Source organism: Ruegeria sp. AB9 (genome assembly GCF_056542585.1).
Map to the genome: position 1 here is coordinate 115,344 of NZ_JBQGAA010000005.1, position 57,671 is coordinate 173,014.

The window sequence follows — 57,671 nt, forward strand, 5'->3', positions numbered from 1 at the left end:
GGCGATCTGCATGAACATTTTGATCTTGCGCTCGACCTGGGCCCCGAGGACCCTGACACTGCAGCAGGCACATACGGGTGTGGCCCCAATCAATGGCCCGATCTCGCTGATTTCCGCGAACCTGTCATGGCCTATCACCGTGAGATGTTGCGTCTAAGCGAAACGCTTTTCCGGGGATTTGCGCTGTCCCTTGACCTACCAGAACAGTATTTCACCCCCCATATCACGAAACCTATCGCAGAACTGCGCCTAGCTCATTACCCTCCCCAGACGCCGATCCATGACCTGGATAAGATCATGGGCATCGGCGCGCATTCTGACTATGACGCTTTCACCATTGTTGCCACCGATGACGTACCCGCGCTTGAAGTGCAGAATTCGGCCGATCAATGGATCGCCGTTCCCCCAATCACAGATACATTTGTCGTGAATGTCGGCGATCTGTTGCAGCGTTGGACGAATGACCTGTTCCGCTCGACGTTTCATCGGGTCGTCAATCGTACCGGTGAGGAACGATACTCACTGCCATTCTTTGCCAGCACGAACCCCTTGACGGAACTGGGCGTGCTGGACAACTGCCAATCCGAAAAGCGCCCACCGCGATATGCGCCGATCAGCGCCGCGGAATACATCGGTACGCTAATGCGCGAATCCTACGGGATTTAAGGACACTCCGAATTTGAAGCCCGAGCGGGTACTCTTATTCCGAACCGCTAAATCTGTGTGCAGGCTACCCTGGCCCATGCCAACGCGTGCGTTGACAATCCGGGGGCGAGGCGATCCAACACATCTGCATGATAAGTGTTCAACCAAGTGCGCTCCGCGTCAGTCAACATTTCTGTCAGCAACATATCGGTCTGAATGGGGCACCATGTCAGGTTCGAAAATGCCATGAAGCCGTCGCTCAGCTGCACAATCTCGAACAGGTTTTCGATCCGAATTCCAAAGTGGTCCGTCTCGTAATACCCGGGCTCTATTGACAGAATCATGCCAGGGGCCAGATCGACCGGATTATACGGTTTGCCGATGCGCTGGGGATGCTCGTGGACAGACAGCCGATGTCCGACGCCGTGGCCTGTGCCGTGGTCATAATCCAACCCAAGATCCCACAACGGGCGTCGGCAGATCGCATCGATATGATGGCCTTGCGTACCCGGTGGAAAGCGAAGTGTCGCGATGGCGTAAAAAGCTTTGAATACCGCTGTGTAGGCCCGATCGTATCCGTCGGGCCTGTTCGATCCGAAGGCAAAGCTTCGCGTGGCATCTGTTGTGCCGGTGTAATACTGCCCGCCTGAATCCAGCAGATATGTGTCTTCGGGACGGATAGGCACCACGTTGTTGTTTTGCGTTGCATAATGACACATCGCGGCATTTCCGGACGCCGCGGATATCGAATTGAAGCTTTGTTCGAGAAATCCCGACCGGCTGCGGCGAAAATCCATCATGGCATTCTCTGCTTCACGTTCCGTGACCGGCGCACCAGTGGCAGCACGGTGTGGAACCTCGGATGTCAGCCAGGCACAGAACTCGACCCAGGCTATACCGTCTTCGACATGGCAGGCCCGCATACCTTCCACTTCAACCGAGTTTTTAAGGGCTTTGCGTGCAGTCAGAAAACTACCTTGCGGAATCGCGACCGCACCGGCTTTCTCGATCATCATTCGGACGGCAATGGGCGAGAAGTCAGGATCGAACAGGACGTTCTGCCCGGGTTTGATCAGGTCTTTCAACCTAGGCAGGAAATCTTCGTGTGCACAGATCCGAACCGTGTTTGGCAAATGGTCCGCGACATCCTGGTTCAGTTTTTGCGAGGCAACAAACCAAAGCACCTGACCGGCCTTGTCTATGACGGCAAAGGACTGTGGCACCGGGTTAAAGGCCACATCCGCCCCACGGACATTCAACAGCCAGGCGACGTTATCCGGCTGTGTTTCAACCATCAGATCCGCATCACTGGCTTCTATCTGCTGCGCCAAATCGCCAATCTTTTCGTGCGCTGACTGGCCAGAGATTTGCGCTGGAAAAGGCTCGACCATCCCTGTTGGGGCTGGTGGCTGGTCCGTCCAAATCGCGTCCACCGGGTTGGTATCTACAGGGACCAGCTGACCCTGATCCAACGTTTGGGTGAACCGGTCAAACAGGACCGGCGGTATATGCATGGGATCAAATCCGACCCTCCAATCAGGCCGGGAAGAATCAGCCAGCCAGTTCTCGGGCAAATCTTTGAAGAGATGATGGTGTGAAAACCGGGGGCCGGGGCATTGGTTGGCCGCCTGAACACTGTATCTTCCATCCACGAATAGCGCGACCGTTTCCATGGTAACGATTGCCAGACCTGCCGATCCTGTAAATCCCGTCACATAGGCAAGGCGTTCGTCATGAGGCGCGACGTATTCCGCCTGATACGCGTCATATCGTGGCAGAATGAACGCATTCAGGCGACGCGACTGCAGTTCGGCCCGCAAAGCCGCGACTATTGGGGCGCGGTTAACATCCGGTGCGTCAAGCATGGGCATTGATCTCTTCAACATGGTGACAAGCGACCTCACCCCGCCCTTTGTACGGCTGCAGGGTGGGTAAACTTGTCTTGCAAGTTTCGGTAGCGTGACGGCAGCGCACGTGGAACGGGCAGCCGGATGGCATATTCAGCGGCGAAGGCAGCTCGCCTTCCAGCTTGACTGCCTGCCCCCGCTCATCAGGGTTCAAAGACGGAGCAGCAGATAACAGCGCCTGACTGTAAGGATGCGAGGGGGCTGAAAACAGGGTTTCACTGTCCCCGATTTCGACAATGCGGCCGAGATAGATCACCGCGACCCGGTTCGATACATGGCGGACCAGACGCAGATCATGGGCGACGAAAAGGATGGTCAGGCCCAGAGTCTCCTGCAGTTCCAAAAGCAGATTGACCACCTGCGCCTGAACCGAGACGTCCAATGCCGAAACCAATTCATCCGCAATCAGAACCTCCGGCTCGACCGCCAGAGCCCGCGCAATCGCAATGCGTTGACGTTGGCCACCGGAGAACTCATGCGGCAGCTTGAATTGCGCATCCTGCGGCAGGCGGACCAGGTCCAGCAGCTCGGCCACGCGGGTGGGAATTTCCGCGTCCGGACGCATCTCGTGCACGCGCAGCGCTTCGCTTAGTATTTGGCCCGTTGTCATTCTGGGATTGAGCGAAGAATACGGATCCTGAAACATCATCTGGACGCGGCGGTTATAGGCGCGATCATTTCGTTGATCGCCGTCAAAGACATTCTGTCCGTCAAAGCGGATTTCGCCCTCGCTGGGTTTGTACAGGCGCACGATGCAACGAGCCAAAGTCGATTTTCCGCACCCGGACTCCCCAACTACGCCCAGCGTTTCACCGCGGATCAGATTCAGACTGACCCCGTTCAGCGCATTGACGACCCGCCCCGGGCGACCAGTGATGAAGTCAGCGGGGCTTCGTCCCAGCGGGAAACGCAAATGCAGATCACGGATTTCCATGACGGTGCCGTTCATGCTGCATTCCCCTGAGACTTGGTAACCGGATTAAAGCAGGCGACCTGACGCCCCTTGGTGATCAGAGACAGGGCGGGACGTTCCTGGCGGCATGGCGCAATGCAGGACGAGCAACGCGGAGCGAAAGCACATCCCGGAGGCAGGGACTCCAGACCGGGGGGCACACCAGGCACGGAGTAAAGCGGCGTTCGGGGCGGCAGGTTTTCCGGTACCGACCGCATCAGGCCCACGGTGTAAGGATGCCGCGGTTCGCGCAGCACGTCGCGCACTGAACCCTGCTCGACGATCCGTCCCGCATACATCACGGCAACGTTGTCACAGGTTTGTGCCACAACGCCTAGATCGTGGGTGACCAGCACAACGCCCATATCCATGTCCTGCGCCAGGCGCAGGATCAGGTCAAGGATCTGCGCCTGAATGGTTACGTCCAGCGCCGTTGTCGGCTCATCTGCCAGTAGAAGCTTGGGGGTTGCCGCCAGCGCGATGGCAATCATCACCCGTTGCCGCATCCCGCCGGAAAACTGATGCGGGTAGTCCTTCAGGCGCTGCGCGGCCGAAGGGATGCCAACCAGATCCAGCATCTCGATGGCGCGATCCCGACGCCCGGCCCGCGACAGATCCGTATGGGCCCGCAGGGTTTCCTCTAACTGCAATCCGACCGTCAGTAGCGGATTGAGTGAAGTCATGGGTTCTTGAAAGATCATCGCGATCTCGCGGCCCTGTATCTGACGCAGGGCGCGATCTGCCATCCCAACCAGATCACGTCCCTGCCACCGCACCTGCCCGGTCACATCTCCGTAGCGGCGCGCCAATCCGATGATGGAACGCAAAGTGACGCTTTTGCCTGATCCACTTTCGCCAACCAGCCCCAGAACCTCTCCCTGTGTGACCGAGAAACTGACGTCTCGCAGCGCGGGCAAGGCGCGGCCATTGCGGTGGAAAGTTGTGTTCAGGCCGTCGACCTGCAGGATCGGTGTGTTTACTTGCATTCCTTATCCTCGCGGCCTCAGCATATCGGCCAACCCATCACCCAACAGAGAAAAGCCCAAACCCGTCAGAACAATAGCCAAACCGGGCATCAGGCTCAGCCACCATGCGGTTGAAATAAAGTTACGCCCTTCTGCGATCAGAACGCCCCATTCGGACTGAGGCGGCTGCGCGCCGAGCCCCAGGTAACCCAGCGACGAGCCTAGCAGGATCACCAGTGCCATGTCAGTCATCCAGTAAACGATCACCGGCGTGATCGCGTTAGGCAGCAGGTGCCGGAAGATGATGCGCCGATCGGAGTAACCCATGACAACACCGGCGGCAGCATAGTCATTGCCCATCTGAGCAATCACCTCGGCGCGCATGAGCCGCGCGTAATAAACCCAGTAAACGACCGAGATGGCGATATACATATTGACCAACCCCGGCCCCAACACCGCAACCACAGCGATGACCAGCACAAGGAACGGAAAAGTAATGACGGCATCAACGATCCGGCCAAAGATCAGATCTGCGATGCCCCGGTAATACCCGACGAGCGCTCCGATGATCACACCAGTCACCAATGCGAAGACCGTGCCAAAAACTGCCATTTGCATGTTTACCTGGTAGGCCCAGATTACGCGCGAAAGACTGTCACGTCCCAACAGGTCGGTGCCGAACGGATGCGCCCAGGACGGCGGTTGGCGGATCGCATTGTAGTCAATCGCATTCGGATCATAGGGCGCAAAGAACCCCGGAAAGATGGCCAGCAAAATCGAAAAACCGATGATCAGCAACCCCGCGACAAACCCCGGTTTGCGTAGAGCCAAACGTAGAAAGGAAGACCGGCTGGTGGCGAAGGTCACATCACTCATTGCAGACGCATCCTCGGGTCAAGGCGGCTTTGGAACAGATCTGTCATCAGAAAGACGAACGAGACCAGCACAGCAAATGTCAGGGTGAGACCCTGGATCAGCGGATAGTCACGGGCAAATATCGCCTCAAGCATCAGTCGTCCCATGCCGGGTACGGCGAAGACGGTTTCCGTGACCAAAGTCCCGCTCATCAGATTGCCGATAGACAAGCCCAGCAGCGTGACCGTCGAGATCAGCGCATTGCGCAGCACGTGCCGCCCGAGGATCAGGCGCGAAGGCAGCCCTTTGGCGCGGGCGAACTGGACATATTCCGCGTCCAGCACTTCAATTATCGCGCTGCGCAGGTTCCGCATGATAATAGCCGACGTGTAAAGCGCCACGGTGACAGACGGCAGAAACAGGTGATAGAGTTTCTCGCTGAACGTATCTCCGTACCCTCCTACCGGGAACAAGCGCAATTGAGCCGCCAGAAACGTCAGCAAAACCAGACCGATGTAGAACACCGGCATGGACAATCCGATTTGGAAAATGGTGCGGATCACCGCATCTGGCCAACGCCCGCGATTTAGTGCGGCGACGAAGGCCAGCGGCCCGGCAATCAACAGCGACAGAACCACTGAATAGACTGTCAGGAATACTGTGATCGGCAAGCGGTCGGCGATGACATCCATCACATCTGTCCGCATCAGGATCGAGCGTCCAAGATCACCTTGAAGCGTGTTGGAAAGAAACAGCCAGAACTGGACCAGCATCGGCTCGGTCAATCCCAGCCGTTCCCGGATTGCCTGTATATCAGCATCCGAAGCACGGTCACCCGCCATCGCAATTGCCGGATCGCCGGGCAACAGACGCACCAGCAGGAAGATGATGACCATGACCAGAAAGAAGGTCGGCACCATCATCAACAGGCGCTTAAAGATATAGTTCAGACTGGACACAACCGCACTCCGCAAAAGGCCCCGCCGCCAGGGTGCGGCGAGGCAAGGGCATCAGCTCTTAACGGCTGACTGTTGCTTCATCGAAGATGTTATTACCCAAGGGCGTCTGAACATAGCCTTGGACCGCAGTTCCAAGCGCCACTGCAAACGGGGTCTCATACATAAACAGCAACGGGGCTGCCTCGGCATAGAGTTCCTGCATTTTGGCGAATTTGGCCTTGCGGGCTTCTGGGTCCATTTCTTTTGCAGCTTCTTCGAATAGGGTGTTGAACTCGGTGTTCTCCCATCCGGTGCCAACAGCTTTGGCTGTGGGCGTGTAGCCCAGCCAGCCAACAACCTGACTGGGGTCATTCACATCGTTTACCCAGCCGTAGGTGTGGATATCGAATTCACCCGAACGGTTTTTCGCCCCTCGTGTGGCACCATCTACCTGCTCGACAACCAGCTCGATACCCAGCGGAGCCCACATCTGTTGTAGTGCTGCAAAGATTGTGGAGTCATCTGCGGAACCTGCCAGCGTGGTCAATGTGACCTCGGTCCCCGCTTCCAACCCGGCCTCGGCAATCAGCGCCTTGGCCTTGTCCAAGTCATAGGAGTACAGAGGGCTCAGGTCGGCGGCATATTGGGTGGCCTTTGCCATCAACGGCGAGCTCATCGGCTGACCGGCCCCATGCAAGACAACGCCGATCAGAGCATCTTTGTTGGTGGCATAGTTCAATGCCTGCCTGACACGAGCCTCGGCCAGGGGATTGGGCGATCCATCGGCACGGGTGTCACGCGTGTTGATCGGCGAATAGATGATCCGCGTCGAAGGATAGAGCTGCATGTTGATATTCGAGTCCGCTTCCAGCTCGGCGACACGACTAAAGGGGATAAACTCGGCTGCATCCACCTCTCCGGCTTGCAGGCTCAGGATTCTGGTGGCGTCATCCGGGATGATCTCGAAATGCACGCCATCCAGATAAGGCAGCGGTTTACCATCAGCACCCACGCGCCAGTAGTTTTCGTTGGCGCAAAAGTCCATTGAAGCCCCCTGCTCAAACCCGCATAGGTAGAACGGGCCCGAACCAACCCCGGCGGATGTCGAGGCAAAAATAGCTGCAGATTTGTCCTGATCCGTTTCTCCGGCAGCTGCCTCAAAGGCGGCTTTGGAAACGATGGCCGTGTTGAACGTGGCCAGCATCGACAGGATTGTCGGATCAGGGTCTTTCAAGGCAATCGTGATCGCGTTTCCATCGGCCGAGACGCTGTCAATCGACCCCAGCAGGCCAGCCCAGGGGCTAAGGTCCGGGTTCCGCGCCCGGTCGAGTGAAAACACTACGTCTTCGCCGGTCATGGGCGAGCCATCGGCAAACAGAACGCCTTCACGCAGGGTCAGTGCAACCGATTTGCCGTCCTCTGAAACGGAGAATGCCTCTGCCAGACCAGGCTCGACAGAATTCCCGTCTGCGCTGCCGCGCAACAATGTGTCGAACAGACTTCCCACCATCCAGATGTCGGGGTTTCGATCGGCATAGATCGGGTCAATCAGCCTTGACCCATCATAACGGGCGAAGTTCAGCGTTCCGCCCCTTTCTTGCGCCAGCGCCGGAACAGCCAATGTTGTGGCCAGAACCAGTCCCAGTACCGATTTCAGTTGCATTCTCTTCTCCTCCCGCAAAAGCACATGCTTCATGCAACGGGAGAGTAACCATTTTTTTACAATACTAAAGTTTTTTTTAGTAAAAGAGAAAAATTTTTTACGCCTCCGCTGCCTGATCTAGGGCATTGTTCATAGGTGAAGTGGTCACCCACAGCTCAACCGCCTCGGTTTCACCAAGCACTACCGAATAATGCCGTGTGGAAGTGTCGTGATGAATCACATCACCTGAAGACAGAACGAAGACCTGATCCCCGAGATGGTATTCCAACTGCCCGGACAAAAGGTAGCAAAAGGCTTCACCCGTGTGGCACATCTTTTCGGAAACATGCCCCGGCGGGCGATGGACGATCTGGGGGTGAAACAATGCGCCGGCAAATCCCGGCCCCAGCTTTTCATAGTACCGACCGCGCGTTCCCAGCGAATATGTTTGCCGACTGTCACGGGCTACATATTGGGAAAATACCTCTGGGACACTCAACAATTGTTCGATGCTTGTTTGCAGGGCAGCCGCAATAGCCATCAAAGACGTCAATGACGGCGAACTCAGCCCACGTTCAACTTGCGACAAGAACCCAGTTGTCAGATCCGCGGACTTGGCTACCTGATCCAGCGTTTTCCCCATCGCTTTCCGACGCCTGCGGATGGCTTTCCCTAACTCGGTCGGCTTACCTTTGTGTCTGGCTTTGACGCTTTCGGTCGGGGATTGCATTCGCGGTCTCCTGAGGTTCTGACAGTGCAAACCATTCAATAGAACTATTTCATGAAGATCAAAATTTATTTTGGTCATGCTAAAATTCTTTAACAGATCCAACTGCGGCGAACTCGAAGGGAAACGGGTTCCGAGATCTGCACTGAGGAAAACAATCGAGAATCCCAACGCTGTTTCAACGCTGCATTAAAAGGAAGTGACAGGAGTAAGTCGTGCTGGGCGAGCGAGAACAAATGAAGCGGGTTCAACCGCTTCAATCCAGATCTCACTGCGGATGCACCCTTTATAGTGGCCGACAACAGACACTGTTGACATTAGATTTTGTATTTTGGATACATTGGTCAGAGGGATCGCGATGACCTGTGCTGTCACTGAACGCTCTGACGACAAAGAGCCCTGCGATTGTCTTGAAAAGTCCTTTTCTGGGAGAAAATCATGAAACTCAAACTTCTGGCCGCAACCACTGCGATTACCCTGACGGGTGCCGTGGCGCAGGCAAACACTCTGGTTTATTGTTCCGAAGGCTCGCCCGAAGGGTTCGATCCTGCACTGTACACTGCAGGAACAACCTTTGATGCGTCTTCACATCCGATCTATAATCGGTTGCTGGAATTTGAAACCGGCACAACCAATGTGGTCCCCGGCTTGGCCGAGAGTGTCGAGGCCAGCGATGATGGTCTGGAGTACACCTTCAAGTTGCGTCAGGGTGTCAAGTTCCATTCGAACGACGAATTTACTCCAACCCGCGACTTCAATGCGGATGACGTAATCTTCTCATTCATGCGTCAGAAAGACGAAAACCACCCTTATCATCAGGTTTCAGGCGGAACCTGGGAGTATTTCCAGGGTATGGGTATGCCTGATCTGGTCGAGTCCATCGAAAAAATTGACGACTACACGGTGAAATTCACCCTGTCCAAACCAGAAGCACCGTTTGTCGCCAATATGGCGATGGACTTCGCCTCGATCGTTTCGGCGGAGTATGCCAATGCAATGATGGAAGCTGGTACACCTGAAAAACTGAACACAGCACCTATTGGTACCGGACCATTCTCATTCGTGGCTTATCAGAAAGACGCGGTGATCCGTTACGCGGCTAATGGCGAGTATTGGACAGACCCGGCGCAGGTTGACAACCTGATCTTTGCCATCACACCGGATGCGTCTGTGCGCTACCAAAAGCTGAAAGCTGGTGAATGTCATGTGATGCCCTATCCGAATCCCGCCGACATTCAGGCAATGAAGGATGATGCGGACATCAACATGATGGAACAAGAGGGCCTGAACGTCGGTTATCTGGCCTACAACACCACCATGGCGCCGTTCGACAATCCGAAGGTGCGCAAAGCGCTGAACATGGCGATCGACAAGCAGGCGATCATCGACGTGGTCTTCCAGGGTTCGGGCCAGGCTGCCAAGAACCCGATCCCGCCCACCATGTGGAGCTATAATGAAGCCATCGAGGACGATCCTTATGATCCCGAAGCCGCCAAAGCGATGCTTGAGGCCGAAGGTGTTTCGGACCTGTCTATGAAGATCTGGGCAATGCCTGTACAGCGCCCCTACAACCCCAATGCCCGTCGTATGGCCGAACTGATCCAGGCCGACTTCGCCAAGGTCGGTGTGGGCGTCGAAGTCGTCTCTTACGAATGGGGTGAATACCTGTCACGCTCGAAAGAACTGAACCGGGATGGTGCTGTTCTGCTGGGCTGGACCGGAGATAACGGTGACCCGGACAACTTCCTGGCGGTCTTGCTGGGCTGCGACGGGGTCGAAGCATCGAACCGTGCACAATGGTGTCACCAGCCGTTCGAGGATTTGATCCTGAAAGCCAAGCAAAGCACGGATCAGGCCGAGCGGACCAAACTGTATGAAGAAGCGCAGGCCGTCTTCAAAGAACAGGCTCCGTGGGCAACCATTGCACACTCGGTTGTTTACATGCCGATGAGCAACAAGGTGCAGGGCTATAAAGTGCACCCGCTGGGCGGCCACATCTTCTATGGTGTGAGCGTCGAATAAGCCACCACTCACCGACCGGAGCCACCAGATTGGTGGCTCCGGCTTTCTTATTGAGGAGGTCGGCCTGAATGCCGGACTTGTCCGAATACCGCCAACTGGCAATGGATATGTCAGTGGACGCCGTGGCCCTAGTGCCCGGTCCGAATTTCACCCGTGCTTTGGGGAAAGCCTTCATGAGCCACGAACGCCCTTTCGTCGTGGTGATTCCGGCCCAAGGAGACCCGGCCGCGATTGTGCCCAATCTGGAACTTGCTTCTTGGGATCTGGTTGGATTTGAGGGAGCCGTTTTCGACTGGCGCGATCAGACCGGCTATGACGACGCCTTTTCTGCGCTGGCTGCCCACACACCAATCAAAACGCTTGCTGTCGAGGGTCAGGTGATGCGGGTTTTTGTGTCGGCAGCGTTTACCCGCGCAATGCCGAATCTGCGGATTGTAGACGGCGAGCGCGAAATCTCAGGCCTTCGTATCATCAAAACCGACGACGATATCGCCGCGCTGCAAGCGGCCATCGATACCTCGGAACGAGCGCTGGAGCGTGTGATTGCTGATGTACGTGTGGGTCAGACTGAAAAACAGGTCGAGCAGGCACTGATACAGGCACTTTTCGCAGAAGGCGCAGAATCGCTGGCCTTTTCGCCCATTGTGGCAGCGGGGGACAATTCAGCGCGACCGCACGGAAAGGCGCGCACTGGCTACCAAATCCAGGCAGGCGACGCGTTGCTTTTCGACTTCGGTGCACGCAAACATGGTTTTGCAGCCGACATCACGCGGACATTTTTTGTTCAGGACGTCTCGGACGAAGGCAGCGAGGTCTACGACACCGTTTTGCGCGCCAACAAAGTCGGATTCGAAGCCTGTCGTCCGGGTGTTACGGCCCATGACATCGACGACGCAGTCATAAGCGTGCTCGAGGCGTCGCCCTTTGCGGATCGTATCCGAACCAAAACAGGTCACGGGCTGGGCCGGGATGTGCATGAGGCACCGTATATAATGCGCGGGAACAATCAGAAAATCCTGCCGGGCATGGTCTGGACAAACGAGCCTGGTCTGTATGAGTTGGACAAGTTCGGCGTTCGCATCGAAGATGACGTGCTTGTTACAGAGGATGGCTGTCGGTCTCTGACCCGCTTTCCCAAAGAGCTTACAATCATAGGTCGCTGATGTTTGGCTACTTCCTTACCCGCCTTGGCCTGTTCATTCCGACATTTCTGGGGGTGACGCTGATCTCTTTCATGTTCATCCGGGTGTTGCCGGGCGATCCGATCATCGTGATGGCCGGCGAACGTGGCATGACAGAAGAACGCTATCAGGAAATGGTCGAAAAGCTGGGCTTCGACAAACCGGTGTTGCAGCAATATTGGGAATATCTCACTGGAGTGCTTCAAGGCGATCTGGGCGAAAGCTTTGTCACCAGGAAACCCGTTTGGGACGAGTTCTTTTCGCTGTTCCCTGCAACGCTGGAGCTGTCTCTGTGCGCCATGATCTTTGCTGTTGCCCTTGGTCTGCCCGCAGGCGTGATCGCAGCGGTAAACCGCGGTAAGTTTTTTGATCGGGCGTTGATGTCTTCAGCCTTGGTCGGGTACTCGATGCCGATTTTCTGGTGGGCGCTGCTGTTGATCATCGTGTTCTCGGGCAATCTGGGCTGGACGCCAGTCTCGGGCCGGATCGACCTGTTGTATTACTTTCCAAGCGTCACGGGCTTTATGCTGATCGACAGCCTGCTATCGGGTCAGGAAGGAGCATTCGGATCAGCCGTGCGCCACCTGATATTGCCGACGATTGTGCTGGGTACTATTCCGCTGGCAGTTATCGCGCGCCAGACCCGGTCGGCGATGCTGGAAGTTCTGGGCGAAGATTACATCCGCACCGCACGCGCCAAGGGTTTGTCGCCAACGCGGATCAATGGGTTGCACGCGCTGCGTAATGCGCTGATTCCGGTTGTCACGGTGATCGGCCTGTCAGTGGGTACTTTGCTGGCAGGGGCCATCCTGACCGAAACCATCTTCAGCTGGCCGGGCATAGGAAAGTGGATGGTCGATAGCATCTTCCGCCGCGATTACCCGGTTGTTCAGGGCGGTTTGCTGATGATCGCGGTGATCGTGATGCTGGTGAACCTGCTGGTTGATGTCCTCTACGGCATCATTAACCCCAAAATTCGGAGGCGGTGATGGCCGAACTTTCCGCAACCCCGCCCAAAACGGATGATCGCCCCAGCGCTCTGCGAGAGTTCTGGTATTACTTCAGCGAAAATCGCGGCGCCGTCATTGGGCTGTGGGTCTTTGCCGTCTTTGTGTTCTGCGCAGCATTTGCGCCCTTTCTGGCCCCGTACGACCCGACTGAACAATTCCGCGACCACATCCTGCAACCGCCTGCCTGGCAGGAGGGCGGAAGCTGGGCTTTCCCCTTGGGTACTGACCCGCTGGGCCGGGATATGCTGTCACGCCTGATCATGGGCTCACGCTATTCCTTTTTCGTCGGGATCGTCGTCGTCTGTGTGGCCGTTTCGGGCGGTGTGATGGTTGGCCTGATATCGGGTTTTGCCCCAAAATGGGTCGATACGCTGATCATGCGAGTGATGGATATCATTCTGGCCTTTCCGTCGCTGCTGCTGGCGCTGGTTCTGGTCGCCATCCTTGGCCCGTCGCTCACAAACGCGATGATCGCCATCGCCATCGTATTCCAGCCCCATTACGTGCGCCTGACCCGCGCATCGGTTCTGGCGGAGCGTCAGAAGGACTATGTAACTTCGGCGCGGGTGGCAGGAGCAGGCCGGTCACGGCTTATGTTCATCACCGTGTTGCCTAATTGTCTGGCACCGATCATCGTACAAGCTGCGCTGTCCTTCTCGACAGCGATTTTGGACGCAGCTGCGTTGGGCTTTCTGGGCATGGGCGCGCAGCCGCCCACGCCGGAATGGGGTACCATGCTGGCTGAAGCGCGCGAATTCATACTGCGCGCCTGGTGGGTCGTTACCTTCCCCGGTCTGGCGATCCTTGTCACCGTACTTGCCATCAACCTGATGGGCGACGGCCTGCGCGATGCGCTGGACCCGAAACTGAAACGGAGCTGATCGCATGAGTCTTCTGCAGATCCGCAACCTGACTGTTGAATTCGCGACCGCCTCGGGCAAGTTCCGTGCCGTGGATGGCGTCGATCTGTCGGTCAACAAGGGTGAGCTGCTGGCCATCGTGGGCGAAAGCGGCTCGGGCAAGTCGGTGTCGATGCTGGCGCTGATGGGGTTGTTGCCCTGGACCGCGACGATCACCGCTGACGAGATGAGCTTTGAGGGGCGTGATCTGGCCGGAATCTCGGCCCGCGAACGTCGTAAAATCATCGGCAAGGACATGGCGATGATCTTTCAGGAGCCGATGTCGTCGCTGAACCCCTGTTTCACAGTGGGTTTCCAGATCAAAGAAGCCCTGCGCATCCATCTTGGCCTTAACCGAAAGGATCGTCATGACCGCGCAGTAGAACTGTTTGATCAGGTCGGCATCCCTGCACCGGAAAGCCGCCTGAACACCTTTCCGCATCAGATGTCGGGGGGCATGAACCAGCGGGTTATGATCGCGATGGCCATTGCCTGCAAGCCCAAGCTGCTGATTGCAGACGAACCTACCACAGCGCTGGACGTAACCATTCAGGCGCAGATACTCGACCTGCTGGTTCGGTTGCGGGATGAGCACGATATGGGACTTGTGCTGATCACCCATGACATGGGGGTGGTGGCCGAAACTGCCGAACGGGTTCAGGTGCAATATGCCGGACAAAAAGTCGAAGAGCAGCCCGTGGGGGATCTGTTCCGCACGCCGCGCCATCCTTATACATCGGCATTGTTGAGTGCATTGCCTGAGCGCGCGACCTCAAAAATCCTTCCGACAATTCCTGGCGTGGTGCCGGGGCAATTCGATCGCCCCAAAGGGTGCCTGTTCAGCCCGCGATGCCGGTTTGCCGATGCAACCTGTACTGAAAAACCGCCGACTCCTCATGCCGAGGCCTTTGGCAAAGCACGTTGCCACCACGTTGAAAAAATTGCAGCCGGAGAACTGGCATGACCGACCCCATCGTTCAGGCAAAAGACCTGGCCCGGTTTTACACGGTAAAGGGCGGGTTGCTGTCAAAATCAGCGACGGTAAAGGCCCTTTCCGGGGTGGATTTCGATCTGAAACCCGGAAAGACGCTGGCCATTGTCGGAGAGTCCGGTTGCGGTAAGTCAACGCTGGCGCGATTGGTCACAATGATTGAAGAGCCGACGGCTGGCAGCCTGACAATTGACGGCGTCGACATAACTCCATCACAGTGGAGCAAGATGCGAGAGACGGTGCAGATTGTGTTCCAGGATCCTTACGGATCGTTAAACCCGCGCCAACGCATCGGCCAAATTCTGCAGGAACCGCTGATCATCAACCGTCCGGACATGTCCGCTGCCGACCGCGAGACACAAGCGCGCGACATGATCGAGATGGTTGGATTGCGTCCTGAACACTATGACCGCTATCCACATATGTTTTCTGGCGGGCAGCGGCAGCGGATCGCCATCGCACGTGCGCTGATGCTGAATCCCAAAGTTCTGGTTCTGGATGAGCCGGTTTCAGCACTCGACGTCTCGATCCAGTCGCAGATCCTGAACCTGCTTGTGGATTTACAGGAACGGCTTAACCTCGCCTATCTGTTCATATCGCATGATCTTTCGGTGGTTCGGCATTTCGCCGACGACGTGATTGTCATGTATCTGGGCCGTGCCGTCGAAAAAGCGCCCAAAGAGCTATTGTTCGCTGCACCGCGTCACCCCTATTCCAAAGCACTGTTGTCCACGACGCCCCGTGCCGATCCCACAGCCCGAAAAGAGCGGATCAAGCTTGAGGGCGAATTGCCTTCGCCAATGAGTATTCCAAAAGGGTGCGCTTTTGCGAAAAGATGTTGGTTGGCGACTGATCAGTGCAGAGCAACACTGCCTGAACTAGACGGCCAAACGCATCAGGTCGCCTGCCTGCACCCGCTAACCGATTCAATCGCAAGCTCTTGAAAACGTGCACTCAGAGTTGACGCGCATAGGTCTCAAATTCCGTATCTCAAGCATGATCTTCCATTGATCAGGATAGGACACACCGTTTCGCGCTTAAGAAAACGACAAACCAAATTATACCAGTTGGCCTATGTGCGCGACTGAAAGGAAAAACAATCTTGCTTTCACCTGCACAATGTTATCCGACCATCAGGCACGCACCTCACGGACGCCGAAGCTAAAAAACTCGCGACAAACCTTAAATGTCAGTCTTCCGTATGGATGAGCTCTCACTTCTTGTCGGTATGCGTAACCGCGCGCCAATCTTGTGTTGGCGGGGCGTCTCGCAGCGCCATTGAACGGGTCTTCATGACAACGGAGGCAGGATCGCCTTTTCGGGCACAATCCGCAGCCTCAAACGCAGTTATGGCCTGCTCAAACCGTCCTGCTCGATAATGTGCCAGACCTTTTTCATAGTCGTCGATCCAATCAAAAGGTCCATCAAAACTATCGGCCATTGCGATCAACTCATAAACTACCAGTTCTTCGGTTCGTCCAAAAACCGTAAGCGTGTCCAGCTCACGCACGACAATTGCATCCGCTGCTTCGCGCCTTGTCTCAGGGCCTATCAAAATGAGCGTCCCATAATCCTTGTTCGTACCCTCCAAACGGCTGGCAACATTCACAACGTCGCCAATAGCGGTGTAGTTCAACCGCTGCTCTGACCCTATGTTTCCAACCAGTGCTTCACCGCTGTTCAGCCCGATTCTGACACGCAAGGGATTGCCAGCCTCGTCCTCGATTCCGGCATCTTCGACGGTGGCGGCAAGGTCCAGTGCTGCGCGACAAGCATTCTCGGCATGGCGGACATCCTGACGTGGCGCCCCCCAGATCGCCATAACTGCGTCACCCATGAATTTGTCGATCGTGCCGTCATGGCGCGCGACAGCTGCTGCTGCTGCGGTGAAGAAAGGCTCCATCAGTTGGATAATTCTGGGGCCAAGTTTTTCCGACAGCCCCGTAAACCCGGTCACATCACAAAACAACACGGATATCTGCTTCATGTCGCCACCCGGTTGTGTCTTGATACCTTCGGCAACCAGCATCTGCACGAGATCGGTAGGCACGTATTTTCGGAACGCGGACAATCCTGCGGCCATACTGGCGGTTGCTGCGGACAGGTTGGCAAGCTCGGACAGATTTGAAGGCCTGCGGGGAATGCGTTCGACATCAAAGCGTTCAATTTTGCTAAGATCCTCAGCAATGCGCGCCAGTGGATTTGCCACAATTCTACGGATCAACCAGATCGCCAGAGCGGTGGCGGCGATTACGACCCCGATCAGAATATAGATCAGATCTATCAGTGTTTCATCGATACCGGACAAAAAGGCAGATTCCGGAATGACCGTAGCGACGCGCCAGCCATAAAAACCCAAAGGCGTAAGAGCAACCGCATAGGGCACTCCATCGATGACCACGCGTTTTGTCGAACTGCCTGACGTTTTGGCCGACGGGTCACCCAACAGCTTTTCGCCCGATATCTTTGCAACTTCGTAAAGCTCTCCCTCACCCATCCGCGCAGGTGTAACTTCATCCGCTTCGGCATCGGGAACAGCTATGACTTTACCATCTGCATCCAGAATAAATGCGGCCCCGAACTCACCAGGCTCCAGCGTCGCCAGAAAACGTGACAACCGGTCGGTTTCGATTGCTACTGCCAGAACACCCTGCCGCGCCCTGCTGACATCAATCGGCCCTGCAAACGCGTAAACAGTCTTGTCGCTGCCCGGCAGATCGCGCGCTTCGATCCATCCCTTCGAATCCAAAGACATAAAATTCGTGAACCAGGCATGATCCCGAGGGTCATAGGACGTCTGAGCAAAAGTCCTTTCTTCGAACTGAATATCCCCAGGTATGAAGATGTATTGGTCTGTTCTGAGTTCCCGGTCACGGATATCCTTGTCGATCTCTATCATCTCAAGCCCGCTGTCGCCCAACCGGTGCGAAGCGAAGAAATTCCCGTCCGGCCAACCGAAGAATATCCAGGAAATATTTGGCTGCGCCTGTAACTGCGACAGAAAGACGAACTCTCGCTTATCGGCCTGCCGCGTCGCGATGACATTCTGAACAAATATCGTGCGCACCGCTGACCACGCAGCCTCGGCTGATCTTAGGGTTACCCCCACCTCGATGCGGACAGCGTTTGCAATCTGGCTGTTTATCTCGGCAGCTAACATGCGACTATTGTCGCGCGCGGTCGTCCACCACAGTGAATGAACAACGAATGTTGACACTCCTATGGAAACAGCGACCAGTATAGATACAGCAATGCCGACGCTAAACCGCATGAAAACCCCAAAAAATCATCTCTGATCACAGTATTCGATTGAGAAGGCTAGAAGAGCAAAGCTTACTTTGTTTCAACCTTGAAAATTCACGCAACTGTTAGGCCCCTGTGAATTGGACTCGATATGATCCAACGCCAACCCAATTCTCAAATTGGGCGCGGTGTTCCCTTACAAGTGGGATCGAGGTCCGTTTTGATGGTGGTGCCATTCAAACCATCGAAACAGGGAAGTCTCAATGTTGAATTCTACCCAGAAGATCATCAAACACCAATCCGGTCTGTTGCTTCCTGCCGTGATGCGAGGAGATGTCTCTTTGGCGTTAAAGGTCACGGGTTACTAAGGGAGCACATTCCACTGCCGCACACCAGAGTCGAGGAAGGCGATTTGAAGGCCCGGTTCAAGTACCGGCAGCGCAAACTCAGCGTCAAACGGGAACAGGTCCGCACTGGGAAAGGTACACCTGAAACCAAGGCGATCAAAACCGCTCATCAATAATGTCCAATATCTTTCCAGCCGCGGTTGAGCCTCGCGCTACGGTGGTGCTGTGGCTGCTTTCAAAGGCGCGCACAGCGTCGCGTGCGCGGGCATGTCTGCCCTGCGATTCCAAATAAGACGCTGCGAGTTCGCCTATCGTCCAGTGATTTGCGGCGACACGCACGCGTTCACCCCGCCGCCGCACGATGTCGCCAGTTTCCGCAAGCAGAGGCAGCGCAGTGGCGATCTCGTCTTCGGTTTGAAGGTGCAAACGGGAAATCTGCGGCTGCCCGTTGGCAAACCACCACGCTTTTGCAGCGTCAACGTCATGCCCAAAGCTATCCCTGAAACTTTTCTCAAAAGGGCTTTCGAATTGCCATGGCTGGTCATTAACTTCGCGGTTCGCAATCGCACTGGTCGAAACTCTTCTGCCTTGCGAGCTCAATTCATAAAAGACCTGATCCCGTATCGCGTCATGTATCGGGCTTGTCGCGTCAGTTGTCAGGGCCACGTTTTCGTCTAAACCAGCCGCCACGATCGGCAGCATTGCCGCCGCACCCAATCCCAGACAATGGAAGCCATCGAGTTTTCCGCCCGCTTGTCTCAACCCGACGCCCAACCCCTTCAAAATCTGCGCTAAGCGCACATAACGCCGCGGCGCGGGCTGGTCTAAAGTATGGTTGCCCGTGCCAATGACGAAAAAATCGGCGGCCGTACTATCCATATTGATCCCTGCGATCCCGATGGCGGCAAACCGCACGCCGTTTTCCGCAGCAAGCCGACCGGCGGTTCGGGCCGTGTTGAAATCGACCGCACTAAGCACTGCATACACACGCTGATCGGCACAACGTGGATCTTCGTTTACAGCCTTCCATAGCCGAAGTGACCGGCGGTTTCTGGTCGCAAACCGTCCCGTCGAAAAGCCGGTTACTTCACGCTCCAGCTGCAAGGCCATCAAGCAAGCAACCGCGAAGTCCTCCTGAGCGATCATGTCCGTTGGGTTCATTGAAAGCTGCAGATCGATTAGTGCGTCGCGATCAATCGCCCTCGACAATTCAGTAGCGTTGACAATCACACGGTTCGCAAGATTTTTCGCGGACTGCCGAAGAGAGCTGGGAATGTCTTTTCCACGGGGTACGCGCCCAATATTATGTCTGATCTGGCGAACCTGATCACGGACCGCTGCTGCTTCGACAGAAAACGTATCAATCACCTGATCGATGAGTTGCTTGGTCCCGTTGTCAGCAAACAGGGGCAGATCCAGGCTGCGAATATGGGCGGCCGCGTCCAACGTGCTTGGCGCAACCCGATGTGAGGAAAGAAGATATGCGCGTGGCTGAATGTCCTCTTCAGCAAACGCTGCAATTGTCTCATTTCTAAGATTGGCAACAAAACGCATCTCGCCATAACTCCTGGACCAGCAAATCAGTCTCGCCACAGCACGCGGTTACACTCTCAGGCGAACGGGATGCCTTCATTTAAGGCATGGAGGCAGGCCTCCAGTTCATCCCTCAACGCTTCGGCCTCCTCCATCGCGATTTCCCAGGCGGCCATAAGGTTTCGGTACTCGTTGAATGTGTCCGGCCAGTCCATCGATTCCACGCAAGCGTGAACCTTTTCTTCATACTCCTCCCACTGCCGCTCTAGTTCATGTTCCAAAGGGGCTTCCATATCCGACGTAATTTCTGGCGGAGGTGGACCCACTTCATCCCTGCAGTCTTCCTCATCCTGTAGCAATTCTTCGACCAGTTCTTCCCGTACCTCCAAGGCTTCGTTAAGAAACTCATCTGCAACTTCCAAGGCTCGGGCCAGAGCTTCGCGTTCAGTACTGCATTGATCGGAAACAGGCATCTCGGACTCCTAACGGCGGAATAACGGAAGATAGAGGAGTTCACCGGCCCCAAAGCGCCCCTCGTCATCATCTCCAATGCCGTGAGGGCCAAGAGACCAGATCATGTTAGCGCCGTTGCGCCAGGGCTCGAACCATTTGCCTGCAAGCTGAAGGAAACCAATGCGCCAGTCTGATCGACGCAAGGCACCCAAAGAAAGCGTGTCGATTTCGACCGCTGGCTCTCCGGCAAAAAGGTTTGAATTAAGTTTGAAAAGACCATTCACGCGAACAAAAGAATCCAGCGTTACACCTGCGTGAGGCAGATGCGCGAAGATCGCTGCAGCATTAGCTGTCGTGTCACTTGAAGGATCGTGCAGCACCACCCTGCTGACCAGCTTGCCATCGCCCATTCGCAAGGCTTCTATTTCCTTAACGAAACCTTCAATTTCAACAAAGTCGCCGTCTGCGGACACATCCAGGTCCTTCAAGGCGACATCCCTGCCATTGGGCAACCCGGTGCTGAAAGCGGTCATTTCGGTATCGCGGATCAATTCGTGCACGTCCTCAGGTGGGAGAACACTCAGAACGCCAAGCGCCAATCGATAGCTTGCACAATGGCTGGCGACAGCTTCGCGTATGAGCATGCCTGCGCGGGCTGCAATCCGCCCAATTCGCTCGGACGCAGTCCCCATGCCACGTGAGCGGAGCGATAGCATCGTCTGACGCATCGTACTTTGGCTTCGCACAAAATTGAGCAACCGACGCTCAATCTCATCGACCAGTCCCAACGCAACACGCGCAACGTCGTCCGGACTATCTCGGTTCACAAGCGCACAATAAATCCTCTGCTGACCACTTCCGAGCCATTGCTCGGCTTCCGCAACAACCGCACCTATGGCACGGCGAGTTTCTTCAGCATCTACTGTGCCGGTGGGTGCCCGGTCCCTTGTTTGAGCGAGATTGAACTCTGCATGAACGCGCGCCAAAAGGCCTCGGGTCAGGCAAGACAAAACCCAACTGGATTGTTCCTCAATCTGGCGCTCAAGTTGAGCAGCAAGGCGCTGCGAACTCGGTTCCAACAAAGAAACGTTATTGGTTTTACCTTCCGCCAAGCGAGAAAAAGAAGCATCTAGATCAATTCGTTCGTCCACGCGTTTGGCTGCAGAACGAATCTTGGACTTCAGCGGAGCATCAAGCTCTCTTTCGAGGCGTTGCTCTGTACGTGAAATTGCCTCCTCCAACGGCATGGAAGGATCCGCGGCTGTAAATTTTTCACGAAGCACATCGAGCAGCGCTTGAGCATTGTTGCCTGCAGCAGCGTCCACGAATAGGTCGGCAAAATATGTAGCTTGCCGTTGCTCGGCCTTCTCACGAATGCTCGCGCTGTAGACGGTTTCCTGCAGAATTGCGAAAGACGCATGTCCAATCCCCAGGCAGCGCAACCCCGACGCAGAGAGCGAATCCCAAGTTTGATTGATTATGCCATCGCGAACTTCCAGCGCGCTGTCCATAAGGTCCCGAAGTGGAATACGGGCCGCCGGCGGGGTTCCAAGCAGATGAATTCGTTCGTCAAAAAGCCCGAAATCGCGGGCGGAATGAGGTTCCATGGATCATTTCCTCTCCACAGGGGTTCGAAATGGAACCCTGCCAACAATACCACGATTTCTGATTTTCTCCTAGGTCACCGCTAACACCTGGGATCTGCAGGCCCTGAATCCTCAAAGGCGCCAAGTCTTTAGTTCCCGTTTTACCGAACCGGACGAGAATAAAGTCCAACTAAATCAAAACGGCAACGCGATCCTTGTCACCGAAAGGGCTTGCAACACCTCTCAGGCTCGCGGCGCAAAACCAGCGGATGCAAAAATAGCGGGTTTGAAGGCTGATCCGCTGCTGTGTGCCGCTTGGGCTATACAAGGCAATACAATACCGTTAAAGGCGGGTTCTTTCCCACACCCAGGTGATCCATGCAAGATTTCTCCAACCTGCCCAAAACGATTGCTGCGGCATTGACGGCAAAAGGCTATTCCGAGCCCACACCGGTACAAACTGCGGTCGCACAGGCTGACTTGGCAGAGTTGGACCTTCTGGTTTCGGCCCAAACAGGATCAGGCAAGACGGTCGGCTTTGGACTTGCGCTTATGGGTGATCTGCTGGACGAGAGTGGTCGATTTGGCCGTGCTGCAGCACCGCTCGCCGTGGTCATTGCTCCTACACGCGAACTGGCATTGCAGGTAAGGCAGGAATTCGATTGGCTGTTTTCCGAGGCTGGAATTGTCACTGCATCAGCAGTGGGCGGCATGGATGCACGTACTGAACGAAGAGCGTTTGAAAGGGGTGCCCATGTCGTGGTTGCCACGCCCGGACGCCTGAGAGATCACGTGTCACGGGGCGTGGTTGATCTTTCCGATCTACGGGCGGTTGTCCTTGATGAGGCCGACGAGATGCTCGACATGGGGTTTTCCGAGGATTTGGAATACATCCTCGATCATACACCCGAGACACGTCGTACACTGCTGTTTTCGGCGACGGTCTCTAATGGTATCGCCAAGCTTGCCCGAACCTATCAAAAAGAAAACGTACGTCGTATCGAAGTCGGAAACCGAGAAACGCAGCACGCGGATATCGAGTATCTAGCGCTCAACGTAGCGCCATCGGATACAGAAAAAGCCATTATCAATCTGCTGCGCTACCATGATGCGCAAACTGCAATAATTTTTGCCAATACCAGGTCAATGGTTGCGCGCCTGACTGCGAAATTCGCAAACCGGGGATTTTCGGTTGTCTCGCTCTCGGGTGAACTCAGTCAATCGGAACGCTCCCATGCCTTACAATCGTTGCGTGACGGGCGGGCGCGGGTTTGCATAGCGACCGACGTTGCCGCGCGTGGCATTGACCTGCCCGGTTTAGAACTCGTGATCCATGCAGACCTGCCATCAAACGCCGAGGGTCTGTTGCACCGTTCAGGCCGAACAGGCCGCGCAGGTCGTAAGGGCAAGTCGGTTCTGATCGTGCCCGGGCGACAACGATCCAAAGCGCAACGTCTTCTGAAGTCCGCTAAACTGCAAGCCGAGTGGGCCGTACCACCATCCGCCGAAGCCGTGCTCGCCCGAGACGAGGAACGGATCTTACTGGATCCCGCATGGGATGAACCGGTAAGCGCAGAGGAACAGGCGTTTTCAAAAAAGCTGTTGAACAATCGGAGCGCGGAACAGATCGTAGCAGCTTACCTGCGCCTGTACCGAGAGCGCCACTCGCCACCAGAAGTTCTCAGCGGGACAACAGAACCAGGCGAGCGCAAGAAACGCGATACCAGCGACTTCGGGCCAAGCACCTGGTTTTCGTTGTCTTTGGGGCGCAAGGACCGCGCGGAGCCACGGTGGTTATTGCCAATGCTGTGTCGCAACGCGGGGCTTTCCAAGACCTCTATCGGAGCAATTCGCGTTCAATATCAAGAAACCTTCGTCGAGATACTGACCAGTGCAGTGCCCGCTATGAAAGCCGAATTGGGACCAGATCTCGCTCTTGAGCAAGGCGCGAGCCTCTCTGAACTGTCAGGTGTTCCGGATTTCACTGCCTCTCCAAAAGGCCCGCCGCCAGCGCCACGCGACACCGGAGAGCGAGTAGATTTGGACAAAAAACCGCGGTCTCGCAATAAGCACGAAAAAGCAAAGCACTCCGGCACAAGCAAGGTCGCAAAAACCGGCAAGGCAAAAACTGGCAAAGAAGGGTCGAAAAAACACGAAGACAGAAGCCACGCGGACACTGAACACTCCAACAAAACTGACTATAGCCATCCCAAAACTGGTGGCAAAAAATCACATTCCAAGAAAGTTGTGCCACCCGCGAAAAGAAGTCGGAAATACAAGAACCCGACCGATCGACCCGATTCCAATGGGCCGCAGAAAGAGCAACGCAAAACCAACCAGGGAAAGCCACCCTTTGCACAAGTCAAGACACGAGCCGGGAAGGGGCCCGATGCACGCCCCATGCGGAAACCCAAGCAAAAAGGTAGATGACTCATGTCATGTATCGCTATGAAATTGGAAGCACCGACACGTCGCTGATCGGGGTTTTTGAATACTCTGGAACCTGGAAATTAAGCAATCTGTTCCAGAGTAGCGCGCTCAATCGGCACTCGACCAGAACATGGTAAAAACCCGCGACAGGGCGCGTGCGATCTTACTGGCAAACCTTCGGCTGGCTTTAATCCGCGATCGCATCGAAAGCATTATTCTCAAAAAAGCCCGCCACTGCTCGGAAGCTTTGCGCACAACTTGTTCTGATGACATCCGCAAGGGGAAGGCGCCGAGAATCTGTTGTGCCGATATCGTAGTCCCGCTCAGCAACCCAAAACCAATTGGTCGATTGGTTTAACTCAATGGGCCATTGAACACCTCCCGTCCATCTATTGGCGTTATTCTCTTATTCGAACCAAATCCGCAAAACTTGCTACCGCTTTACCTTTTCCATGCAGCTCATGCCGCTTCGAGATTTCCCAACAAGATCGACGTCATATCCGCGTTGATTACCCCGTCCATGGCCACAACATCTACACCTGTCTGATAGACTACATTGTCCTTGGTTATTCCGGAAAGATCCGCGTTCTCATCCAGAAAAACCCATTGAGGATCATGTGTCGTTGGCTGTCCAACAGCCACTTGCAAAATTGCAAGCGCATCCAGAGCGTTAACAGTTCCATCCCTGTTAACATCAGCAGCTATCAGGTTTTCGGCGGTCGCAGGGCCCCATGTCGGATCAAGACCAACCGAAATACGTAACACCTGCAAGGCGTCCAGAGCATCTATTTCCCCGCTTGCTGTGGAATAGTGTTTGGTAATCTCCAGCGCTCCGGGGAAGGTGCCATCCGGTAAATCCAGATCGAACCGTCCCTGGCCATCTGCGGTAACGGATACCGTACCCCCACCTTCAGGAGTGAACTGGATTTCCGCGTCTGTCAGTCCCGGGTTTACGGCCTCGCTGTCCACCGTAATTTGCCCGGCCGCTCCACCAGAGCTGCCCGGCGTCAACCCACCGAAGTCCCCGAAATCCACCGGGATGTGATCTGGTCCAACGAAACCTGCTCCAAAGATATCTGTACTTGTCAAAGCACCGCCCGAGGCGGAACGGACCTGCACAATCTCGCCACGATATTCGATCTGAGCCCCGTCCGCTGTGCTGGTAATGGTCAGTTGCTGCGGTGTCCGCAACAACAAGTAGTCGAACAGATCCAAGCGATCCAAGCCTGCCTGAAAATCCGTGATTGTGGTCAGATCGCTACCGGACTGCATAACGAAAATGTCGGCCCCTGCGCCACCCGACATGGTCGTAGCACCCGTCCCCGCGATAAGAATGTCCTCTCCGGCGCCTCCCAGAAGGGTCGTATCCAGAATACTGCCGCTCAGGATATCGTCAGACGCAGTCCCGTTCACGGTACCGAACCCTTTTCGTACCGCGCCCAGATCATCTACCGGGACGGTCAGGACAGTCACTCCGGCATCCTGTTGCGACGTCACGAAAATCTGTAGCTCATCACCCACATGCGCAACGCCGAGCGATTCGACATTCTGCAATCCGCTTGCCACTGTGTCCGCGAAACTGTCCAGATAAACCAATTGACCTTCAGGTGTCAGAGTGAACAGAGACACGCCATCGTCGCCGCCGCCTGCAACCACAAAGACCTGCCCATTCACATCTACGACTGCAAGATCCTGAACCGATTCGAAGCGTGTATGAAGTGTATCAAGCGCGTGGTCCGTTGCCTTCAAACGTCCGTCGCTGTTCAATTGAAGAATACTGAGAGAGTTGCTGCCAGACCCCGCGACGACCACCCAGGATTTGCCGTATGCCTCAACGGTCTCGACAGCAGTTGGGGTAGATACACCAAGCGTTCCGAGGGCGGAACTATTGTCGATCTCAGCCAACGTGCCGGTGCCAGAGTCGATACGATAGGTCGCGACGGAGTTTGTCGCCGCGTCACTTGAAATCAGAAAGTGCTCCGAGCCCACCCGCACTGTCTGCATGGCATCGGCTTCACCAGAAATCAAACCCGCAAGACGGAGAGACCCGTCCGTATTCACGTGATACGTGCCGATACTGCCGGTATCCTCATGTGCCATTGCAAGGACATCCGAAGACCCAAGTGACAACTGTACGATGGCCGAGATGTCCCCGCCCCCATTGAGCGCTCCAGTTTCCTTCAAGCTACCGATCGTTCCGTCCGCATTCACGTCATATCCGACCAAGCCCACGGCAGTGTTAACGTCGAGCACAATCTGCTCTGTTCCTGCCAGGGTTACTGGCGTACCGCTGCGCCCTACCTGCAAGGTGATCGAACCGCTGTAGTATTCTGTATCAACTAACTGCGGCAGAGCACCATCTGCCAACCGCCAAACCGCGACACCGCCACCCGGCCCGGTCACCGTGTAGAGATACGTATTCCCGTTAAGCGTTTTTAAAGCCGTATCGCCGATACCTGAATCGAGCGCCGTGCTCCCCGTTGCCACTACATTTTCGAACTGAAGCATCACAGCCATCGCCTCCTACGCCACCCCTGGCAATGACAACAGGATGATCAGATGCACAGACCGAAACCAAAGCGGAATTGTGGTGAAAACGAGGAGTTCGGTTTCAGTTTAACTCAATTTTTTCGGGTCCGATCGCAACAGCAATCATTGGGAAAGACAGATGAGCAAAACGTCAAACAGCACGTCCTTTCCTGTTGCAATGAATACGGACACCACATGTGAGGGCAAGATGACCAAAGCACCTGAGTCCAACAATCGTCTGGCGGCTGATTCAACGGGCGGGGGCCACGATTCTCAAGTTCAGCAGTGGATTAATGGAAAGCTTGGTCGCTGGGTGGGCCGAGGCGCAGCTGGTGGACTCATGTCCACATTGATGGCTTTGCCTGCGTTGTCGCAAGCGACCGTGGAAGAGCTTTATGCATTCCAATTCGCAGAGACAATTCCGGGTGTGCGGTCCGTCAAGTTACTGAAGAACGGCGATGTTCTTCTGAAAATGGCTGACGGACGAACAATGATTGTTGCGGCAGAAAACGTGCAGGTTTTGGACAGCGGCGCAATCATGATTGCAGAGGACACAGTTGCCGAAATCGCACAATTCAGCGCAGCTGAAGCCGGGGCAGCAGTTGGTGGCATCAGTGGCGCTGGGGCTGCTCTGGGTGGTCTCGGTCTGGCCGGAGCAGCTGCCGCTGCAGGCGGAGGTGGCGGCGGTGGCAATTCCTCGGAACCAGTCGCGCCCGAGCCTGAACCCCAACCCGAACCGAGCTATACAAGCTTGAACCTGACGGACTTTCAAGCAACGGCCTTGAATAGCGCCAGTACCAATTCTGTCGCGCCCGAAGGGACATCGACAGTCGAGGTCACGATAGGTTCGCTTGTCAAAACCGTAACGCCCAACGCTGACGGCAGTTGGAGCCTTTCCCTCACCGCTGCAGAAGCAAGTGCCCTTCCACAAGGCGTATCCACAGTAACGGTCCGACATCTGGATGGTTCAGGCACGGAACTGTCAACCGAATCCATTCAGTTCGATATCGATACCATTCCACCATCCCTGTCGATCACTGGGATTTCTGATGGCGCTGTTCTGAATTCGATCGAGCGGGCAACAGATCTGACAGTCACCGGAACAACCGATGCAGAAGATGGGCAAACTGTGACCGTCTCACTAAATGGGCAAGACTATTCGGGTACGGTTTCCAACGGACAATGGAGCGTCACTGTTCCGGCAGCAGACCTATCAACCCTACCCGATGGCGCGACAATTTCCGTTACCGCAGATGTAACTGATGCTGCGGGAAATTCCGCTACGCAGGTCAGCGGAAGCTTTGACACTGATTTTACCATACCAACTGTTTCTCTGGATCCCGTGGCAGGCGGCTCGATTGAGCTGATCGACGTGGTCGGCGACTTGGCTTTAACCGGCTCAACGAGTGCGGAAGACGGTCAGACCATCAACGTCATGTTTGATGGTAAAGTGCATACAGGCACTGCCTCAGGTGGAAGCTGGAGTGTTACAATCCCCAATTCCGATCTGGGCAATCTTTCCAGTGGCGTGCCCGTGTCAGTTCTCGTTGCTATCGAAGACGTGTCAGGCAATCCGGCCATACCGGTTCTTGTATCGGTTCCAGTGGATTTGACTGGCCCTTCAATTTCGATTTCACCAATTCCTGTTGGTGCTGTTTTGAACGCAACCGAGGCCGGATCCGATCTGACCATAAGCGGGTTGACGGCTAATGTTGAGGATGGTCAGCAGGTCACTGTTACCCTCGATGGTCAGACGTATACCGGAACAGTATCCGGTGGGACATGGAACGTGACCGTCCCGGCTGGTGATCTGGCGTCCCTGATGGATGGGGGAAACTTCTCTGTTACTGCTGACGTCAACGATGCCAGCGGCATAATCGCGCCACAAGCTGAAGAGACACTCTCCAAAGACGTGACCGCGCCAACGCTCAGCATCGACAGTTTCTCGGACGGAGCTGTTATGAATGCATCCGAGCAGGCAACAGACCTGTCTATTTCGGGCACCACAACGGCAGAGGATGGGCAAACCGTAACAATCAGTTTGAACGGGCAATCTTATACCGGAACAGTTTCCGGAGGCAGCTGGAGCGCTACTGTACCTGCTTCGGATCTGGCGAGCCTTTCTGACGCGGCAACTATCACCGTAACGGCGGATGTCTCAGACGCTGCCGGCAATCCGGCGAGCCAGGCCAGCAACAGCTTCACCACCGACTTCAGCCCACCAACCATTGGAATATCAACCGTATCCGACGGGGCTATTATGAATGCTGTCGAACAAGGCTCTGCCCTGACAGTGTCGGGAACTTCAGATGCACCGGATGGAACGGTTGTAAGTGTCGAGATCGAGCGTTCTGATGGCACTACAGACGTCACCGGAACAGCAACAGTATCCGGCGGTATCTGGATCTATACAGCAACGGTGGCAGAGTTGTCGGGCCTGCAAGACGGCGAGACTTACGATATCAATGCGTCGATCTCAGACGCAGCTGGCAACAGCAATCAAACCACAACCAGCTTTGTTACTGATTTTACGGCGCCTTCCATCACCATTGACAGTCTACCTGTCGGTGCCGTGCTGGACGTGACAGAGCAGGGCGTGGATCTGGCACTCTCAGGGACAACCACAGCCGAAAATGGACAGACCGTTTCGGTTACATTCGGCGGACAAACTTACACGGGAGTTGTGTCTAGTGGCACTTGGTCGGTAACCGTGCCCTCCAGTGATCTTGGAGCGCTCTCTGACGGAACCTCTTATACCGTTTCCGCCACCGTTGACGATCTTGCCGGAAACGGCTCCGTAGTCGCGAACAGCTTGCTGTCTACCGATTTTCGCCCTGTATTGACGTTGAACGAAATCGGAGTGAGCAATTCGATTGCTCTTGGCGATGCCCAAACGTCCGGTGTTACCCTGAGCGGTTCATCCGTCGGATTATCAAGCGGCCAGTTGGTGGATGTCACCTTAAACGGCAGTTCGGTCGGAACTGCATTGGTGGCTGCAGATGGGTCCTGGTCATTGGCTGTTGCAGCATCTGATTTTTCCGCAATCGAGGCAGGTGAAAACCTTGTTTTCTCTGCGCAGGCGGCAGTTACGGGTGGGCCAGATCCATTACCAGCCTCGGAACACGCCGTCGCGCATGAACCCGCAGCTTACGTGATTTCTGAGGTCGGACGCACAGGATCTACAGTGACATTCGCAATCCACGCTGATGCAGACCGGGATATCTCAAGCGGCCTGGCTCTGACGGCAGAGCTCGAATTTGACTCTACAATTGTCACATTCAACACTGCTTCAGTTTCGGAAAACAACGCGTTCGATTTGTTTCTGGCCAGCCCAGGTACCGGAGACACGATGAACTTTGCCGGTGCGGCGACAACCTTTACCGATTTATCCCAGCCGCTTGTCACCTTCACGATGACGATCCAGGACTTCAGTCAGCCGATCGAGCTGACAATCAAAACGTCTGATGGCGGGCCTACGACAGTTCAAGTTGGCACCAATGGTAATGACACACTCGTCGCTGCGAACACGGATACCATCACTCGCGGCGGTGATGGCGACGATACCATTGATGTTTCTGCAGCTGGACGAGACATCGTCGTCTTTGAAGCAGACCCGACTGGCAATGGTACAGACGTTGTGACTGGCTTCACAATCGGTCCAGCCGCGGAAGTAACGGATGCACTGATGTTCAGTGGCCTGGACGCCGATACCCTTCGCGGCGATGGCACGGGCTTCGAAACGCTCTCTGTTGGCGATGCGTTGGGCGCCAACACCGGATTTGTCGGTCTCGACACGGTACTCAGCGACCTCAACGCCAGCACAATAGAAGCTGCTGTCGAGAGTTTTACCGGAGCCCTGGCGGGCGACGAGCTCTACGTGATGGCCACAGACGGAACAAACAGTATTCTGGTCAAGGTAGATTTCCTAGGAGCGGACAATGCCAGCATTGAAACCATGGCCACTTTCCAAGACCTGAGCGATCTGAGCGGCCTGAACGTGGATAACATTCTGCACACCGACCCAACTGGTGCAACGGCTTAACCAAGCCCAGCGCACGAGCAGACGAAATTCAACATCATGAGGCGGTTATGGCACAGAATGGCTTAACTCCAGTCACTCGTGGACGGCACGGGCACCGATTCTGGAAGAGGTTTACCTCGTTCGAATTTGCACGAGACAAGGCTGATTGCCCAGTGGTTGAAGCCGAAATTCTTCAGGCCGCAGCCACTTTTCCAATCACTTTTCGGAAATCCGAACACGGCTATTATCCATTGGCCCTATTGTCCATGCAACCATACCAGCCCACACCATTTGTATCAGCACACGGCAAATGGCTGGCGACTTATGTACCGTCGGCTTTGCGCTGCGCTCCGTTCCAGCCGCAACTGGTTGAACCTGGCGATAACGGCAGTAACGAGTTGCTAGTCGACGAAACGTCCGGTCTGATCACTGACGATCCGGAGGACGAAGTGTTCTTCGACAAATCAGGGCAGCTTGCGCCGGAGTTGAAAAAGGTAGCAGCTTTTTTCCGCAGCCTGAATAAGTCAATGACAAACACAACTCTGCTATGTCGTGTTATTGCTGACATGGGACTGTTTAGTCCGCTTACTTCCTTCCAGGAGGTTGAGTTCCCTTGCGGGCTTTTCGGCGTCGACCAGAACTCCCTGGAGAGAATTCCTTCTGCGCACATGTCACTGCTTACCTCGAACGGAGGCTTGCGTCTGATACACGCCCATCAGATCTCACTGACCCATTGTCTGTGGCTGACGCAAGCTCAAGCCCGCGCCCCTCAAGAAACTGATGGTTCTCTCACACATACGATTTCTGGCGTTATGGGATTTCTAGACGCGTTGGTTACCGCGCAAAAGAAAGAAGAGGCCATGAACTGTTGCTGGCAGGAGGGTCACCATGCGCTTCTTTAGACCAATATTGCCTTCGGTCGTGCTTACTCTGCTTGCAATACCAATGTCCGCTTGCACGCCCTCTCCTGATTTATCCTCCGTGGCGGTTTCCTTTGCACCAGGGACCACTGGCGCCGGAGCAACAAAATCATCGACAAAACTCAGTGAAAGCGCGTTCGGACAACGTGTGCGTCTGGCGGTAGAGACGAGCCCCACTCTGGCGCAAAGTGATACCAGGATGGATATCGCATCAGCCAATCGAGATGCGGCCGCAGGCGCATTCCTTCCGCAAATATCGTTGGGCATCAATGCTAGGTCTGAGCGGGTTGAGTCAGATATTGCAGATGTTTCACCCTATCTGAGGGTTTCACAGTTGGTTTACGACGGTGGGGCTGCCTCTGGAGATTTGACAGCAGCACAGGCGCGCGTGCTGGAAAGCCGGGGTGATCAACTTCAGACGGCATCGGCCACCGCCCTGGCCGCCATTGAGACTTATGTACTTGTTCTTGATCAACGGAAGATACTTGGCATCGCTGCCGTCAATGTCTCGGTCCATGAAGAACTTGTGCGTCAGATTTCAGACCGCACAGCGGGCGGGGCTGGTTCGACCGCAGATGTTTTGACCGCTCAGTCCCGAATGGCCGATGCGCACACAAGACTGGCTGACGCGCGAGCCCGAACCGATTGGGCCGAGGCGCAATTTCAAGAAGTGTTCGGGACTCTTCCCGGCTCCTTAGCTCCTCCTGTGCCAGCCCCTTCATTGAACAGAAGTGACGCCCAAATCGTAAAGAGCAGCCCCCAGATCCGCAGGGCTGACGCAGGCTTGCTGGCAGCCAAAGCCGAGTGGTCAGCAGCTCAGGCACGACGCAAACCGGACGTTCGGGTCGCTGCATTTGCCAACCAAGATGACAGTCGGGATGCAAATTTTGGTGTGGATCTGTCTTTCAACTACGAGTTGGACAGCACAGGTCAACGCCGTGCCGCCATCGCGGCTGCGGAAGCACAAGTTAAACAAGCGGAATTTGCACGAGAACAACTCTTTCGCGAGATCACGCGGGAACTGGGCTTCATTCGATCCGATCAAAAAGCAGGAGCTGAACGGCTGCGCGCGGCCCGGGTCGCTGCGACCGCCAATGCCGACAGCGTTACTGCATCCCGCGCACAGTTCTCGATTGGGCGTCGCAGCCTGATCGAAATACTGGACGCTCAACGCGATTACGTGAACGCGCAAGAACGCCTGATCCTAGCCGAGCAAAGTTTCTTTCTGACCAATTACGCTGCTCTGAGCCTCACTGGCGACATTCTTGATCTGCTCGGAATATCGCTTGGGGATTGGAACGACGTGAAATGAGCAAGTTGAAATCAATGCAAAATCACCCTCATCCGACATGCTTCGAAGCCTGCCTATTGAATGTTGCTGCTACACTGGAACGCCCCCTGACCCTTGCAACGATACAGGCGGCGCAAACCGGTGCAGGCGAGGATTTGACCATTCGTGACATCGTCGCCGTGGCGCAAAATACAGGTTTACAAGCCGCGTATGGAGAACGGCGCATTGCGAATTTTGACCAGGCTTTGACACCAGCTTTGTTACTGATGAACGGGCAAAAGGCTGTTGTCTATCATGGCCGTGCGAGAAATGGAGCCTTGTTGGTCTTTGACCCAGATCTTGGTGAAGGAATCGGAGAAATTTCGGAAGAACAGTTGACTGAAACCTACACCGGTTACGCAATCTTGTTCCGCCGAAATCACAAAGATGCAATAGACGCTGGTGACACACCCTACCGTGGCCATTGGTTTCGCGCCGCTCTATCCGCCAACCGATGGGCTTACGCACAGGTCGCATTCGCTGCGGCGCTGGCGAACTTTCTTGGCTTATCGACGTCAGTTTTCATAATGGTTGTCTATGATCGTGTGTTGCCCAATGAGGCAACCGAGTCGCTGATTGCCTTGACGGCAGGCGTGGCCTTGGCGCTTCTATTTGACTTCGCGTTAAAATTGCTACGGGCTGCGTTTATCGATAAGGCCGGACAAAAAGCCGATTTACATATGGGTCGGCGAATTTTCGACCAAGTTCTGAACATCCAGATGAAGTCGCGTTCGGGTTCCACAGGTGCTATGACCAGCACAATTCGTGAGTTTGAAACCCTGCGCGATTTCTTTACGTCCGCAACACTTGTTGCCGTTGTCGACCTGCCTTTCATCGGGTTGTTCATATTTGTAATTTATCTGGTCGGCGGACAACTGGCGTTGGTTCCGGCTCTGTCGGTTCCTGTGGTTCTGCTGACAGGCTTGGCGGTGCAGCCGATCCTGTCTCGCATGGCAGAAAAAAGCCTGTCTGACGGGCAATCCAAACAGTCAGTGCTGGTGGAAGCAGTCTCGGGCCTCGAAACGATAAAGACAACGGCCGCCGGTCGGCAGATGCGTTCTCGGTGGGAGCAGGCGATTGAACGGCAATCCTCTCATGGTGCTCAAAGCCGGGCCGTTACACAATTTGCCCTGAACCTGACCGGATTTACGCAGCAGGCCGCTCAAGTGCTCATCGTATTTTACGGTGTTTTTCTGATCACAGATGGTCAAACCAGCATGGGCGCATTGGTTGCTTCGGTGATGCTGACCGGGCGGGCTTTGGCTCCATTGGGGCAACTAGCTCAGACGTTAACAAGACTCAATCAAGCCCGAAGTGCATACCGAAACCTCAACACGCTGATGATGGCGGAAAGCGAACGTCCGCACGGCCGAACATGGGTGACCCGACCCGATTTCAGCGGAGCGCTTGCATTCAATAACGTGCACTTCTCCTACCCTGACCAAAGTGAAGATACCCTGCAAGGCGTCTCCTTCACAATCAACCCGGGTGAAAAGGTCGCAATCCTGGGCCAAATCGGTTGCGGGAAAAGCACCATCGCACGTCTTTTGTTGGGATTGTACACACCGCGTGTTGGATCTGTAACCTTCGACGGTCTGGATATCCGCCAGATCGACCCCGGCGATCTGCGGCGCAACGTCGGATCAGTCCTGCAGGACATATGGCTCTTTTCCGGATCTGTACGAGACAATATTGCGAGCGGTGCAATACGGCCAAAAGACCAGGACCTAATCGAAGCAAGCCGCACCGCTGGGGTTGAAGACTTCGTGGCCAATCATCCGAAAGGCTATGATCTTCAACTTGCGGAACGTGGCGAAGGTCTTTCTGGTGGACAAAGGCAAGCTATTGCTCTGGCAAGAGCACTCATAGGCCGTCCGCCGGTTCTGTTGCTTGATGAACCAACGAGCGCAATGGATGTCAAAACCGAAGCCCAGGTTATCCAACGTCTGAAAAGGAACTCCGCTGACACAACTATGGTTGTCATAACGCACAGAACCAGCCTGTTGGAACTTGTTGACAGAGTCATCATTCTTGAACACGGAAAAATCGCAGCAGATGGCCCCAAAAGCTTGCTGACGCAACATGTACGCCGGGCAGGGAGGCACCTGAATGTCGCCGCATCCTGATCTGGCCGCGTTAGCACGAGAAATGCAGGGACGCTCTCCTATTCGGGGTTCGTTACTGTTGCTGGTGATCTTGCTCTGCCTGATCGCCGCCGGGTTGTGGGCACATCTGACTGAACTGGACGATGTCACGCGCGTGGACGGTCGGATCGTCCCTTCGGGAGACATTCAACTGATCGATGCCACCGAGCCCGGTGTACTGAGGTCGTTACATGTTCGCGAAGGCCAGTTGGTCGACAAAGGTGCATTGCTGATGGAACTCGACACCACCCAGATCGACAGCCAGTTCAGTCAGGAACAGCAACGTGCTTTTGGGCTCATGGCCCGGGCCCAACGTCTCCGGTCCGAAATAGACGAGACACAACTGGAATTCGATGTGCAACTGGTCAAGGGTGCACCATCTGTCGTGCAGTCTGAAACGGCGCTTTATCAAGGGCGACAAGCCGAGTTAGAGGCTGAAATCGGCATATTGGAGCGTCAGCGCCAACAAAAAGAGCGAGAGTATGAGGAAGGCCTCGTCGACCAAGTAACGGCAGAAGAAACGCTTATTGTCCTGGCCGAAGAGAGGGCAATCATGGCGCCGCTGGTCGAGCGACAAATGGAGCCTGCAACAACATTGCTTGCATTGCGGCGCAGCGAAGCTGAGTGGCGCGGTCGCAAAGTGCGCGCAAAAGCTGTAACCAACAGGTTGCAAACGGGACTGGACGAAATAGACGATCGAATTCGGGCGGTAAAAAGCCGATTTCGCAGCGCCGCGCTGACCGATCTGGCGCTTGCCACTGCCGAGTTGGCTGCTCTGCAACCCGCCCTGCCCGCCTTGCGAGACCGGGCCTCACGAGCACAGGTTCGGTCTCCGGTTCGTGGCATTGTGAACCGCATTCATCGCTCAACTATTGGTGGTCTAGCCCGCAGTGGAGAGGACCTTGTTGAAATCGTGCCTCTGGACGACACGTTACTGGTCGAGGCCTATGTAAAGCCAGAGGACATAGCATTTTTACACGCCGAACAGCCAGTGAAGGTAAAAATCACGGCTTATGATTTTGCGCGATACGGGGCATTGGATGGTGAAATCATCCGCATCGGAGCGGACTCGATCACACGATCAGAGCGCACTGATGAAGAGGTCTTTGTGGTGGAAATCCGCACCAGCAACACCATGCTTGACGGGAATGGAATTGCCGTCGAAATCATACCCGGCATGATCGCAGAAGTGGACATCCTGTCAGGTCGAAAATCAGTTCTGGATTATGTTCTGCAACCAGTTGTGAAGATAAAAGATCAGGCGCTGCGCGAATAGGCAAATGGACAGTGTGTGTCGGTCGAGTGAACACCCAAAAATCTTACGCTTGATCTGCTGCTTCGTCGATGAATACTCGAAAAAGCTATATAGGCAAATGAAGCAACTTTTTTGACCAAGTTTCAGCAACCTGGTCGGCGTTTACTTCCAACCAACATCACCCAAAAATATATACCCCGCTCCATAGATCGTCTTGATCAGCCGCGGGTTCTTGGGATCTTCGCCAAGCTTGGTGCGCAGCCTCGAAATTCGAACATCCATTGCCCGGTCAAAACTGTCTCCTGCCGCGCCACCCAGGGACTCCTGCATTTGCCCTCTGCTGATCAGACGTTTGGGGCTTTCCAGAAACAGACGCAGGACTTCCCCCTCTGCATGGCTGAAAGGTGTTTCGACACCTGAATCGTCCTCAAGAACATAACGGTCAAAATGTGCTGTCCAGCCATTGAATTCCGCTGTATCCGAATGTGAAGTCTGGTTGCGGGGCGTCCTCAGTCTTGCTCTGATCCGCGCCACGACTTCTGCAGGGTCAAACGGTTTTGTAATATAGTCGTCAGCGCCAAGCTCAAGTCCGGTAACACGATCCTGAACCTGAGCGCGCCCTGAAATAATGATCACTGCCGCGCCTTGCTCCAAGGCCAGTCGATGAACCAATGCCAGCCCATCAGTATCCGGCAAGGACAGGTCGACCAGACAGACATCGGGCGTTACACGGTTCAGCGCAGCCTCGAACTCCCGCGCGCGGGAAAAACTCTGTGTACGGAAACCGGCATCTTCCAGAGCGTCCGTCAGGATACGTCGGATTTCGGGCTCGTCATCAAGAATGGTAACCAGCGGTTGTGTCATCAGGCGGCCTCGGTTTGGATCAGGGCTGACAATTGAGCCTGCGAAAACGGTTTACGCAACACCGGAGCCAACGCAAGGGCGCGCTGATACAATGGGTCTGAACTTGGGAGGGATGTCATAAGGATACATGACAATCCCGGCTTCACCTGTCGCAAAATGTCCACTCCGGTACTACTTCCCTCCAAACGGATATCGGACAGAACGAGCGAAATGTCTTCAACACTTTTTATCAGCGCCAGCGCTTCATCTACCGAATTCGCCTCGATGACAGAAAAGCCCAACTCAACCAGCATATCCCGAAACTGACCTCGCAGATCTTCACTATCCTCAACCAAAAGCACCAAACCGTTTTGCACAGGCGGAGCAGGTCGATAAGGCAACCGCAAAACAACCGACGCGCCTGATGGCGTATTTTTGAGGTGCAGATCACCACCGGCGAGTTTCACTGTGTCATACACCATGGGGAGGCCCAGTCCCGAACCGTCGCTTCCCTTTGTGGTAAAGAAGGGGTTCAGCGCCTTTTCAAGCGCCTCGGGTGTAAAGCCCGGACCAGTGTCTGATACGGTAATTTCAACCCATATTTCTCCGATAGTATGCGCGCTGATGGTAATCTGGCCCGAACTCCCGCAGGCATCCCGAGCATTCAAAACCAGGTTCAGCAATGCGTCCTGCACCATTCCCGGATCCAGCATCAAGGCCCGATCAGGCAGAGTGTTGACCACGGACAAACCCACGCCACGCGGCAAAGAAGGCGAAGCCAATATTCTCAGATCTTCCAACAGTGCCCGCATATCTGTGGCCTGCGGGTGTGGCGTGCGGTTCCCGGTCATGTCAGCGATCCGGTTCAGCAATTGCCCACCGCGGCGCGCCGTTTGCTGGGTCGCGGCAACAAGCTCATGGGCCTCATCCGACAGGTTCATTTTGTCCAGTCTGGACTGCATCCCGAGGATGATCGTTAGCAGGTTGGAAAAGTCGTGTGCCAGTCCGCTGGTCATCTGGGCAGCCATCGCCCGCCGGCGCGTTTGCTGCAAGACAACGCGCGCCTGCGTCTCTTCGGTTATGTCAACCGACATCACATACACACCGCCAGCCTCATCCGGCGTGAATGAAACGCGGATGCGGCGGGAATCCTGATCCTCGTTGAACTCGAAAACCGATGTCTCTCCGTCATATGCCTTTGCCAGATGCGTTTCGACGCGTTGATAGGCAGCAGCGCCAAGCGCTTCAGAAATATGAAGCCCCAGAATTTCGGACGGACGCCCGGGCATTACTGCACTCAAACGCCGATTGGAGTAATCATACCGCCCAGCGCTATCCAAATGCGCGATATGAGCCGGCATCATTTCCGTCATCATGCGTGTGCGGGCTTCGATCTCGGTCAGCTCGCGCTTGGCTTCTTCCAACGCCGTGATCGAGGCCGCAAGCTTTCGGTTGGTTGCAGACAACTCTTCAGCGTGGCTCAGCAACTGTTCCGACAATTCCTCTGATCGCGCCCGCAGCAGGTTTTCTGCACGTCGTGTCCCCGTTATGTCAGTATAAACCGCAACCCACCCCCCCTGCGGCAACGGAGCGCCTTCTATCGAGATAACCTGCCCGTTGGGTCGCACGCGTTCCATGTAATGAGGCTCGAACGCCAAGGCTTGCTCCACGCGCAGGTCGACCATCTCTTTCACGCTTTCATCGTCGCCGTATTCGCCTCGGCTGGCGAGAAAGCAGATGGTGTCACGAAACAGTGCGCCGCGTTCAACCAGTTCATCCGGCAGATCGAACATTTCCTTAAAACGACGATTGCTGAGCACCAGTTGCAGTTTGCTGTCATAGATCGAAAGCGCCTGACCGATGAGGTTCAGCCCGGCAGTCGTCATCGCCTTTATGCGTTGTTCGGTAATGTCCAAATTCGTCCTCTCCACAGCCCATGCGTACCATCACAATCTATGTGCGGATAGTGGAATTGGCGAACGACAAACCGTCACAAGTGTTTTTCCGGATGCATCCGAAAAAGAAGACGAAAGAGAGAAGTGATCTAGTATCTGGAACGGGATTTTGCGCCCTCAGAAGTGATTGAGTGTAGCGACAAGGTATGATCCATGTTTCTCATTCGATGACGCAGCATCTGTCTGCTCAACCGCGCAAGATCAGCGGTAAATTCGGGTTTTTCCGCAACATTCTCAAATTCCCCGCGGCCTTGGTGATCAAACAGGATCGGCGGGAGGTCAGCCGCGAATTCGACCAGAGTGAATCGTTCGTCCCGCAATATTCCCAGACATGACTCACTGTTGCCTGTCCCCAACTGCTGCTGCCAAAGTGTCGGGTTTTCGGGTTCCGAGAAATCCAGCTCGCTGAAGGAATAGCTACGCCAGTCATCGGGAAGGTCGCCATGCAACAAGGGCAGCAAGGACCGGCCATCCATTGCGTTAGGGGCAGCCTGCCCAATCCAATCAAGGATCGTCGGCGTCACATCAACGGACTCGGTGGGTACGGTGATTTCTGCACCGGCCCTGGCCTCGTTCCCCGGCAAGCGGATCATCAGCGGTGTATGATAGGCCGCATCGTAAACCGTCATTTTGCCCCAGCTGTGCCGATCACCCAGCATTTCTCCATGATCAGCAGTAATAACCAACATGGTATCGTCGTATTGCCCGCTGTCCTTGAGGTACTGAACAACGCGACCGATATGGTGATCGACCTCGGTCGCCAATCCCAGATAAATTGCACGCAAAGTGCGAATGTTCTCATCCGTTGGCTCAACTTCATCGAAACCGTGAACAAACTCTTTTGCGGTATAGACATCCAGCTTCGGCCCAAAAAACGGGTGAAGCTCTTTTTCGTCGGTTTCGCTCGGCAAGCGTTGCGGCAGAGGGACATCCGCCGGATCGTACATGTCATTGTATGGGGCTGGCGCAACCAAAGGCGGATGCGGGCGGATGTACGTTAGATGAGCGAACCATCCCTGACCACGATGGGGTGCGATCCCGTCCAGGAACGCATCGGTCAGGAAGGCAGTGTCGCTGTGTTCCGCTCGATATAAGGCCGGATCGTTCAGCTTGAGCACCTTACCATCCGCAGAGACGGGTTTGTAGATATCCCAATATGTCTCGAACTCATACCCTTTCTTCATCAAATACGATTGCCAAGGGTATGACTCTTCAAGCCGCATTTCGACAACTTCAAGGAACCCATTCATCGATTGCTCGTAAGATTTGAGCACAGGGTCGTTGGGATCGTGAACACGGGGGTCGGCTGAGGTATCCGTGTACCCGAACAACATCGGCATATATCCAGCCTTACGTATTTCCGTGGCGATGTTCGGGGTATCGTGACGCAGAGGAGTACCGTTTCGCACAGAACGATGGTTCATCGCGTATTGGCCGGTCAAAAGCGATGCACGGGATGGGCCACAAGGATTGGTAACCGAGAAATGGCGCGTGAAGGTCACGGCCTCATCCATAAAAGCCCGCAGGTTCGGAAGATTCACATGCTCAGCCAGAGCACCGCTCAGGCAATCAGCCCGCAATTGATCGATGATGATGAACAGGACGTTCTTAGCGTGATGCATACCGACTTCTCCGATTCCGCACCTTGGGTTCCGCAGCGGAATGTGTCCCGCTTCCGATCCTCGCGCAACCGATTAGTCGAACAGCCCTATGCTTTCTTTTTCAGCCTGATTTGAACCGAGAAATTTACCACTCCCATTAAAAATTATGAGTGTTCCTATTCACGACACAGCGTGACGCCAAGGCCATCCTGTGCAGCAAAAACAGGGCAAAATAGCACAAAGCCATTGCAGTCATTGAATGTTTTACTTCACATGGCACCATGACGCAGCCAACAATAACAACAGAGCGCGACGCCAGCGGCACCCAAGTGCGCGTTTCTGGTGAGTTGCTCACACAATCCTTGCAATTTGTGGAGCGTGAGTTTGCTGCAGTCCAGCCGTCCGGGGATAACGTCACTTTTGATCTTTCCGGCGTTGAAGCACTGGATACCGGCGGTGCTTGGTTGGTTGCAGACCTTGGCCGGAGGTTCACATCAAGCGGTGCCACGCTGGAGTTTCAAGGTGTGAAACCCGCACATGCGGCCCTGATAGATACTGTAACCCACAATATCCCGGACAAGCCCGGAAAGCTCGAAGACCCTCGCGGATTTCTGGACTGGGTCGCTCATGTGGGTCAGGGAACGTTCGGGGCCTGGAAAGACACTCTTTCAATCCTAGAATTTCTGGGCCTTACCTTGCACCGCTTGTTTCGGACCCTGATCATGCCGTGGCGTCTGCGCAAGGCAGCGTTGGTCACGCACATGGAAGAAACCGGGTTCAAAGCCCTTCCCATCGTGGCCCTCATGGGGTTTCTGATCGGTGTCGTGCTGGCCTTTCAGGGCGCGACACAGCTGAAACAGTTCGGGGCCGAAATCTTTGTGGTTGAACTGATTTCGATCTCGATCCTGCGAGAGCTGGGAATTTTGCTGACGGCCATCATTGTTGCTGGCCGCTCGGGTTCCGCATTCACGGCCTCCATCGGTTCAATGAAAGTACAGGAAGAAATTGACGCCATGCGGACTCTGGGCCTTGATCCGATCGAAGTTCTGGTCATTCCGCGCGTTCTGGCCTTGTTGATCATGCTGCCCATTCTTGGCTTTGTCGCAGACGTAGCAGGCCTGTTCGGCGGAGCCTTGATGAGCTGGATCGACCTCGGCGTCAGCCCGGGCATGTTTGTCACCCGATTAAAGGAAAACACCGATGTCTGGCAGCTCGCGGTTGGTTTGATCAAAGCACCGTTTTTTGCGTTGGTCATAGGCGTTATCGCGTGCTGGCAGGCCATGCAGGTAAAGGGGTCTGCCCAGAGTGTCGGGCAGCGGACAACGGCTTCGGTTGTGCAATCCATTTTCATGGTGATCGCGATCGACGCACTGTTTTCGATTTTCTTTTCAGAGATCGGAATCTGACATGGATGGTAGCGTGCAACAGACACCAGCATCTACCGCAGCGCAGCGTGATCCTGTGATTCGTGTCCGTGGTCTCAGAAACCAATTCGGAACACAGGTGGTTCATGACGATCTGAACCTTGACGTCTGGCGCGGCGAGGTTCTCGGTATCGTTGGCGGTTCCGGTACAGGCAAGTCGGTTTTGTTGCGCACGATAGTAGGTCTGAACAAACCCGCAGCAGGCAGTATCGAAGTGTTAGGCGTCGATGTCCTGAACGGCCCCGAAGAAGATCGCCGCAGGATAGAACGGCACTGGGGTGTGGCCTTTCAGGACGGTGCGTTGTTTTCATCGCTGACCGTGCTGCAAAATGTAATGGCCCCGCTGCGAGAGCACACGGGGCTTAGCGAAAAGCTGATGGAGTCGCTGGGCGCATTGAAGATCAGCCTCGTGGGTCTGCCCCAACTGAGTTGCGGCAAGTTTCCATCGGAACTGTCGGGCGGTATGCGCAAGCGCGCCGCGCTGGCCCGGGCGCTGGCGCTTGATCCTGAGATCGTATTTCTGGACGAACCAACCGCCGGTTTGGACCCGATTGGCGCGGCTGCATATGATGAACTGATTGGCGAATTGCAACAAGCTCTTGGTTTGACGGTATTCATGGTTACCCATGATTTGGACAGCCTTTACGCCATCTGTGACCGAATTGCAGTGCTTGCAGAAAAACGCGTGCTGGTTGAAGGTCCGATTGAGGATATGACCAAAGTGGATCATCCTTGGGTGCAGGAGTATTTCACAGGCCCCCGAGCCCGCGCGGCGCAACAGAAGGGTCAGGACAGGTAAAGGCGATGGAAACCAGAGCAAATTACACCCTGATCGGCGCGTTTACCCTTGCGGGTATTCTGGGCGTATTCGGCTTCTTCCTGTGGTTGGCCAAGTTCGAAGTTAGCCGCCAATACGCCTACTATGACGTGTTATTCGATAATGTTTCGGGCCTTTCGGCCGCAGGCGGTGTGAATTTCAACGGTCTTCCTGTTGGGCAGGTGATCTCTCTAAATCTGGACGACGACGACCCGTCTAAAGTTCGGGTGCGCATCGAAGTGGATGCTGGAATTCCGATCACCGAAGAAACGATCGCTCAGCTTCAGTCACTGGGTGTAACCGGCGTAGGCTATGTCGAACTGACCGGTGGGTCGCCGACCGCCAAACGATTGCCGCAGGACAGTGTGATCAAAAGCAAACGCAGCACCATACAGTCGTTGTTCGAAGGCGCGCCAAAAGTACTGGACGAGGCCGTTACACTTCTGGAAAGTCTGAACAAGGTTGTTGACGATAAGAACCGGGAAGCCGTGAGCAGCATTCTGGACAATCTTTCCTCTGCGACGGGCCGGCTGGACAAGACGTTGACAAGTTTTGAGTCTGTTGCCAGCGACATTGGCAGCGCTGCCAAGGATATTGGTGAGTTTTCGAAACGCTTGGACCCACTGGTCGAAACGGCGGAAACGACTCTCAAGACCGGTACAGATACGCTCAATTCGGTTAAGTCCGCATCCGAGTCGGCCAAAACCGCGTTGGACGAAGCAAAAACGACAATCCAAACTGCAGACCGTATCCTGCAGCAAGACATTCGACCTTTCATTGAGCGCGGATCGCAACTGGCGGAACGTTTGACCCTATTGTCGGACGAGGGCAGCGTCACACTGGGCATCGTGAACGAAACCGTTTTGAACGCCAACACAACGCTCGGTTCGATAACATCCGCTATGGATACGGCCAAAGGGGCGCTGTCTTCGGCGGAAACGGCTTTCGATTCTGCCAACCGCGTCATGGAGGAAGATGTAGCCCCTGTTGCGGAAGATATCCGGAAGGCAGCCAATCAGGTAACTGAAACAGTCTCGAACATCACCGAAAAGATCGATCAAATCTCGGACGACGTCCTGAGCGCATCGAACTCTGCTTCAGAGTTGCTGGGAACAATTGACGGCATCGTTCAGAACAACCGCCGTCAGGTGTCCGACTTCCTGCGCGTCGGCCTGCCGCAATTTATCCGTTTCATCGAAGAATCCCAACGTCTGGTGATCAGCCTCGACCGCTTGGTGGACAAGGTCGAACGTGATCCTGCGCGCTTTCTTCTGGGCACCCAAGCATCGGAGTTCCGTCAATGATCAAGCCTGCAATTGCAATACTGATGTTTGCATTGATCGGTGGATGTGCCGGTCTGGGCACTTTGCAGCAAGCGGCAAAACCTAACGATCTGTATCTGTTGACGCCAAAAAGCACATTTTCGTCGGCGCTGCCGCGAATACAGAAACAGATCGTTGTCGAAGAACCAACAGCAACCGCCGCGGTGAACACGGATCAGATCGCCATTCAGCCCACCCCTCTGCAGGTTCAGTACTTGCCGCGCGCACGATGGGTAGATCGCGCGCCATTGATCGTTCAGACGCTGCTGGTCGAAAGCTATGAGAATTCTGGCAAAGTGGCCGCCGTCGGTCGGTCAACGGTTGGTCTGCGTGCTGATTATGTGATCGCACCGGATCTGCGCGAGTTTCAGGGCATTGTTGTCGCGGACTCCGAGAACGTAAGCGAGGTCCGTATCGAAGTGCGCATGAACATCAAGATCATCGACGAGTACGAAGACAAGATCATCGCCTCAAGTTCATTTCAGGAAAATGTCGTTTCAGCGAGCGATCAGACACCCGATCTTATTAAAGCGTTTGATTTAGCCCTGGGGCGCGCCATGCGGGATGCAGTTGAATGGAGCATTCGCAGGATCAACACGCATGTGGCCAACAATCCGAGATCGAACCCCAGCTAAATGAAGCCGCATGTCACAGCGGCGGAAGTGGGCGACAGCGCGCCCACACCTTTCCCCAGTCAAGTATACTGCATTCTGGGCCGTGCCTCAGAAATGAGCCGCTGAAGCCCGTTTCCAATCCGCTGCGAATTCCTCCGGCGCGGTATCCGCCAGCAGCGCGCCATCCTCGAGATAGGTGTAAAGCTCACCATAAGTACGTTCATGCTCGTCCGCCGTGCGGCGCAAGATGTCGCGCGGATGCAGCTCGGACACTTTTTCCTTGCCCATGGCACCCAAGAGTTCGCGGAAGCTTTCCAGCGTTGCATCATGATATCGGTGAACACGCTGACGCTTTTGTGGGATATTCACAGCGCGCCCGCGGATTGGATCCTGAGTGGCGACCCCGGACGGGCAGCGGTTGGTATTACAGTGCAAAGCCTGAATACAGCCTACCGCAAACATCATCGCGCGCGCGGCGTTGCACATATCTGCGCCAAGCGCAAATTTCTCGACCATGTCGTATCCGGTCGCCACTTTGCCCGAACAAATAACCCTGATCTTGTCACGCAGCCCGACGCCCCTCAGGCAGTTACTTGCAAAAATCAGCCCCTCGTTCAGGGGCATACCCAGACGGTTGGTGAATTCGACGGGGGCCGCACCCGTCCCCCCCTCTGATCCGTCTATGGTGATGAAGTCCGGCAATACTCCTGTCTCGAGCATTGCCTTGCAAATCGCCATGAACTCGGACGGGTTACCGATGCACAGCTTAAAACCAATCGGTTTGCCACCTGACATTTCGCGCAGATGCTGAACGAAATGCATCAATCCTGTGGGACCTTCAAAAGCGCTGTGAGTCGGGGGTGAGATCACATCCTGATGCTCGGGCACGCCACGGATTTCAGCAATCTCGGCATCGACTTTAGCTGCGGGTAGAACACCACCATGCGCTGGCTTGGCACCCTGGGACAGCTTGATCTCAATTGCTTTGACGACATCTTTGGTCGCCTTTTCGGCGAACTTGTCCTTGTCAAACCCACCTTCCGGAGTGCGGCATCCAAAATAGCCCGTCCCAATCTGCCAGATGATGTCACCGCCTTCGGCCAGGTGGTGTGGAGATAATCCGCCTTCACCGGTGTTGTGAGCAAACCCTCCGTCCTTTGCCCCGCCATTGAGCGCGCGGATAGCGTTGGCGCTGAGCGCGCCAAAGCTCATGGCCGAAACATTGAGGCGCGAGGCACTGTAAGGTTGTGTACATTGCGGCCCCCCCAGCATCACGCGGAATTCACTTTCGTCTACGTGTTTAGGCGCCAGTGAGTGATTTGCGCGGTGATAGCCGACCTCGGTAATGTCGTATTGGGTTCCGAAAGCCTGCGTGTCCATCTGACCCTTCGCGCGGGAATAAACCAACCCCCGAACGATCCGGTTGTACGGTCGACCGCTTTCATTGGTTTCCACGAAATACTGCCGAATTTCCGGGCTGACAAATTCCAGCATGTACCGGAAATGTCCCAGAACCGGGTAGTTGTTCAGCACATTGTGCTTGGTTGTCAAAATATCGTAAAGGCCGATGACCGCGTAGGGCACCAAAATGACCAAAAGCCAATGTAGGGGGGACCAGAAGAACCCCAGAAGCAATACAAGTGGCAGGCAGACATAGCTCAGAAAATAGTAAATCCTGCGTACAATCATGTTCCGGTCTCCTCATGTTTCCGCCTGGCTGCTGCGCCTTGCCAACAGCACTCAACGTGAAACAGATTGATTTTTGATTGCAAGCTTTTGAGGGAATTTATCCACTCAAAGACGAAAACGTGAAATCGTGTTACGGCTTCTCGACAGTTGAACCGGGCGCAGCCAGTGGATATGCCACGCACACCGTAAGAAGATAGGCCTACCTTTGGAAAAGACGCATTCCCAGCCCCGGCGCGACCGAAAGAGCCTTATGTTTCTTGCCGTCTTTGTGGGCGGAGCACTGGGGTCGTTGATGCGCGAAGCATTTGCGTTGGAAATCCCTGGCCTTAGTTTCCTCACTTCAACCTTCGGCATCAATGTGGCAGCCTGTTTTGTGTTGGGATGGCTGTATTCGGTACGCCACAGGGTGCACGCTCATGTGCTGCATCTGGGCGCAGTCGGGTTTTGTGGCGGGTTGTCGACCTTCTCGTCTTTTGTAGCTGATCTGGAACGCATTGCTGAAAGCGATCTGTGGGCTGTCCCTCTGGCAGTCGGGTTGGAGATTGCAATGGGCCTTGGCGCCGCGCTGGTCGGAGAAAAGTTGGGACACCACATTCATTCCGAGAAGTCATCGTCATGAATGACCTGTATCTTCATGCAATGTTTGGGTTGGGTGGAGGCCTCGGGGCTGTCCTGCGCCACTGGCTGGCAATGAAAGTGCAGCATGATTTACCCTTTTCAACACTGATCGTGAACGTATTGGGCAGCCTGCTGCTTGGGCTCTGGATCGGCTATCTGGGCGGTCCTGTAGATATATCCGAAGACCAAAGACGACTGGTCTTTGGATTCTGCGGTGGGTTTACCACGTTCTCCAGCTTTGCCTATCAATCTCTCGAGCTTCGGCGAGAGCACACTCTTGTTCTGGCAGCTGGCAATATCCTGATCAGCCTAGCCCTGTGCTGGTTCGCCTTGTGGTTGGGCCTGACTTTGATGCGTTAGTGCACATGAGCAGCGGTTTGCGCCCCCGCCTTCGGAGCACGACAAAAGAAAAGCAGTGGAATTGTCGCCAGGGCCAGCAGCCCCAAGTTGTTGAATACGGTCAGATAGGAAATCATCTCTGCCTGTTTCATGATTTCCTGCCCCAAAATCGCAGCACCTTGGGCGCTGTCTGGCGCAATGCCGAGTGAGCTCAGGTAAGCCTGGGCCGCAGGGTTATAGGGCGTCACATTCTGGCTGAGCACCGCGGTATTGGTCTGCAAGCCACGTACAACCCATGTGCCGACCAACGAAATTCCAACCGACGATCCCAATTGCCGTGTCACGTTGAAAAGGCCAGAGGCTTCGTCCTGCCGACCTTTACTGATGCTCTCGAACGCCAATATCGACATGGGCACAAACACCAGCCCCATACCGAGACCGCTGATCGCCCCCGGCCATGCCAGTTCCCAAAAACCGGCATTGAGGTTGATGGCACCCATCATGAAGTTCCCGATTGCCGTAAGCAACAGGCCGGTACCCGCCAATAGACGGGGATCAAAGCGGTTTACCAGCACTGCACCGGTCAGAACCATGGACAATCCAGCGGTCAATCCACGCGGAATGAAAAGATGGCCTGAGGCGATGACAGGAAAATCCAGCAGGCTTTGAACAAGTGTTGGCAAAATCGCGATGCCACCGAATAGGGAAACGGCAAAACCCGCAATGATCAGGTTGCAAAGGGCGAAGTTTCGATCTGCGAACAAGCGCAGGTCAACAACCGAGTTTCGTGAGGTCAGCGCGTGAAAGATGAACCCAAGCGCACCCAGAACAGAAGCGATCACTGCCACCTGGATGACGCGGGATGACATCCAGTCCAACGTCTCGCCTTGGTCCAGAACGAATTGAAGGCACCCGATCCCAAGCGCCAACAAAGCCAGACCTTTCCAGTCGATCTGCACGTCCTCGGTTTTGTCATCCGGCAACTCCCCGGCCAACAGAAGCAATGCAAGGGCAGCCACGGGAAGATTGACGAAGAAGACCATCCGCCAGGAAAAATACTCGGTCAGGATCGCCCCGACTGTTGGCCCCAAAACCGGAGCCACCACGACACCCAATCCAAAAATAGCCATCGCCTGCCCGCGTTTTTCCCGAGGGAAGGCATCGAACAAGATGGATTGCGATAACGGGATCAGAAAAGCTCCAAACATCCCTTGAGCCAGCCGAAAGGCAACAATGACTTCCAGGCTCCAGGACAGGCCGCACATCACAGACATGGCGGCAAATCCGGTCACAGCAGTCAGGATCAACCGTCGCCGTCCCACGCGCCGGGCGACAAACCCTGTCAACGGCATGATAACCACCGCTGAAACGATATAGCTGGTCAAAATCCACGTCGCCTGATCGGTCGTAGCCCCAAATGCCGCCTGAATATGCGGTAAAGCAACATTTACGATTGTACTGTCCAGGACTTCCAGAATGGCGCTGAGAACCACGGCGATCACGATCACCGGATTCACATGGCTGGATGCCACAGGGGTCATTTCCCGTCCGCCGGACCTGTTGTGTCTACGACGACTTTGCTGCTGCCTCCGACACGCAAGGGCACATCGGTCGGGTCAAGTTCTATCCGAACCGGAAATCGCCGGGTGACCTTAACCCAATTCCCGCTCGCGTTTTCTGAGGGCAACAAAGAAAACGTGTCCCCTGACCCACGTCCGATTGAAGCCACCTTGCCTGTGAGAGTTATTCCGGGGAACATATCGACCTGCACAGTGACGGGTTGTCCAGGGCGAATGCGCGCCAAAGCGGTTTCTTTGAAATTAGCGTCCACCCACCAATCGGAAGACTCGACAATCGAGAACTGCGGGGCGTTGGCGGACACCGACGATCCGGGGCGAAGGGTCAGATTGGCAATCCATCCGTCAGCCGCAGCATAGACCTTGGTCCAGGCAAGGTTGGTTTCAGCAATTTCAAGCTGTGCCTGCGAAGACAGGATATCATCCTGTTTCGCCTCCAACCCGCTTTGCAGTGCCAACAGGCTGGACTGGCTTGTCGTCAACCTTGCCGAGGCCTGCGCGAATTGAGAAGTTGTCTGATCCAGAGACGCCTGTGCGACGTCGCCGGTCGAAAACAGCGCCTTTGCACGTTCAAAACTCTTGTTCGCAGTGTCGTATGCAGACTGCGCACTTTCTACTGAAGCCTCCGCCGCCGTAATCTGCGTGGAATAAGACTTGGCCTGTTGAACGGCACTGTCCAGATTGGCCTTGGCCTCATCCACGGAAGCCTTGAACTGGGTGTCATCGATAGTAAATAGCAGATCGCCGTTCTTCACAGGCTGGTTTTCCATCACAAGCACATTAGCCACCTGACCGGTTACTTGCGCCGCCACATAAATGATATTCGCGCCCACATACGCGTCCTGCGTAGACGGGTACCGTTCTTCATGCCGCCAGAACAGAAAAAGACCCGCCGCAATTGCTGCAAGCATAAAGGCCACTGCCGCAGTTTTGAGAGGTTTCATTCTCGCATTCCTTTCTGCCTGCGGCACCCGCAATTCACATCACGTGCATATGCATTCGGATCGCCAGGTTGCCCAACACCCACACTGTGCCAAGAATCATGATCAGCAGAACCAAAGTGGAAAACAGGACTAAGTGCAGGTCTTCGCGGCTGCTGCGCCGACGATCAATATGCAGGAAATAAACAAGTTGCAAAACAAGCTGTGCCAGACCCAGCAATCCAATGCTCAGGTAAACACCCGGCGTTTCGATCCCGAAATGGTAGGCCACACCAAATGTCGCCAGAGTCAGAAACAGCGAGCCGCCGTATCCGATCACATAGCGTCGACGTTCGCGACGATGCATTTCAGACCGCTTATCCATAAGTCAGACCTCCGAAATACACGATGGTGATGATCCCTATCCAGATCAGGTCGAGGAAATGCCAGAACAATGCCAACCGCACCACGCGTGAAATGATGACGTCAGTCATCCCCTTCACGCGTAATTGTATCCCCAGAACGATCAGCCACAGGCATCCTGCGGCGACGTGCAGACCATGAAGCGGAACCAACCCAAAGAAAGCCGACAGAAAACCACTGCGCTGTGGGATGCCACCTTTTTCCGCCATGGCCATGAAATCACGTATCTCAAGCACCAAAAAGCTGAACCCCAGCACAAGCGTGACGCCGAACCACAAAACAATACGGCCACGCGGCAAGTTGTATTTTAGCGCCAGCATGGCAAGGCCAACCGTCAGGCTGCTGGTCAATAGGATAAGCGTCTGCGCAAAGACGCTTTTCAGATCAAACAGTTCGTGCGGGCCGGGACCACCAGCCTGCGCATCGATCATCGTGATGTAGATCGCGAACATCAGGCCGAAATAGACCAGATCGCTCATCAGAAATACCCAGAACCCAAAGGTGACAACTTCGGTCGCCTTGTCCGCGCTGGCATGGCGCTCACCCAGGTTAATGCCCGGATAACTATGCGTTGGCGCGCGCTTCATGTGACCGCCTCCAGATCAGGGCGGGCAAGGCCGCGATTTTCCGGTGACGTTTCAAAATCGCGATCCACCGCCGTTTCGCCGTGAACCAGTGCAAGCCAGGCTTCGTGATCTCTACGCACTTCTTCCGCCGGTATGGTCAGCTCGGTGCTGTCGTCGAATGTCCAGACGATCACCGCCAAGATCATCAGAACGGTCATCAATGCGGCCAGCCACCAAATCCACCAGACAAGTGCGAACATCCAAACTCCACTCAAAACACACAGGACAAAGCCGATGCCTGTATTGCGCGGCAATTCGATATCTTCATAAGCGTCAGGCGTTGGATAGGCCGCACCACTTTCTTTCACTGATGCGAATTCGTCCCGATCCGTTACGTGCGGGATGATGGCGAAATTATAGACAGGAGGCGGTGACGGGATCGACCATTCCAACGTGCGTCCATCCCATGGATCCCCAACCGGAACGCGGGCTTGGTCGCGGTCACGGATGCTGACCCACAGTTGGATCAGAACCGAGAACAATCCGCAGGTAATAACCAACGCACCAATTATAGCCACAATCATAAAGGGTTGGAAGGAAGGGTCGCTATAGCTGAATGATCGGCGCGGCATTCCCAATAGCCCAACGAAATAGAGTGGCATGAAGGTCAGCAGAAAGCCCCCGGTCCAGCAAAAAACGGAAACGCGGCCCCAGAATTCATTCAGACGAAAGCCGAAAGCCTTGGGAAACCAATAGTTGTAGGCCGCCAGCAATCCGAACAGCACCCCGGGCAACAGAGCGTTATGAAAATGGGCCACCAGGAACAATGTGTTGTGAACCTGATAGTCCACGGTCGGGTTGGCCAGGATCACACCGCTGAGCCCGCCAATGACAAACAGCATCAAAAAAGACAGACTATAAAGCATCGGCACAGAGAAACGGATGCGTCCGCGCCACAGGGTCGCCATCCAGTCATAGACTTTGACACCGGTCGGAATGGCAATCAGCATCGTCGCAATGCCAAACACCGCGTTGATCAGCGCGCTCTGGCCCATGGTGAAAAAGTGGTGCAGCCAGACGGTAAACGAAAGCACCGCAATCGACATCGTGGCTATGACAAGCGAGTTGTAACCGTAGAGCCGCTTGGCCGAAAAAGTTGCGAACACCTCGGAGTAGATACCGTAGGCAGGCAGGACCAGCAGGTAAACCTCAGGGTGGCCGAACAGCCAGAACAGGTTGGCATAGTTCATCATGTTGCCGCCGAGGTCGTTGGTGAAAAAGTGGAAATCCAGATAGCGATCAGCGGCCAACAACAGTGCGGCAACCCCTAACGGTGGCATGGCAAAGATGATCAGGATGGAACTACAGATAATCGTCCAACAATACATGGGCAGCCGCATGAACGTCATGCCCGGCGCACGCATCTTGTAGATTGTCACGGCGAAATTGATACCGGTGAGCGTTGTACCGACACCCGAAACAACGATGGCCCAGATCCAATAATCGGGCCCAACACCCGGGTTGAATGCGGCTCCGGTATAGGGCGGATAGGCCGTCCAGCCTCCTGTCGAAAATTCACCGACCACCAATGACACCATCAACATCATGCCAGAGGATACCGTCAGGCCAAGACTGATCTGGTTCAACCGCGGAAACGCCACATCGCGCGCCCCGATCATCAGCGGGACAACGTAGTTCGCCACACCAAAGACAAAGGGCACCGCCACAAAGAACACCATAATCGTGCCATGAGTGCTGAAAAGCTCGGCAAAGTGTTCAGCCTCAAGGAAGCCATCGCCGGGCCCGGCCGCTTGCTGGGCGCGCATGACCACACCTTCCAGTACGCCGCGTGCCAGCATCACGATGGCAAAGACGATGTACATGATTCCGATCTTCTTGTGATCAACGCTTGTCAACCAATCTCGCCACAAGGGGGTCCACAAGCGAAACCAACTCAGCAATCCGACGACGGCAACAACGCCCACCAAGACGACCGCAGCAGCGGCGTTGGCGACGATCTCATTTGCATTGGGGTTCTGGATCAACCCTGTGACCGGAAACGCATCCCAGTTGAGGCGGCCAAAGAACCCTGTACCCGGTGACGTCATTTCTGCGCCTCCTTCCCGAATGATGCCGTTCCCGGTTGTTGATCCACCGGCACTGCTTCGCCGCCATGATAACGGCGCAAAATACTGTGAAACAAATCCTCGTCCAACGTGAAGTACAGCGCGTCTTTCGGCATCTCAGCGGTGCCCAGCGCGGCCTGGACTTCATCCCTGTCTGTCCGCATCGCGAGTGTACGATAGATTGCCGGGTCTAGCTGGATACCGTGGTCACGAACTTTGTCGACCCATGCGTCGAACTCATCATCTTGCATCGCGACAGTGCGAAACTTCTGTTTGGTAAAGCCGCGCCCGTTGTACTGAGTGTTTTCGCCCTGCATGACTTCCGGAACGTCCGCAACCAGATGCAGTTGCGTTGTCATGCCCGGCATCGCATAGATCTGGCCCGCCAGCGCGGGGATCATGAAAGATTGCATCACGGTATCGGTGGTCAGCGTCATCGCCACCTGTCGCTTTGTGGGAATGCCGAATTCACCCACGCTGGCGATGCCAAGATCGGGATAGATGAACAGCCACTTCCAATCCAGACCGACCACCTGCACACGCAAGGCCGGATCTTCGCCAAAAGCCGCCGAGTACGGGTCAAGCCGATGGGTTGCCTTCCAAAGATAGAACGACAGAAGCGCCACAATCAAAACGGGCACCCCCCACATTAGGAATTCCAGCTTTGCCGAAAAATCCCAATCTGGCCGATAAGCCGCGCTGCTGTTTTTACGGCGACGATATCGAAGCGCGATCAGGGGCACCAATATCAGGACAGGGATAACAGCCACCATTATCAATGCGGTCGCCCGCAGCAGGTGCGTTTTCTGGATCGCGGCGATGGGTCCTTGTGGATCCATGAAACTGTCGCTCGCCGCAACCATCTGCGACGTCGACACCAAAAAAACCAAGGCGGCAATTAGCAGAGGGATTGGGTTGGGCGTTTTGACTATTGCCATGCCTGACTACCCTCTCCTCAAATAAATTCCATTCGACTATCGGCAAGTATGTGAATTTTCTCAAGAGTTTTTCCGAACCACAAATTGCCCGGGCCATTCCTCATTCAACTTCGGGTATAGGGAGGTCTAAGGATATGCAGTATCTTCCCGTTGACTTGCCACCGCTGCTGGGACAGACAAAACGATGATGCGTATGTTGCTTATCTTTTTCGGGTTAATCCTGCTGTCTCAGGCCGCGCTGGCACAGGACCGTGCGGTGATCGAACGCCAGTTTCAGTCATGGTTACAGGAAACGATTTGGCCTCAGGCAAAAGCCAAGGGTGTGACACGCGAGACGATGCAACACGCCCTTTCCGGTGTTACCCTGAACTGGAAATTGCCGGATCTGGTGCCGCCGGGTAGCAAACGCAAAACTCCCAAAACTCAGAAACAGGCAGAGTTTGGCTCACCCGGTCGCTATTTCAATCCGGGATCGGTACAGGGGGCAACGTCTGTTGGGCGTAAAATGGCACAGCGGCATGCCGCAACTCTTGCCTCGGTCGAGACCGAAACAGGCGTTCCCGCTCGCATTATTCTGGCAATCTGGGGAAGAGAGAGCGGGTACGGTCAAGTTTCGATCCGCCACGACGCTTTCAGGGTGCTGTCGACCAAAGCTTTCATGAGCACGCGTGCAGACTATTTCACTGCTGAGCTAATTGCAGCCCTGCAAATCGCACAAGCAGGGCACCAACCGGCCGCGCGAATGAAAAGCAGCTGGGCTGGTGCGTTGGGCCAACCTCAATTCATGCCATCCAACTATTTGTCGTATGCTGCTGACGGTAATGGAGATGGAACGGCTGACATTTGGGGATCGCCGGAAGATACGATTGCTTCAATCGGTAACTACCTCATGCAACATGGCTGGGTTACTTCTCGAGATTGGGGATTCGAGGTTTTCGTACCCCGAAATGTCTCATGCGCTTTAGAAGGCCCTGATCAGGGTCAACCCATTCAGGAATGGGTCAAGATGGGAATACGTCGGGTCTCTGGCAAACCCTTTCCGGCTCATGAATTACGTGGTGACGGGTATTTGATGATGCCCGCGGGACGACATGGTCCAGCTTTTCTGGTTACTCCCAACTTTTACGTTCTCAAGGAGTATAACAAAAGCGACCTGTATGCCTTGTTCGTCGGTCATGTTGGTGACCGTATCCAATACGGCATTGGCGATTTTACCGGACGCTGGGGTAAAGTTGGCGGATTGTATCGATCTGATATCGCCAAAATGCAGCAGGCGTTGGAACAAAAAGGACATGACGTCGGAGGGGTCGATGGACTACCGGGATTCAAAACGCGCCGTTCGATAGGTCGATGGCAAGAAGCCTCAGGTGTTTCGCCCACCTGTTTTCCCGAGGTTTCTATGAAAGCAAGCTTAATCCCATGATGTGATCAGAGAGCATCAATTGAAGTTGGGGCCAATTTAAGCCGATCCACAAAGGCTATGACCAAGCCCCAACAACGCAAAATACTCGCGATGCCTGCCAATTGTCGTCGTTTCGAGAACAGATTTAATCGTTCAAACGCCATCCTCCACCGGTCTGGCCGACAATATAATGGCCGAAATCAATTGTAGAGTGCTTTCCGCAAGCATTGGGCTTTTAGCTGTGCCTGCCTACCCATCCTCTTATTGAGCCCCATCCTGAACCGGCAACAAGCCGAACTTCCGACAATCGCTTCAGTCCGAAAACCATAAAAAATAAAGCGCTATGCTGATCCAATACATGACTTAGTCACCTCTCTCAGAATGAAGTAAGACGACCGATACAGAGGTGGTCAGCGAGTACTCAACGAGTCGATACTTGCAGTTGATGCCCATCTGCCGATTGTATCTTGCTATATAGACCTACACCCGTGGTTCAAACATTGCATAAATCTTAAATGCCAGTTGGCTTTTGACTCCTCGGTGCCAAGGTGGCACGATTTGACCGATTGCAGCCTGATACATCAGGCATCATTGATTGACCGGGTTTTACAGCCTATGAGGACATTCCGGATTTGCTGCGCATCCGGATAATTTTGAATTTGAGAGGCACCATGACACACAAAGTCACCAAAGCGATTTTTCCAGTTGCAGGGATGGGAACACGGTTTTTGCCCGCAACCAAATCCGTTCCAAAAGAGATTATGACGCTGGTGGACCGTCCGTTGGTGCAGTACGCAATTGACGAAGCGCGCGCGGCCGGGATCAAAGAGTTCATCTTTGTGACGTCACGCGGGAAATCCGCACTGGAAGATTATTTCGACCACAATCTTGTTTTGGAACAGCAACTGAAGGCCAAAGGCAAGGACGAGCTTCTTGAGATCTTGAATAAGACGAATATGGAAAGTGGCGCGATCGCCTATATCCGGCAACACAAAGCACTGGGCCTGGGGCACGCTGTCTGGTGCGCACGGCGGCTAATTGCAAATGAACCCTTTGCGGTAATTCTTCCCGACGATGTCATTGCGGCCGATAAACCTTGTTTGCAACAAATGATCGAAGCGTATGAAGAAACCGGAGGCAACATGGTCGCGGCCATGGAAGTCCCTGAAGAAAAGACAAGCTCATACGGTGTACTTGATGTTGGCGACAACATCGGTTCAGTCGTCCAGGCCCAGGGCATGGTCGAAAAGCCCGAACCTTCTGAAGCCCCATCAAATCTGGCCGTAATCGGCCGCTACGTTTTGAGACCTTCCGTATTGAACAACCTCAACGACATGAAATCCGGAAGCGGTGGCGAGATTCAACTGACCGATGCCATCGCCAAAGATATCGCCACCGGCGTTCCGGTCTTCGGCTATAAATTTGACGGTCAGCGCTTTGATTGCGGATCAAAATCAGGATTTCTTCAGGCCACAGTCGCCTTTGCTCTTGCTCGCGACGACCTGCGAGATGATCTGAGCCAATACCTGAATGACATCGTCGCCACAGGAAAAGCCGCGCAATAGCCGTGGGTTTTTTCCATTGACTGCAAGTACAGCAATACCCTCTGTCATCAGCAGCTTAAAGGCACGCGCATGACCAATACAATCTACCCCGTCATTCTATGCGGTGGATCGGGGACACGTTTGTGGCCCCTGTCGCGCAAAAGCTATCCCAAACAGTTCGTTCCGCTGGTAGGCGAAACAAGTCTGTTGCAGGATTGTGCAGAACGATTGCTTGGACCTTCACAGGCGCCCTACGCAAAACCGCTGGTACTGACCAACGAAGCATTTCGCTTTATTGTCCCGGAACAGTTGACGGCGGTAGGGATCGATCCGGGTCCTGTTCTGATCGAACCCGAAGGGCGTAACACCGCCCCGGCTGTTCTGGCAGCAGCCATGTTTCTTGCAGCACGCGACCCTGATGCCATCAT

The 57,671-nt window shown here is 54.9% G+C and carries 44 protein-coding genes (2 of these 44 cut by a window edge); 22 read left to right on the top strand and 22 right to left on the bottom strand.

The genetic code is table 11. The features are described from left to right. Positions 1-666, top strand: partial view of an isopenicillin N synthase family dioxygenase gene (locus ACR0K5_RS13355; protein ID WP_480630142.1) — the 3' portion only. The gene continues 351 nt to the left of window position 1, outside the view; only the last 666 of its 1,017 coding nucleotides appear in the window; its start codon lies off the left edge, out of view; the stop codon is at positions 664-666. Positions 667-713: 47 nt separating this feature from the next. On the opposite strand, the gene ACR0K5_RS13360 is transcribed toward ACR0K5_RS13355, so the two are convergent. From ACR0K5_RS13360 to ACR0K5_RS13390, 7 genes are all read right to left on the bottom strand, one after another. Beyond that, on the bottom strand, positions 714-2,510 hold the full coding sequence (locus ACR0K5_RS13360) for an aminopeptidase P family protein (RefSeq protein WP_480630143.1): 1,797 nt from the start codon (positions 2,508-2,510) through the stop codon (positions 714-716). Continuing rightward, complete coding sequence (locus ACR0K5_RS13365; RefSeq protein ID WP_480630144.1) at positions 2,503-3,501, bottom strand: ABC transporter ATP-binding protein; 999 nt, start codon at positions 3,499-3,501, stop codon at positions 2,503-2,505. Before ACR0K5_RS13365 ends, ACR0K5_RS13360 begins: the two co-directional genes overlap by 8 nt. Beyond that, on the bottom strand, positions 3,498-4,490 hold the full coding sequence (locus ACR0K5_RS13370; protein WP_480630145.1) for an ABC transporter ATP-binding protein: 993 nt from the start codon (positions 4,488-4,490) through the stop codon (positions 3,498-3,500). The genes ACR0K5_RS13365 and ACR0K5_RS13370 overlap by 4 nt, the downstream gene beginning before the upstream one ends. A 3-nt stretch (positions 4,491-4,493) precedes the next feature. Beyond that, positions 4,494-5,345, bottom strand: a complete 852-nt coding sequence (locus ACR0K5_RS13375) for an ABC transporter permease (protein WP_480630146.1) — start codon at positions 5,343-5,345, stop codon at positions 4,494-4,496. Then, positions 5,342-6,283, bottom strand: a complete 942-nt coding sequence (locus ACR0K5_RS13380; RefSeq protein ID WP_480630147.1) for an ABC transporter permease — start codon at positions 6,281-6,283, stop codon at positions 5,342-5,344. Before ACR0K5_RS13380 ends, ACR0K5_RS13375 begins: the two co-directional genes overlap by 4 nt. 58 nt (positions 6,284-6,341) lie before the next feature. Beyond that, positions 6,342-7,925, bottom strand: a complete 1,584-nt coding sequence (locus ACR0K5_RS13385) for an ABC transporter substrate-binding protein (protein ID WP_480630148.1) — start codon at positions 7,923-7,925, stop codon at positions 6,342-6,344. Positions 7,926-8,022: 97 nt separating this feature from the next. Beyond that, positions 8,023-8,634 carry a helix-turn-helix domain-containing protein gene (locus ACR0K5_RS13390; RefSeq protein ID WP_480630149.1) on the bottom strand — a complete coding sequence of 204 codons (612 nt, stop codon included), beginning with the start codon at positions 8,632-8,634 and terminating at the stop codon, positions 8,023-8,025. Between the two features lie 435 nt (positions 8,635-9,069). Here ACR0K5_RS13390 and ACR0K5_RS13395 point away from each other — a divergent pair, with 435 nt between their 5' ends. The 6 genes from ACR0K5_RS13395 to ACR0K5_RS13420 all read left to right on the top strand — a co-directional run bounded on the left by ACR0K5_RS13395 (position 9,070) and on the right by ACR0K5_RS13420 (position 15,678). Next, positions 9,070-10,653 (top strand): ABC transporter substrate-binding protein, encoded by a 1,584-nt coding sequence (locus tag ACR0K5_RS13395; protein WP_480630150.1) that lies wholly within the window; start codon positions 9,070-9,072, stop codon positions 10,651-10,653. A gap of 68 nt (positions 10,654-10,721) precedes the next feature. Further along, positions 10,722-11,816, top strand: a complete 1,095-nt coding sequence (locus ACR0K5_RS13400) for a M24 family metallopeptidase (protein ID WP_480630151.1) — start codon at positions 10,722-10,724, stop codon at positions 11,814-11,816. Beyond that, positions 11,816-12,823: an ABC transporter permease subunit gene (locus tag ACR0K5_RS13405; RefSeq protein WP_480630152.1), complete on the top strand. Its 1,008-nt coding sequence runs from the start codon at positions 11,816-11,818 to the stop codon at positions 12,821-12,823. The genes ACR0K5_RS13400 and ACR0K5_RS13405 overlap by 1 nt, the downstream gene beginning before the upstream one ends. Next, positions 12,823-13,725, top strand: a complete 903-nt coding sequence (locus ACR0K5_RS13410; protein ID WP_480630153.1) for an ABC transporter permease subunit — start codon at positions 12,823-12,825, stop codon at positions 13,723-13,725. The genes ACR0K5_RS13405 and ACR0K5_RS13410 overlap by 1 nt, the downstream gene beginning before the upstream one ends. A 4-nt stretch (positions 13,726-13,729) precedes the next feature. Beyond that, positions 13,730-14,707, top strand: a complete 978-nt coding sequence (locus ACR0K5_RS13415; protein ID WP_480630154.1) for an ABC transporter ATP-binding protein — start codon at positions 13,730-13,732, stop codon at positions 14,705-14,707. Further along, the gene (locus ACR0K5_RS13420) at positions 14,704-15,678 is read left to right on the top strand and encodes an ABC transporter ATP-binding protein (RefSeq protein WP_480630155.1); all 975 of its coding nucleotides are present in this window, start codon (positions 14,704-14,706) and stop codon (positions 15,676-15,678) included. Before ACR0K5_RS13415 ends, ACR0K5_RS13420 begins: the two co-directional genes overlap by 4 nt. Positions 15,679-15,947: 269 nt before the next feature. Here ACR0K5_RS13420 and ACR0K5_RS13425 read toward each other — a convergent pair whose 3' ends face one another. From ACR0K5_RS13425 to ACR0K5_RS13440, 4 genes are all read right to left on the bottom strand, one after another. After that, positions 15,948-17,894: an adenylate/guanylate cyclase domain-containing protein gene (locus ACR0K5_RS13425; RefSeq protein ID WP_480630156.1), complete on the bottom strand. Its 1,947-nt coding sequence runs from the start codon at positions 17,892-17,894 to the stop codon at positions 15,948-15,950. Between the two features lie 586 nt (positions 17,895-18,480). Next, the gene (locus tag ACR0K5_RS13430; RefSeq protein WP_480630157.1) at positions 18,481-19,878 is read right to left on the bottom strand and encodes a hypothetical protein; all 1,398 of its coding nucleotides are present in this window, start codon (positions 19,876-19,878) and stop codon (positions 18,481-18,483) included. A gap of 56 nt (positions 19,879-19,934) precedes the next feature. Next, positions 19,935-20,330 carry a hypothetical protein gene (locus ACR0K5_RS13435; RefSeq protein ID WP_480630158.1) on the bottom strand — a complete coding sequence of 132 codons (396 nt, stop codon included), beginning with the start codon at positions 20,328-20,330 and terminating at the stop codon, positions 19,935-19,937. Positions 20,331-20,339: 9 nt separating this feature from the next. Next, positions 20,340-21,821 (bottom strand): hypothetical protein, encoded by a 1,482-nt coding sequence (locus tag ACR0K5_RS13440; RefSeq protein ID WP_480630159.1) that lies wholly within the window; start codon positions 21,819-21,821, stop codon positions 20,340-20,342. 453 nt (positions 21,822-22,274) lie between these two features. Between ACR0K5_RS13440 and ACR0K5_RS13445 the strand changes: the two genes are divergently transcribed. Continuing rightward, positions 22,275-24,326, top strand: coding sequence for a DEAD/DEAH box helicase (locus ACR0K5_RS13445; protein ID WP_480630160.1), 2,052 nt, complete (start codon positions 22,275-22,277; stop codon positions 24,324-24,326). Between the two features lie 459 nt (positions 24,327-24,785). On the opposite strand, the gene ACR0K5_RS13450 is transcribed toward ACR0K5_RS13445, so the two are convergent. Beyond that, positions 24,786-26,834, bottom strand: a complete 2,049-nt coding sequence (locus tag ACR0K5_RS13450; RefSeq protein WP_480630161.1) for a dockerin type I domain-containing protein — start codon at positions 26,832-26,834, stop codon at positions 24,786-24,788. 229 nt (positions 26,835-27,063) lie between these two features. Between ACR0K5_RS13450 and ACR0K5_RS13455 the strand changes: the two genes are divergently transcribed. The 5 genes from ACR0K5_RS13455 to ACR0K5_RS13475 are packed head-to-tail and all read left to right on the top strand — an operon-like array spanning position 27,064 to position 36,546. After that, positions 27,064-30,897: an Ig-like domain-containing protein gene (locus ACR0K5_RS13455; protein WP_480630162.1), complete on the top strand. Its 3,834-nt coding sequence runs from the start codon at positions 27,064-27,066 to the stop codon at positions 30,895-30,897. Between the two features lie 47 nt (positions 30,898-30,944). Continuing rightward, positions 30,945-31,778: a SapC family protein gene (locus tag ACR0K5_RS13460; RefSeq protein ID WP_480630163.1), complete on the top strand. Its 834-nt coding sequence runs from the start codon at positions 30,945-30,947 to the stop codon at positions 31,776-31,778. 43 nt (positions 31,779-31,821) lie between these two features. Next, entirely contained in the window at positions 31,822-33,108 is a 1,287-nt protein-coding gene (locus ACR0K5_RS13465) for a TolC family protein (protein WP_480630264.1), read from the top strand. Further along, positions 33,105-35,252, top strand: coding sequence for a type I secretion system permease/ATPase (locus ACR0K5_RS13470; RefSeq protein ID WP_480630164.1), 2,148 nt, complete (start codon positions 33,105-33,107; stop codon positions 35,250-35,252). The genes ACR0K5_RS13465 and ACR0K5_RS13470 overlap by 4 nt, the downstream gene beginning before the upstream one ends. Continuing rightward, positions 35,236-36,546, top strand: coding sequence for an HlyD family type I secretion periplasmic adaptor subunit (locus ACR0K5_RS13475; RefSeq protein WP_480630165.1), 1,311 nt, complete (start codon positions 35,236-35,238; stop codon positions 36,544-36,546). Before ACR0K5_RS13470 ends, ACR0K5_RS13475 begins: the two co-directional genes overlap by 17 nt. Before the next feature lie 141 nt (positions 36,547-36,687). Here the strand turns inward: ACR0K5_RS13475 and ACR0K5_RS13480 are convergent, their stop codons facing one another. The 3 genes from ACR0K5_RS13480 to ACR0K5_RS13490 all read right to left on the bottom strand — a co-directional run bounded on the left by ACR0K5_RS13480 (position 36,688) and on the right by ACR0K5_RS13490 (position 40,945). Beyond that, positions 36,688-37,389: a response regulator transcription factor gene (locus ACR0K5_RS13480; protein WP_480630166.1), complete on the bottom strand. Its 702-nt coding sequence runs from the start codon at positions 37,387-37,389 to the stop codon at positions 36,688-36,690. Continuing rightward, positions 37,389-39,284: a PAS-domain containing protein gene (locus ACR0K5_RS13485; protein ID WP_480630167.1), complete on the bottom strand. Its 1,896-nt coding sequence runs from the start codon at positions 39,282-39,284 to the stop codon at positions 37,389-37,391. The genes ACR0K5_RS13480 and ACR0K5_RS13485 overlap by 1 nt, the downstream gene beginning before the upstream one ends. A gap of 128 nt (positions 39,285-39,412) precedes the next feature. After that, positions 39,413-40,945 (bottom strand): alkaline phosphatase family protein, encoded by a 1,533-nt coding sequence (locus tag ACR0K5_RS13490; protein ID WP_480630168.1) that lies wholly within the window; start codon positions 40,943-40,945, stop codon positions 39,413-39,415. Positions 40,946-41,205: 260 nt separating this feature from the next. On the opposite strand from ACR0K5_RS13490, the gene ACR0K5_RS13495 reads away from it, so the two are divergent. The 4 genes from ACR0K5_RS13495 to ACR0K5_RS13510 are packed head-to-tail and all read left to right on the top strand — an operon-like array spanning position 41,206 to position 45,122. Then, positions 41,206-42,330, top strand: a complete 1,125-nt coding sequence (locus ACR0K5_RS13495) for an ABC transporter permease (RefSeq protein WP_480630169.1) — start codon at positions 41,206-41,208, stop codon at positions 42,328-42,330. A 1-nt stretch (position 42,331) separates the two neighbouring features. Next, positions 42,332-43,147 carry an ABC transporter ATP-binding protein gene (locus tag ACR0K5_RS13500; RefSeq protein WP_480630170.1) on the top strand — a complete coding sequence of 272 codons (816 nt, stop codon included), beginning with the start codon at positions 42,332-42,334 and terminating at the stop codon, positions 43,145-43,147. 5 nt (positions 43,148-43,152) lie between these two features. Then, positions 43,153-44,469 carry an MlaD family protein gene (locus ACR0K5_RS13505; RefSeq protein ID WP_480630171.1) on the top strand — a complete coding sequence of 439 codons (1,317 nt, stop codon included), beginning with the start codon at positions 43,153-43,155 and terminating at the stop codon, positions 44,467-44,469. Then, on the top strand, positions 44,466-45,122 hold the full coding sequence (locus tag ACR0K5_RS13510) for an ABC-type transport auxiliary lipoprotein family protein (protein WP_480630172.1): 657 nt from the start codon (positions 44,466-44,468) through the stop codon (positions 45,120-45,122). The genes ACR0K5_RS13505 and ACR0K5_RS13510 overlap by 4 nt, the downstream gene beginning before the upstream one ends. Before the next feature lie 87 nt (positions 45,123-45,209). Here the strand turns inward: ACR0K5_RS13510 and ACR0K5_RS13515 are convergent, their stop codons facing one another. After that, positions 45,210-46,790: an FMN-binding glutamate synthase family protein gene (locus ACR0K5_RS13515; RefSeq protein WP_480630173.1), complete on the bottom strand. Its 1,581-nt coding sequence runs from the start codon at positions 46,788-46,790 to the stop codon at positions 45,210-45,212. Between the two features lie 250 nt (positions 46,791-47,040). Between ACR0K5_RS13515 and ACR0K5_RS13520 the strand changes: the two genes are divergently transcribed. Both ACR0K5_RS13520 and crcB read left to right on the top strand, forming a co-directional pair. Further along, positions 47,041-47,409, top strand: a complete 369-nt coding sequence (locus ACR0K5_RS13520; protein ID WP_480630174.1) for a fluoride efflux transporter FluC — start codon at positions 47,041-47,043, stop codon at positions 47,407-47,409. After that, on the top strand, positions 47,406-47,768 hold the full coding sequence (gene crcB, locus ACR0K5_RS13525; protein ID WP_480630175.1) for a fluoride efflux transporter CrcB: 363 nt from the start codon (positions 47,406-47,408) through the stop codon (positions 47,766-47,768). The genes ACR0K5_RS13520 and crcB overlap by 4 nt, the downstream gene beginning before the upstream one ends. Here crcB and ACR0K5_RS13530 read toward each other — a convergent pair. From ACR0K5_RS13530 to ACR0K5_RS13555, 6 genes are read right to left on the bottom strand one after another with little or no spacing between them, the layout of a single operon-like run. After that, positions 47,765-49,288 carry a DHA2 family efflux MFS transporter permease subunit gene (locus ACR0K5_RS13530; protein WP_480630176.1) on the bottom strand — a complete coding sequence of 508 codons (1,524 nt, stop codon included), beginning with the start codon at positions 49,286-49,288 and terminating at the stop codon, positions 47,765-47,767. The two genes, crcB and ACR0K5_RS13530, sit on opposite strands and share 4 nt — an antisense overlap. Further along, entirely contained in the window at positions 49,285-50,268 is a 984-nt protein-coding gene (locus tag ACR0K5_RS13535; protein WP_480630177.1) for an HlyD family secretion protein, read from the bottom strand. Before ACR0K5_RS13535 ends, ACR0K5_RS13530 begins: the two co-directional genes overlap by 4 nt. 34 nt (positions 50,269-50,302) lie before the next feature. Next, positions 50,303-50,629 carry a cytochrome o ubiquinol oxidase subunit IV gene (locus ACR0K5_RS13540; protein WP_480630178.1) on the bottom strand — a complete coding sequence of 109 codons (327 nt, stop codon included), beginning with the start codon at positions 50,627-50,629 and terminating at the stop codon, positions 50,303-50,305. After that, positions 50,622-51,254, bottom strand: coding sequence for a cytochrome c oxidase subunit 3 (locus tag ACR0K5_RS13545; RefSeq protein WP_480630179.1), 633 nt, complete (start codon positions 51,252-51,254; stop codon positions 50,622-50,624). Before ACR0K5_RS13545 ends, ACR0K5_RS13540 begins: the two co-directional genes overlap by 8 nt. Further along, complete coding sequence (locus ACR0K5_RS13550; protein WP_480630180.1) at positions 51,251-53,341, bottom strand: cbb3-type cytochrome c oxidase subunit I; 2,091 nt, start codon at positions 53,339-53,341, stop codon at positions 51,251-51,253. The genes ACR0K5_RS13545 and ACR0K5_RS13550 overlap by 4 nt, the downstream gene beginning before the upstream one ends. Then, positions 53,338-54,297 carry a cytochrome ubiquinol oxidase subunit II gene (locus tag ACR0K5_RS13555; protein ID WP_480630181.1) on the bottom strand — a complete coding sequence of 320 codons (960 nt, stop codon included), beginning with the start codon at positions 54,295-54,297 and terminating at the stop codon, positions 53,338-53,340. Before ACR0K5_RS13555 ends, ACR0K5_RS13550 begins: the two co-directional genes overlap by 4 nt. Positions 54,298-54,484: 187 nt before the next feature. Between ACR0K5_RS13555 and ACR0K5_RS13560 the strand changes: the two genes are divergently transcribed. The 3 genes from ACR0K5_RS13560 to ACR0K5_RS13570 form a co-directional block, all read left to right on the top strand. Continuing rightward, the gene (locus ACR0K5_RS13560; protein ID WP_480630265.1) at positions 54,485-55,720 is read left to right on the top strand and encodes a lytic murein transglycosylase; all 1,236 of its coding nucleotides are present in this window, start codon (positions 54,485-54,487) and stop codon (positions 55,718-55,720) included. 650 nt (positions 55,721-56,370) lie between these two features. Next, the gene (gene galU, locus ACR0K5_RS13565) at positions 56,371-57,264 is read left to right on the top strand and encodes a UTP--glucose-1-phosphate uridylyltransferase GalU (RefSeq protein ID WP_480630182.1); all 894 of its coding nucleotides are present in this window, start codon (positions 56,371-56,373) and stop codon (positions 57,262-57,264) included. A gap of 69 nt (positions 57,265-57,333) precedes the next feature. Continuing rightward, positions 57,334-57,671, top strand: partial view of a mannose-1-phosphate guanylyltransferase/mannose-6-phosphate isomerase gene (locus ACR0K5_RS13570; RefSeq protein WP_480630183.1) — the 5' portion only. The gene runs 1,102 nt beyond the window's last position; the window shows 338 of its 1,440 coding nt (coding positions 1-338); the start codon lies at positions 57,334-57,336; its stop codon lies off the right edge, out of view.

Bases quoted from the DNA above. Each gene is read 5' to 3' on its own strand.
- ACR0K5_RS13365 (WP_480630144.1), bottom strand. From the start codon at position 3,501: ATGAACGGCACCGTCATGGAAATCCGTGATCTGCATTTGCGTTTCCCG.
- ACR0K5_RS13520 (WP_480630174.1), top strand. From the start codon at position 47,041: ATGTTTCTTGCCGTCTTTGTGGGCGGAGCACTGGGGTCGTTGATGCGC.
- ACR0K5_RS13560 (WP_480630265.1), top strand. From the start codon at position 54,485: ATGCGTATGTTGCTTATCTTTTTCGGGTTAATCCTGCTGTCTCAGGCC.
- ACR0K5_RS13555 (WP_480630181.1), bottom strand. From the start codon at position 54,297: ATGGCAATAGTCAAAACGCCCAACCCAATCCCTCTGCTAATTGCCGCC.
- ACR0K5_RS13360 (WP_480630143.1), bottom strand. From the start codon at position 2,510: ATGCTTGACGCACCGGATGTTAACCGCGCCCCAATAGTCGCGGCTTTG.
- ACR0K5_RS13530 (WP_480630176.1), bottom strand. From the start codon at position 49,288: ATGACCCCTGTGGCATCCAGCCATGTGAATCCGGTGATCGTGATCGCC.
- crcB (WP_480630175.1), top strand. From the start codon at position 47,406: ATGAATGACCTGTATCTTCATGCAATGTTTGGGTTGGGTGGAGGCCTC.
- ACR0K5_RS13410 (WP_480630153.1), top strand. From the start codon at position 12,823: ATGGCCGAACTTTCCGCAACCCCGCCCAAAACGGATGATCGCCCCAGC.
- ACR0K5_RS13510 (WP_480630172.1), top strand. From the start codon at position 44,466: ATGATCAAGCCTGCAATTGCAATACTGATGTTTGCATTGATCGGTGGA.
- ACR0K5_RS13455 (WP_480630162.1), top strand. From the start codon at position 27,064: ATGACCAAAGCACCTGAGTCCAACAATCGTCTGGCGGCTGATTCAACG.
- ACR0K5_RS13375 (WP_480630146.1), bottom strand. From the start codon at position 5,345: ATGAGTGATGTGACCTTCGCCACCAGCCGGTCTTCCTTTCTACGTTTG.
- ACR0K5_RS13460 (WP_480630163.1), top strand. From the start codon at position 30,945: ATGGCACAGAATGGCTTAACTCCAGTCACTCGTGGACGGCACGGGCAC.
- ACR0K5_RS13385 (WP_480630148.1), bottom strand. From the start codon at position 7,925: ATGCAACTGAAATCGGTACTGGGACTGGTTCTGGCCACAACATTGGCT.
- ACR0K5_RS13405 (WP_480630152.1), top strand. From the start codon at position 11,816: ATGTTTGGCTACTTCCTTACCCGCCTTGGCCTGTTCATTCCGACATTT.
- ACR0K5_RS13495 (WP_480630169.1), top strand. From the start codon at position 41,206: ATGACGCAGCCAACAATAACAACAGAGCGCGACGCCAGCGGCACCCAA.
- ACR0K5_RS13490 (WP_480630168.1), bottom strand. From the start codon at position 40,945: ATGCATCACGCTAAGAACGTCCTGTTCATCATCATCGATCAATTGCGG.
- ACR0K5_RS13395 (WP_480630150.1), top strand. From the start codon at position 9,070: ATGAAACTCAAACTTCTGGCCGCAACCACTGCGATTACCCTGACGGGT.
- ACR0K5_RS13400 (WP_480630151.1), top strand. From the start codon at position 10,722: ATGCCGGACTTGTCCGAATACCGCCAACTGGCAATGGATATGTCAGTG.
- ACR0K5_RS13500 (WP_480630170.1), top strand. From the start codon at position 42,332: ATGGATGGTAGCGTGCAACAGACACCAGCATCTACCGCAGCGCAGCGT.
- ACR0K5_RS13450 (WP_480630161.1), bottom strand. From the start codon at position 26,834: ATGCTTCAGTTCGAAAATGTAGTGGCAACGGGGAGCACGGCGCTCGAT.
- ACR0K5_RS13470 (WP_480630164.1), top strand. From the start codon at position 33,105: ATGAGCAAGTTGAAATCAATGCAAAATCACCCTCATCCGACATGCTTC.
- ACR0K5_RS13505 (WP_480630171.1), top strand. From the start codon at position 43,153: ATGGAAACCAGAGCAAATTACACCCTGATCGGCGCGTTTACCCTTGCG.
- ACR0K5_RS13445 (WP_480630160.1), top strand. From the start codon at position 22,275: ATGCAAGATTTCTCCAACCTGCCCAAAACGATTGCTGCGGCATTGACG.
- ACR0K5_RS13440 (WP_480630159.1), bottom strand. From the start codon at position 21,821: ATGGACAGCGCGCTGGAAGTTCGCGATGGCATAATCAATCAAACTTGG.
- ACR0K5_RS13420 (WP_480630155.1), top strand. From the start codon at position 14,704: ATGACCGACCCCATCGTTCAGGCAAAAGACCTGGCCCGGTTTTACACG.
- ACR0K5_RS13415 (WP_480630154.1), top strand. From the start codon at position 13,730: ATGAGTCTTCTGCAGATCCGCAACCTGACTGTTGAATTCGCGACCGCC.
- ACR0K5_RS13545 (WP_480630179.1), bottom strand. From the start codon at position 51,254: ATGAAGCGCGCGCCAACGCATAGTTATCCGGGCATTAACCTGGGTGAG.
- ACR0K5_RS13550 (WP_480630180.1), bottom strand. From the start codon at position 53,341: ATGACGTCACCGGGTACAGGGTTCTTTGGCCGCCTCAACTGGGATGCG.
- ACR0K5_RS13390 (WP_480630149.1), bottom strand. From the start codon at position 8,634: ATGCAATCCCCGACCGAAAGCGTCAAAGCCAGACACAAAGGTAAGCCG.
- ACR0K5_RS13515 (WP_480630173.1), bottom strand. From the start codon at position 46,790: ATGATTGTACGCAGGATTTACTATTTTCTGAGCTATGTCTGCCTGCCA.
- ACR0K5_RS13540 (WP_480630178.1), bottom strand. From the start codon at position 50,629: ATGGATAAGCGGTCTGAAATGCATCGTCGCGAACGTCGACGCTATGTG.
- galU (WP_480630182.1), top strand. From the start codon at position 56,371: ATGACACACAAAGTCACCAAAGCGATTTTTCCAGTTGCAGGGATGGGA.
- ACR0K5_RS13480 (WP_480630166.1), bottom strand. From the start codon at position 37,389: ATGACACAACCGCTGGTTACCATTCTTGATGACGAGCCCGAAATCCGA.
- ACR0K5_RS13430 (WP_480630157.1), bottom strand. From the start codon at position 19,878: ATGCGTTTTGTTGCCAATCTTAGAAATGAGACAATTGCAGCGTTTGCT.
- ACR0K5_RS13535 (WP_480630177.1), bottom strand. From the start codon at position 50,268: ATGAAACCTCTCAAAACTGCGGCAGTGGCCTTTATGCTTGCAGCAATT.
- ACR0K5_RS13475 (WP_480630165.1), top strand. From the start codon at position 35,236: ATGTCGCCGCATCCTGATCTGGCCGCGTTAGCACGAGAAATGCAGGGA.
- ACR0K5_RS13425 (WP_480630156.1), bottom strand. From the start codon at position 17,894: ATGTTAGCTGCCGAGATAAACAGCCAGATTGCAAACGCTGTCCGCATC.
- ACR0K5_RS13465 (WP_480630264.1), top strand. From the start codon at position 31,822: ATGTCCGCTTGCACGCCCTCTCCTGATTTATCCTCCGTGGCGGTTTCC.
- ACR0K5_RS13435 (WP_480630158.1), bottom strand. From the start codon at position 20,330: ATGCCTGTTTCCGATCAATGCAGTACTGAACGCGAAGCTCTGGCCCGA.
- ACR0K5_RS13370 (WP_480630145.1), bottom strand. From the start codon at position 4,490: ATGCAAGTAAACACACCGATCCTGCAGGTCGACGGCCTGAACACAACT.